The sequence below is a fragment of the Flagellimonas marinaquae genome, from assembly GCF_023716465.1.
Classification (GTDB): Bacteria; Bacteroidota; Bacteroidia; order Flavobacteriales; family Flavobacteriaceae; genus Flagellimonas; species Flagellimonas alginolytica.
In genome coordinates this window covers 3,041,347-3,099,017 of sequence record NZ_CP092415.1, presented here as the reverse complement: position 1 = coordinate 3,099,017, position 57,671 = coordinate 3,041,347, and the positions used below count along the sequence as shown (strand labels likewise).

57 protein-coding genes and 1 pseudogene (2 of these 58 only partly in view) are annotated in these 57,671 nt (G+C 40.2%); 32 read left to right on the top strand and 26 right to left on the bottom strand.

Features of this window, described 5'->3' with window-relative positions; translation table 11 throughout:
• From MJO53_RS13745 to MJO53_RS13725, 5 genes are all read left to right on the top strand, one after another.
• Nucleotides 1-475: the 3' portion of a S41 family peptidase gene (locus MJO53_RS13745; protein WP_252079500.1), read on the top strand. 779 nt of this gene lie to the left of the window's left edge; the window shows 475 of its 1,254 coding nt (coding positions 780-1,254); its start codon lies beyond the left edge, outside the window; the stop codon is at nt 473-475.
• 170 nt (nt 476-645) lie between these two features.
• Nucleotides 646-987 carry a pyruvate kinase gene (locus MJO53_RS13740; protein WP_252079499.1) on the top strand — a complete coding sequence of 114 codons (342 nt, stop codon included), beginning with the start codon at nt 646-648 and terminating at the stop codon, nt 985-987.
• A 19-nt stretch (nt 988-1,006) separates the two neighbouring features.
• The gene (locus tag MJO53_RS13735; protein ID WP_252079498.1) at nt 1,007-1,582 is read left to right on the top strand and encodes a uracil-DNA glycosylase family protein; all 576 of its coding nucleotides are present in this window, start codon (nt 1,007-1,009) and stop codon (nt 1,580-1,582) included.
• A gap of 224 nt (nt 1,583-1,806) precedes the next feature.
• Nucleotides 1,807-2,277, top strand: a complete 471-nt coding sequence (locus tag MJO53_RS13730; protein WP_252079497.1) for a VOC family protein — start codon at nt 1,807-1,809, stop codon at nt 2,275-2,277.
• Nucleotides 2,278-2,374: 97 nt separating this feature from the next.
• Nucleotides 2,375-2,950: a Crp/Fnr family transcriptional regulator gene (locus MJO53_RS13725; protein WP_252079496.1), complete on the top strand. Its 576-nt coding sequence runs from the start codon at nt 2,375-2,377 to the stop codon at nt 2,948-2,950.
• On the opposite strand, the gene MJO53_RS13720 is transcribed toward MJO53_RS13725, so the two are convergent.
• Complete coding sequence (locus MJO53_RS13720; protein WP_252079495.1) at nt 2,937-3,659, bottom strand: DUF4386 domain-containing protein; 723 nt, start codon at nt 3,657-3,659, stop codon at nt 2,937-2,939. The two genes, MJO53_RS13725 and MJO53_RS13720, sit on opposite strands and share 14 nt — an antisense overlap.
• A gap of 173 nt (nt 3,660-3,832) precedes the next feature.
• Here MJO53_RS13720 and MJO53_RS13715 point away from each other — a divergent pair, with 173 nt between their 5' ends.
• The 6 genes from MJO53_RS13715 to MJO53_RS13690 all read left to right on the top strand — a co-directional run bounded on the left by MJO53_RS13715 (nt 3,833) and on the right by MJO53_RS13690 (nt 7,383).
• Nucleotides 3,833-4,408 carry a Crp/Fnr family transcriptional regulator gene (locus MJO53_RS13715; protein WP_252079494.1) on the top strand — a complete coding sequence of 192 codons (576 nt, stop codon included), beginning with the start codon at nt 3,833-3,835 and terminating at the stop codon, nt 4,406-4,408.
• 81 nt (nt 4,409-4,489) lie between these two features.
• On the top strand, nt 4,490-5,113 hold the full coding sequence (locus MJO53_RS13710; RefSeq protein ID WP_252079493.1) for an NADPH-dependent FMN reductase: 624 nt from the start codon (nt 4,490-4,492) through the stop codon (nt 5,111-5,113).
• Nucleotides 5,114-5,124: 11 nt separating this feature from the next.
• On the top strand, nt 5,125-5,853 hold the full coding sequence (locus MJO53_RS13705; RefSeq protein WP_252079492.1) for a GNAT family N-acetyltransferase: 729 nt from the start codon (nt 5,125-5,127) through the stop codon (nt 5,851-5,853).
• A gap of 149 nt (nt 5,854-6,002) precedes the next feature.
• A complete protein-coding gene (locus MJO53_RS13700; protein ID WP_252079491.1) occupies nt 6,003-6,626 on the top strand; it encodes a hypothetical protein in 624 nt (207 codons plus the stop codon).
• An 18-nt stretch (nt 6,627-6,644) separates the two neighbouring features.
• Complete coding sequence (locus tag MJO53_RS13695) at nt 6,645-7,046, top strand: DoxX family protein (RefSeq protein ID WP_252079490.1); 402 nt, start codon at nt 6,645-6,647, stop codon at nt 7,044-7,046.
• 25 nt (nt 7,047-7,071) lie between these two features.
• A complete protein-coding gene (locus MJO53_RS13690) occupies nt 7,072-7,383 on the top strand; it encodes an antibiotic biosynthesis monooxygenase family protein (protein ID WP_252079489.1) in 312 nt (103 codons plus the stop codon).
• A gap of 7 nt (nt 7,384-7,390) precedes the next feature.
• Here MJO53_RS13690 and MJO53_RS17005 read toward each other — a convergent pair.
• From MJO53_RS17005 to MJO53_RS13670, 5 genes and pseudogenes are all read right to left on the bottom strand, one after another.
• A pseudogene (locus MJO53_RS17005) lies at nt 7,391-7,555 on the bottom strand (GNAT family N-acetyltransferase); the annotation flags it as partial.
• 41 nt (nt 7,556-7,596) lie between these two features.
• Nucleotides 7,597-8,052 (bottom strand): GNAT family N-acetyltransferase, encoded by a 456-nt coding sequence (locus tag MJO53_RS13685; protein ID WP_252079488.1) that lies wholly within the window; start codon nt 8,050-8,052, stop codon nt 7,597-7,599.
• A 71-nt stretch (nt 8,053-8,123) separates the two neighbouring features.
• Nucleotides 8,124-8,468, bottom strand: a complete 345-nt coding sequence (locus MJO53_RS13680) for a 5-carboxymethyl-2-hydroxymuconate Delta-isomerase (RefSeq protein ID WP_252079487.1) — start codon at nt 8,466-8,468, stop codon at nt 8,124-8,126.
• A gap of 13 nt (nt 8,469-8,481) precedes the next feature.
• Nucleotides 8,482-9,963 (bottom strand): serine hydrolase domain-containing protein, encoded by a 1,482-nt coding sequence (locus MJO53_RS13675; protein ID WP_252079486.1) that lies wholly within the window; start codon nt 9,961-9,963, stop codon nt 8,482-8,484.
• Nucleotides 9,964-10,161: 198 nt separating this feature from the next.
• Nucleotides 10,162-11,376, bottom strand: coding sequence for an alpha/beta hydrolase family protein (locus tag MJO53_RS13670; protein WP_252079485.1), 1,215 nt, complete (start codon nt 11,374-11,376; stop codon nt 10,162-10,164).
• A 177-nt stretch (nt 11,377-11,553) separates the two neighbouring features.
• Between MJO53_RS13670 and MJO53_RS13665 the strand changes: the two genes are divergently transcribed.
• The 11 genes from MJO53_RS13665 to MJO53_RS13615 all read left to right on the top strand — a co-directional run bounded on the left by MJO53_RS13665 (nt 11,554) and on the right by MJO53_RS13615 (nt 22,764).
• Nucleotides 11,554-12,003: a DMT family transporter gene (locus tag MJO53_RS13665; protein ID WP_252079484.1), complete on the top strand. Its 450-nt coding sequence runs from the start codon at nt 11,554-11,556 to the stop codon at nt 12,001-12,003.
• 25 nt (nt 12,004-12,028) lie between these two features.
• Entirely contained in the window at nt 12,029-12,658 is a 630-nt protein-coding gene (locus MJO53_RS13660) for an NAD(P)H-dependent oxidoreductase (RefSeq protein ID WP_252079483.1), read from the top strand.
• A gap of 96 nt (nt 12,659-12,754) precedes the next feature.
• Nucleotides 12,755-14,233: a serine hydrolase domain-containing protein gene (locus MJO53_RS13655; RefSeq protein WP_252079482.1), complete on the top strand. Its 1,479-nt coding sequence runs from the start codon at nt 12,755-12,757 to the stop codon at nt 14,231-14,233.
• 126 nt (nt 14,234-14,359) lie between these two features.
• Entirely contained in the window at nt 14,360-14,869 is a 510-nt protein-coding gene (locus tag MJO53_RS13650) for a DUF2975 domain-containing protein (protein WP_252079481.1), read from the top strand.
• A 3-nt stretch (nt 14,870-14,872) separates the two neighbouring features.
• Nucleotides 14,873-15,076 (top strand): helix-turn-helix domain-containing protein, encoded by a 204-nt coding sequence (locus MJO53_RS13645; RefSeq protein ID WP_014034008.1) that lies wholly within the window; start codon nt 14,873-14,875, stop codon nt 15,074-15,076.
• 21 nt (nt 15,077-15,097) lie between these two features.
• Complete coding sequence (locus MJO53_RS13640; RefSeq protein ID WP_252079480.1) at nt 15,098-15,973, top strand: ABC transporter ATP-binding protein; 876 nt, start codon at nt 15,098-15,100, stop codon at nt 15,971-15,973.
• Nucleotides 15,970-19,131: an ABC transporter permease/M1 family aminopeptidase gene (locus MJO53_RS13635; protein ID WP_252079479.1), complete on the top strand. Its 3,162-nt coding sequence runs from the start codon at nt 15,970-15,972 to the stop codon at nt 19,129-19,131. Before MJO53_RS13640 ends, MJO53_RS13635 begins: the two co-directional genes overlap by 4 nt.
• A gap of 79 nt (nt 19,132-19,210) precedes the next feature.
• Entirely contained in the window at nt 19,211-19,822 is a 612-nt protein-coding gene (locus tag MJO53_RS13630; RefSeq protein ID WP_252079478.1) for a pyridoxamine 5'-phosphate oxidase family protein, read from the top strand.
• Nucleotides 19,819-20,808, top strand: a complete 990-nt coding sequence (gap, locus tag MJO53_RS13625) for a type I glyceraldehyde-3-phosphate dehydrogenase (protein WP_252079477.1) — start codon at nt 19,819-19,821, stop codon at nt 20,806-20,808. Before MJO53_RS13630 ends, gap begins: the two co-directional genes overlap by 4 nt.
• A gap of 174 nt (nt 20,809-20,982) precedes the next feature.
• Nucleotides 20,983-22,059: an alkene reductase gene (locus MJO53_RS13620; protein WP_224837088.1), complete on the top strand. Its 1,077-nt coding sequence runs from the start codon at nt 20,983-20,985 to the stop codon at nt 22,057-22,059.
• 153 nt (nt 22,060-22,212) lie between these two features.
• A complete protein-coding gene (locus MJO53_RS13615; RefSeq protein WP_252079476.1) occupies nt 22,213-22,764 on the top strand; it encodes a thioredoxin family protein in 552 nt (183 codons plus the stop codon).
• 275 nt (nt 22,765-23,039) lie between these two features.
• Here MJO53_RS13615 and MJO53_RS13610 read toward each other — a convergent pair whose 3' ends face one another.
• The 6 genes from MJO53_RS13610 to MJO53_RS13585 form a co-directional block, all read right to left on the bottom strand.
• A complete protein-coding gene (locus tag MJO53_RS13610; RefSeq protein WP_252079475.1) occupies nt 23,040-23,528 on the bottom strand; it encodes a YHS domain-containing (seleno)protein in 489 nt (162 codons plus the stop codon).
• Between the two features lie 124 nt (nt 23,529-23,652).
• Nucleotides 23,653-24,066 (bottom strand): nuclear transport factor 2 family protein, encoded by a 414-nt coding sequence (locus tag MJO53_RS13605; protein ID WP_224837085.1) that lies wholly within the window; start codon nt 24,064-24,066, stop codon nt 23,653-23,655.
• A gap of 133 nt (nt 24,067-24,199) precedes the next feature.
• Nucleotides 24,200-24,757 (bottom strand): sigma-70 family RNA polymerase sigma factor, encoded by a 558-nt coding sequence (locus tag MJO53_RS13600; RefSeq protein WP_252079474.1) that lies wholly within the window; start codon nt 24,755-24,757, stop codon nt 24,200-24,202.
• Nucleotides 24,758-24,771: 14 nt separating this feature from the next.
• Complete coding sequence (locus MJO53_RS13595; protein ID WP_252079473.1) at nt 24,772-25,137, bottom strand: GNAT family N-acetyltransferase; 366 nt, start codon at nt 25,135-25,137, stop codon at nt 24,772-24,774.
• Between the two features lie 142 nt (nt 25,138-25,279).
• Complete coding sequence (locus tag MJO53_RS13590) at nt 25,280-26,017, bottom strand: cysteine hydrolase (RefSeq protein ID WP_224837082.1); 738 nt, start codon at nt 26,015-26,017, stop codon at nt 25,280-25,282.
• 332 nt (nt 26,018-26,349) lie between these two features.
• Nucleotides 26,350-26,991: a peroxiredoxin gene (locus MJO53_RS13585; protein ID WP_224837081.1), complete on the bottom strand. Its 642-nt coding sequence runs from the start codon at nt 26,989-26,991 to the stop codon at nt 26,350-26,352.
• 86 nt (nt 26,992-27,077) lie between these two features.
• Here MJO53_RS13585 and MJO53_RS13580 point away from each other — a divergent pair, with 86 nt between their 5' ends.
• Complete coding sequence (locus MJO53_RS13580; RefSeq protein WP_224837080.1) at nt 27,078-27,836, top strand: LytR/AlgR family response regulator transcription factor; 759 nt, start codon at nt 27,078-27,080, stop codon at nt 27,834-27,836.
• On the opposite strand, the gene MJO53_RS13575 is transcribed toward MJO53_RS13580, so the two are convergent.
• Complete coding sequence (locus tag MJO53_RS13575; RefSeq protein WP_224837079.1) at nt 27,828-28,874, bottom strand: response regulator; 1,047 nt, start codon at nt 28,872-28,874, stop codon at nt 27,828-27,830. The genes MJO53_RS13580 and MJO53_RS13575 overlap by 9 nt on opposite strands.
• Nucleotides 28,867-34,626 carry an ATP-binding protein gene (locus MJO53_RS13570; protein WP_252079472.1) on the bottom strand — a complete coding sequence of 1,920 codons (5,760 nt, stop codon included), beginning with the start codon at nt 34,624-34,626 and terminating at the stop codon, nt 28,867-28,869. Before MJO53_RS13570 ends, MJO53_RS13575 begins: the two co-directional genes overlap by 8 nt.
• 321 nt (nt 34,627-34,947) lie before the next feature.
• Between MJO53_RS13570 and MJO53_RS13565 the strand changes: the two genes are divergently transcribed.
• From MJO53_RS13565 to MJO53_RS13555, 3 genes are read left to right on the top strand one after another with little or no spacing between them, the layout of a single operon-like run.
• Entirely contained in the window at nt 34,948-35,733 is a 786-nt protein-coding gene (locus MJO53_RS13565; protein WP_252079471.1) for a helix-turn-helix domain-containing protein, read from the top strand.
• Between the two features lie 4 nt (nt 35,734-35,737).
• The gene (locus MJO53_RS13560) at nt 35,738-35,908 is read left to right on the top strand and encodes a hypothetical protein (RefSeq protein WP_252079470.1); all 171 of its coding nucleotides are present in this window, start codon (nt 35,738-35,740) and stop codon (nt 35,906-35,908) included.
• 59 nt (nt 35,909-35,967) lie between these two features.
• A complete protein-coding gene (locus MJO53_RS13555; protein ID WP_224837075.1) occupies nt 35,968-36,699 on the top strand; it encodes an isochorismatase family protein in 732 nt (243 codons plus the stop codon).
• Nucleotides 36,700-36,798: 99 nt separating this feature from the next.
• Here the strand turns inward: MJO53_RS13555 and MJO53_RS13550 are convergent, their stop codons facing one another.
• The 4 genes from MJO53_RS13550 to MJO53_RS13535 all read right to left on the bottom strand — a co-directional run bounded on the left by MJO53_RS13550 (nt 36,799) and on the right by MJO53_RS13535 (nt 42,235).
• Complete coding sequence (locus MJO53_RS13550; RefSeq protein WP_252079469.1) at nt 36,799-37,737, bottom strand: L-histidine N(alpha)-methyltransferase; 939 nt, start codon at nt 37,735-37,737, stop codon at nt 36,799-36,801.
• Between the two features lies 1 nt (nt 37,738).
• Entirely contained in the window at nt 37,739-38,893 is a 1,155-nt protein-coding gene (gene egtB, locus MJO53_RS13545; protein WP_252079468.1) for an ergothioneine biosynthesis protein EgtB, read from the bottom strand.
• Between the two features lie 60 nt (nt 38,894-38,953).
• A complete protein-coding gene (locus MJO53_RS13540) occupies nt 38,954-40,342 on the bottom strand; it encodes a mercuric reductase (RefSeq protein ID WP_252079467.1) in 1,389 nt (462 codons plus the stop codon).
• A 639-nt stretch (nt 40,343-40,981) separates the two neighbouring features.
• A complete protein-coding gene (locus MJO53_RS13535) occupies nt 40,982-42,235 on the bottom strand; it encodes a spondin domain-containing protein (RefSeq protein WP_252079466.1) in 1,254 nt (417 codons plus the stop codon).
• 266 nt (nt 42,236-42,501) lie between these two features.
• Between MJO53_RS13535 and MJO53_RS13530 the strand changes: the two genes are divergently transcribed.
• The 4 genes from MJO53_RS13530 to MJO53_RS13515 all read left to right on the top strand — a co-directional run bounded on the left by MJO53_RS13530 (nt 42,502) and on the right by MJO53_RS13515 (nt 45,230).
• Nucleotides 42,502-43,257: a DUF547 domain-containing protein gene (locus MJO53_RS13530; RefSeq protein ID WP_252079465.1), complete on the top strand. Its 756-nt coding sequence runs from the start codon at nt 42,502-42,504 to the stop codon at nt 43,255-43,257.
• Between the two features lie 11 nt (nt 43,258-43,268).
• On the top strand, nt 43,269-43,982 hold the full coding sequence (locus MJO53_RS13525) for a TIGR04283 family arsenosugar biosynthesis glycosyltransferase (protein WP_252079464.1): 714 nt from the start codon (nt 43,269-43,271) through the stop codon (nt 43,980-43,982).
• A gap of 96 nt (nt 43,983-44,078) precedes the next feature.
• Entirely contained in the window at nt 44,079-44,846 is a 768-nt protein-coding gene (locus MJO53_RS13520) for an alpha/beta hydrolase family protein (RefSeq protein WP_252079463.1), read from the top strand.
• A gap of 9 nt (nt 44,847-44,855) precedes the next feature.
• Nucleotides 44,856-45,230, top strand: coding sequence for a GTPase (locus tag MJO53_RS13515; protein WP_252079462.1), 375 nt, complete (start codon nt 44,856-44,858; stop codon nt 45,228-45,230).
• A 95-nt stretch (nt 45,231-45,325) separates the two neighbouring features.
• Here the strand turns inward: MJO53_RS13515 and MJO53_RS13510 are convergent, their stop codons facing one another.
• The 6 genes from MJO53_RS13510 to MJO53_RS13485 form a co-directional block, all read right to left on the bottom strand.
• Nucleotides 45,326-46,309: a phosphotransferase gene (locus MJO53_RS13510; RefSeq protein WP_224837066.1), complete on the bottom strand. Its 984-nt coding sequence runs from the start codon at nt 46,307-46,309 to the stop codon at nt 45,326-45,328.
• A gap of 20 nt (nt 46,310-46,329) precedes the next feature.
• Nucleotides 46,330-47,391 (bottom strand): nucleoside hydrolase, encoded by a 1,062-nt coding sequence (locus tag MJO53_RS13505; RefSeq protein WP_252079461.1) that lies wholly within the window; start codon nt 47,389-47,391, stop codon nt 46,330-46,332.
• 20 nt (nt 47,392-47,411) lie between these two features.
• Entirely contained in the window at nt 47,412-48,854 is a 1,443-nt protein-coding gene (locus MJO53_RS13500; RefSeq protein ID WP_252079460.1) for a SusD/RagB family nutrient-binding outer membrane lipoprotein, read from the bottom strand.
• A 9-nt stretch (nt 48,855-48,863) separates the two neighbouring features.
• Entirely contained in the window at nt 48,864-52,115 is a 3,252-nt protein-coding gene (locus MJO53_RS13495) for a SusC/RagA family TonB-linked outer membrane protein (RefSeq protein ID WP_252079459.1), read from the bottom strand.
• A 65-nt stretch (nt 52,116-52,180) separates the two neighbouring features.
• A complete protein-coding gene (locus MJO53_RS13490) occupies nt 52,181-52,897 on the bottom strand; it encodes a TIGR04282 family arsenosugar biosynthesis glycosyltransferase (protein ID WP_252079458.1) in 717 nt (238 codons plus the stop codon).
• 278 nt (nt 52,898-53,175) lie between these two features.
• Nucleotides 53,176-54,048 carry a helix-turn-helix domain-containing protein gene (locus tag MJO53_RS13485; protein ID WP_252079457.1) on the bottom strand — a complete coding sequence of 291 codons (873 nt, stop codon included), beginning with the start codon at nt 54,046-54,048 and terminating at the stop codon, nt 53,176-53,178.
• Nucleotides 54,049-54,140: 92 nt separating this feature from the next.
• Here MJO53_RS13485 and MJO53_RS13480 point away from each other — a divergent pair, with 92 nt between their 5' ends.
• Nucleotides 54,141-54,491 (top strand): DUF983 domain-containing protein, encoded by a 351-nt coding sequence (locus MJO53_RS13480; protein ID WP_224837060.1) that lies wholly within the window; start codon nt 54,141-54,143, stop codon nt 54,489-54,491.
• Nucleotides 54,492-54,763: 272 nt separating this feature from the next.
• Here the strand turns inward: MJO53_RS13480 and MJO53_RS13475 are convergent, their stop codons facing one another.
• Both MJO53_RS13475 and MJO53_RS13470 read right to left on the bottom strand, forming a co-directional pair.
• The gene (locus MJO53_RS13475) at nt 54,764-55,288 is read right to left on the bottom strand and encodes a YceI family protein (RefSeq protein ID WP_252079456.1); all 525 of its coding nucleotides are present in this window, start codon (nt 55,286-55,288) and stop codon (nt 54,764-54,766) included.
• A gap of 40 nt (nt 55,289-55,328) precedes the next feature.
• Nucleotides 55,329-56,045, bottom strand: a complete 717-nt coding sequence (locus MJO53_RS13470) for a pirin family protein (RefSeq protein ID WP_252079455.1) — start codon at nt 56,043-56,045, stop codon at nt 55,329-55,331.
• A 321-nt stretch (nt 56,046-56,366) separates the two neighbouring features.
• Here MJO53_RS13470 and MJO53_RS13465 point away from each other — a divergent pair, with 321 nt between their 5' ends.
• Nucleotides 56,367-57,671, top strand: partial view of a sigma 54-interacting transcriptional regulator gene (locus MJO53_RS13465; protein WP_252079454.1) — the 5' portion only. The gene runs 813 nt beyond the window's last position; only the first 1,305 of its 2,118 coding nucleotides appear in the window; it begins with the start codon at nt 56,367-56,369; its stop codon lies beyond the right edge, outside the window.

Below are 57,671 nucleotides of genomic sequence, written 5' to 3'. Positions count from 1 at the left end.
CTTTGCACAGATGCAGGTCTTTGGGGAAGAGCTGGTTGGCTCTATTTCTGCGAATCAGATAAAACAGGTGGTGATAGATATGCGCAACAATGGTGGCGGCGATCTATATGTCGGCGTGGTTTTGGCCTATGCCCTGAACCTTGCCGATTCCATAGACTGGGAAAACGGGGTGTATGTATTGACAAGCAACAGAACTTTTTCCGCAGGTACCAGCAATGCAGCGCTATTTAAACAACTGTTGAACGCAAAAGTTGTAGGTCAGCCCACCGGTTCCAATCCAAATGGATACCAAGATATGGACAGTTTTACATTGCCCAATTCAAAATTAACGATAACCTATTCCAAAAGACTTTTCCGTTTATCCAATCAAGGAAACACGGCCCTGCAACCAGATAATTTGATAACCGAGACACGCAGCGATTTGCTTAAAGGGACCGATACAGTTTTAAAGGAACTAATAAAAGGTTTACAATAAAAATTCTATACCCACCAGTTAGGATATCTTTAAAAAATACTATTCTATGCAAGGGCCCTATTATATAAAGTTCAGAGGAACATATTTCCCCACTCAGCACTGTTGATAACAAATCAAACATTCCTTAGGTATACTATGAATAGGCTTTTATTTTTGGCGGCCAGTAGCCTATGAGACCACTAGAAATCGGAGATAAAGTATACAATGTGACCCAAGATGGGTTCGATGATTTTAAGCGCTATACCTTTTCTGTAGTTGTAGAACTTACCAAAACTTTGGCCATACTAAAAAACGGGACCCGCTTGGTGAACTACCCTAAACCCTCTTATATTATGGAAGATATCGGTTATTCCGTATATCGTCAACGCGGGGTGCATTGGCATTTGGTATCCATAAATGCCATTAGGGAAGCACAAATAGAAAACAAAAAAATTGAAGTACACGACTGGTTCAAGGACAAAAAATTTACTTTAGAAGAAAAGCAGGCGATTTACGAGCTTTTTACCAAGTAAAAAGGTAAATTAAGCCCAAATGGATCAACTCTTACATCAAATCCAAGACTGTAACCTCTGCGAAAAACATTTGGCATTGGGACCAAGACCTATTGTTGCGGCCCATCCAAAATCCAAAATCGCTATTATTGGACAAGCCCCGGGAGCCAAAGTTCACCAAACAGGTGTACCTTGGGACGACCCAAGCGGAAAAAAACTGAGGGAGTGGCTCAATGTAACAGAACAACAATTTTACAACCAACAGTTATTTGCATTGATTCCCATGGGGTTTTGCTATCCAGGCAAGGGAAAATCCGGGGATCTGCCTCCTCGACCCGAATGCGCTCCAAAATGGCACAATCCATTAATGGACCAAATGCCCAACCTCGATCTCATTATTTTAATAGGCCAGTATGCCCAAAACCATTACTTGGGAGGTACTATGAAAAGAAACCTGACCGAGACCGTGAACAACTATAATATTTATTTGCCCAAATATTTTGTACTCCCCCACCCATCTCCACGAAATAGGTTTTGGTTGCAAAAAAACCCTTGGTTCGGTAAACAGGTACTACCGGAATTGCAGAAACGGGTAAATGCATTGATCACACCCTAGGCTTCCCATTTTATAATCGACTAAAAGGATCAATGTACCCTACTTCCTATTGAAGCAACATCCTATCCAAAACAGGGCCGGGCAAACCTAGTAGACCAAAAATCATCCTTATTAATGTAGCTTAAGAAAATTAGGGCAATACTTGGTTTTCTTTGTAAAAGTATGCGATGATGAAGTCGCTTTGCTTTTATAAGATCTTTAAATCACATCCATAATTTTCCATCATGATAAATCGTATATCAACTTTAATCATAACACTTTTATTGACCATTGTTTCTTGTAAAAGGGAAAGCAATGGCTCCTCATCTCAAGAAACGACACTTCGATTGGAACTGTTTACATCCGATATGGAAGCATCCATTAACTTTTACACAGATGTTCTTGGCTTCACCATGGCGGGAGAAAAACCAGACCCATCGTATCAAGTCGTAACTAAAGGTGGTGTAGTGTTGGGGATTGGTCCCATACTAAAACTTTCCCCAGACCATTATTTTGATCCCAAGCTAAAAAGCATCCAAAAAGGTTATGGAACGGAAATTGTTATAGAGGTCGAAGACATTGGCGAGTTGTATCAGAAAGTGAAATCAAACGGATATCCGATACATTCCGACTTAAAAAAGCAAAATTGGGGTCTCACTGATTTCCGTTTGATAGACCCTGATGGTTATTACCTTCGAATTACTTCAAAAGATTAGTGCTTGGACCATTTTTGGGGTAAAACCAAGGTTTAAATACGAACTTGTGCATGGATTTGTTATCTTGAGAGCAGCGTCAAACATCTAAAAGATCGTATTGAAAAGTGAAATTGTCCAATTGTTGGAAAATGCTCTGACCCTGACCGATGAGGAAGCCTTGGTCGTGACCCAATGTATTCCTATCCATAAATTTTCGAAAGGTCATATTTTATTGCGCGAAGGTCAGGTTTCCAACGAGTCCTATTTTAACATACAGGGGCTGGTACGGAAGTATTATATGGTAGATGGTGAAGAAAAAACCACGGAATTCTATGTTGAGCAAGATGCTATTTCTTCCTTGCAGAGTTATCATCTTAAAATTCCCTCCAACCATTATCTGGAATGCATTGAAGACTGTAGATTGGCTATCTTATCAAGAACAAGCGAGAAAAAACTATTCAAACATGTACCTGCCTTCGAATCCATTTGTAGGGTTTCTGTGGAGGAGGAACTTGGAACGTACCAGGATAAATTGGCCCAGTTCATGATTTCCAGTCCAGAAAAACGATACATAGACCTATTGGAAAATAGGCCTGACCTTTTACAGCGTATCCCACAGTACCATTTGGCAAGTTACCTGGGCATAAAACCTGAATCGTTGAGCAGGATACGAAAACGCATCAGTTCTCGGTAGTACGACCCGACCAGTTGTACTTTCTATTAAACCGGTTTGTCCAGAATCCTTGGAACAACAACCAAATCGTAAAAGTCAATTCACCCAATACACCGCAGATAAGTACCACTATTTCAAAAGTTTCCTTGTAATTTTTGTAGCTGTCCAGAAAGAGTTTGGCCAAACCATCCAATAGGTACCCAGAAGCCGCTAAAAGCAGTATTCCTCCAATGCCGTTTGCAATCCTATGGGATTTTAAACAGAGGTACCCCAAAACCAACAAGTGCATTCCAAAGAGCAACAATCCAATATTCCAAGTTGCATTAAAATTGGCCAGTGCGGCAATTACCAACTCCTGCAATTGCTTTTCATCCATTATTAAGGATGGGTGTGTATTTCGGTAAATACTGAACAAACTCATCAATGCGACAGTAAAAACCAATGCATGGGAGAGTCGCAACAGAGATGCGAAAATGGTCACTTTTTTGTTGACGTGATGTGTTACAAAATACAACGAGCCTACCAAGGAGATATCAAAAAGTAGCATCACAACAAAACCTAATATCCCTTGACGGAACAATGAGCGAAATTCAACAAAATTGCTGACAGTAATTTCTGGATCTGAGGGAACTACCAGTTTTTCCAAAACAAAAAAGTTAGCATAAAATCCAGCAACGAACAGCAGAATATAACTGATACCCGAAAATTTTATCGATGGTTTGTAGCACATTGTAAAACATGTTTAAAGCCAGGCAAAGCTAAACTTCGATGTAACAAAATTCATTGACTTTGGTTAAGAACTTCTTGTGTCAAAAAATTGGTTAGCATACATTTTTTGTCAATTTAAGGGATGTATCATTAGCCTTTGTTCAACTTTTAGTAATTTCAGGTTTAAATTGAATTTTGGATTCCAAGGCCCAACTAATATCGCATTTAAAGGAAAGTATCAGGCTTACGCCCGAGGAAGAATCCCTGGTATGCGATAGCTATTCCGAAATAAAGCTAAAAAAGAAGGAGGTTTTGCTTTTTGCCGGGGAGGTATCCTCGCATATGCGTTTTATAGCAAAGGGTTGCCTTAGGGCCTATCACATGGATGAAGAGGCTAAAGAACACATCGTACAATTTGGCATAGAAGGTTGGTGGGTGAACGATCTCTATAGTTATCTGACCCGAACCCCTGCCAAACAATTTGTACAGGCCCTGGAGCCTTCCGTGGTTTTACAAATTCATCGAGATACGTTAAACGATCTATATAACAAAGTTCCTGCCATTGAGCGGTTTTATAGATTGAAGTTCGAAAATGCGTATGTAGCCCTACAAGATCGCACTATTAATTCCATGAGCAAAACAGCAGAAGAACGTTATTTGGAATTCCGCACGAAGTATAGAAGCATAGAGCAGCGCGTACCCCAATATATGGTTGCCTCGTATCTGGGAATTACCCCGGAATTTTTAAGTGCATTGCGAAAAAAACGGTAACAAAAGCATTTCTTAATCCACCTTAAGATTAAAAATTTCCCCTCTATTTAGGTTTGCACTGACCATACACATTAGTGCAGCATGAAAAAAATAATAGCGATCTCGGGCAGTAATGGCCGTAACTCCATTCATAAAAAGTTGATCGGTTATATTCTAAAGGAATTTGCCGAAAATGATATTGAGTATATTGATCTTGAAACGTTTGACCTACCTATTTACAGTCCGGATATCGAAAAAGAGGGCTTTCCCATCCAAGTCAAGGAGCTTTTTCAAATTATCACCTCGGCAGATGGATTTATCATCGCATCGCCAGAGCACAATGGCCTGCCTACAACTTTTTTAAAGAACCATATTGATTGGCTTTCACGCATAGATCAACGGTTTTTTGGCGATAAGCCCATTCTTCTTTTAAGTGCCTCGCCCGGAAAACTAGGCGGTAGTACCCACCTCAATATTTTAGAAAGATTGATGCCCAATTGGGGTGGAAAAATGGTGGGGCGATTTTCCTTAGGTGCATTCCATAAAACATTCGATATAGAATATAATGAACTGGTTAGGCTGGAAGACAAACTGGAACTAAAAGCTGTGGTCCATAATCTTCTGAACTACCACAATCAACCTAATGGTAGGTTCAGAACACAATTAGAAATGGATTCATTTATGGATGAAATCAAGCATAATCTAAAGTCCAAAGGATTTATATAATAAGAGAAATCATGAACAAACAAATCATTGCGCATTTATTTGAACTGTGGGAACAGATTGGAAAACATACCGATTCTTTTAACAAGGAAAGAGGCTTTGCCTTTACAAAACCAGAGCCCGACTCATGGCCCAGTAAAGTTTACAACATTGAGGTCGATCAAATAAATATTAAAGATGTACAGCGAAGGATTCGCACAGGTGAAATTCCCAATTCGATTGGAATACCCGAGTGCGAAAACACGAAACAGTTGTTGGAATCCAATAATTTTTGCTCCACCTCCAAGGTAAAAGCCATGGCCATGAGCACCGAGCAATTATATTACGATGATATTGACGAGTCTGAATTTACACTCGTGGACTCAAGAAAGAAGGCACGTATTTTTGCGAAGACAGCATCGGCATCGTTCAGATATTTGGTAGATACCTCTGTAGTCCAATCCTTGATCAACAAAGAAAACATGCAGCTCTTTTTGGGGAGATGTAAGGATGACTTCCCAAGCTGCGGAATGGTCTATTTGGACCAAAATGGTATTTCAGGAATCCATATGATCGGTACCAGGGCAGAATTTCAGGGATTGGGCATGGGCAAAAAAATGACCCGATTCCTTATAAATCAATCAATAAAGTCAAATAGTAATATGGTATTTCTTGTGGCATCGGAGGCAGGTGAGCGTATTTATCACAAACTTGGTTTTTCCACGTATGGTAATTTGGAAAGCTTTTCGCTAACCGGACCATAAAACAGTGTCTGCTGACTAAGTTTTATAGGCGTCTCTTTTAAATAAAAGGAGCGTCTTCCCATTTTCTATGACCCTATTTTCTTTCTTAATATACCTTAAGTATTCCTTTTTGGTTTGCATGTAGGTTTGTCCCAATAAAATTTAGAACAATGGGCAAGGGCAAACTTCTATTCATCTTTTTAAATGTATTGGTTATTGGCGTTGGGTTTGGACAGGAACTACGTTTTGATCCCGATGTGGTATTGGGTAATCGATCTATCACATATAAACATTTGGTGAAATACACACTCAATCAAAAATTGACCGTCGATAATTTAACCCTGTTCGATACCGAGTACAACACCGATGAAAACAATCTCTTTTTTATAAGAAACACCGTTTCATATTCCATGTTCAAAAATGTGAGTGCAAATGCGGCTATCGGCATAAAAAATCCTGGGGCATTTAGCACTTTGTCAATGTCCTATACTTATCGGTCACCAAACTTTCTCGGTATTTATACCGTGGGCGGAACATATCAAAAAGGCGTGTCATTGGAGCAATCGCTTGTAATGAGCTATATGCCCGTGTTAGGAAAAGGTAACCGAGGATATCTGAATCTGCTGGCAACAGCAAATTTAAATTCGAATGGATACACAAGAGGCCTCCAACAAGTTAAGGTCGGTATCCAAAAAAAGCTACTGACCACTGGGATTGCTGTTAATCTAGACCAGTTCAATAACGCAAAAAGAACACTTACCAATTTCGGAATATTCTTTAAGTATAATTTTTAAATCAAAATAAATTGAATCATGAAACGAAACAAAAATGTTGCTATCCTTCTTTTTAGGGTTTCCATTCCCTTTACCATGCTGATTTATGGTATTGATAAAATTACAAACGGCACCGGGTTCATCGGCAGTTTATTGGATGCCTATAATTTGCCCTCCTTTTTTGTCTATGGGGTTTTTATAGGGGAAATAGTAGCACCACTAATGCTCGTGTTAGGCTACAGAAGTAGATTGGCAGGTTTACTATTAGCCTTTAATTGTTTATTGGCCATACTTATGGCCCAAATCCAACATATTTTCACATTAAACCAGTATGGCGGTTGGACATTAGACCTTTTGTTTATTTATCTTGTTGCAGGAGTCGCTTTTTATTTCAGTGGCGCAGGTGAACATGCTATCTCGACCTCTCATGCTTGGGACTGATGATAGCCAATAAAACAAAGTCAATATGTATGTAGTAATCTATCGGTTTAAAGTTATCCAAGGCAACGAAGTTGCTTTTGAGAACTTATGGCGGGCGATTACCAAAGCATTTATGGCCCATGCGGAAGGGCTTGGCTCCCGTCTCCATAAAACCGAGGCGGGAGTTTATATTGCATATGCCCAATGGCCGAGCAAGAACCACTGGAAGTCTGCAAAGGAAAAACTCCCCGAATCGGATCTTGAAATTATCCAAAATATGAATGATTGTTGCGAAACTGCGACTGTGCTACATCAAATGGAAGTGATGGATGATCTTCTTGTTTTTCCAAGTACCTAATCAAATACTAGAATTCCCACTTCGCGATGTCTTTCGTCTGTACTGTTGCCCTCAAACTTCTATAAAAAGTAATGGCCTTAGTGTTGTTGGTTTCAATTTCCCATCCTATCAAAGTCAAATTTTCACCCAAACCGTGTTCTCGTGCCTGTTCCACGAGCTTGCGCCCTACCCCTTTGTTTCGAAATTACTTTACCGGATACACATCTTCCATTGTTATATATTGGTATTATTTTCTAGTTTCATATGCAAAATCGGGTAAGGCTTTCCCAATGAATCCACTTCGGAGCGTCCAATTACTACAAATCGGCAATGTTTATAAAACCCAACAGCATTTTCATTCTGCTCATTAACATCAACTTTAGTCACATTTAAATGGTTGATACCAAAATCTAACAAGGTCCTTCCTATTCCTTTTCCTATATATGATGGATGGATGAATAGCATTTCCAAATTTTGATCGGCCACTCCAAGAAAGCCCATTATTTTTCCATTTTCATCTCTAATACCTTTTAAATCAACAGCATCTAAATAGGTATTTAAAATTAAAGGCTTGAAATAGGCTATGTCCTCTTCTTTTAAGAAGTGGTGAGTAGCTCTCACAGAGGCTTCCCATACATCTACAACTTCCTTGTATTCTGTTTTATCTATACTGGTAATTTTTTCTTCCATTTCTTAATTTTTATGTTGAAGAACTATGCTCCACCAAACACTAATAGCAATTTCTTTAACATTGAAAATAGTTAAGCCATGGTTTTGTTGCAATAGGTAGCTTTCTCAAAACCCCTGATGTTGATAGAGATGATGGGAACTTCGGGGAACATACCTTTGAGTTCCGAAACAATTTGTTTTGATAAATTGGCCTTTTGTTCGGTAGTTCTCCCTTCCATAATGTTTCCAAAAATGTGGATGAAGTCATCCTTTGCATTCCCTACCAAATAGTGTTCAAAAGGATTGATCCGTACCTTAATATCCTCGGGATCAAACAAACCTGTGGATTCTGCAGTTTTATAAACCAATTGTATTATGGATTCCGGCGATTGCGATTTAATGACTGTATTGGAACAGTCCAGTACAAAATGAGGCATACTAATTAGATTTTTATTTTTTGCGTTGCGTTAATTTCTCGATTTGTTCTAGTGCGTTTTCACAATAGAAACAATCCTCTTTTGGCTTAAGCTCCAGGGCCTTCCTATAACTTTTTATAGCATCCTCATCTCTATTGGATGCCATGTAAACTTCTCCCAATGTATCCCAAATATTTCCGTCATTGGGAAATAAATCACAGTTTAACCGTGCAATTGCCAAGGCCTTTTCCTGTTCTTGTTCTCTCAAGTACAGACCACTTAATCGATTTAGGTGCGAAGGTGAATCCAATTCTGCGCTATATTTCTTCTTTATAGCAGCGGACAGTTCTTTGTGGGTACCGGAAAAATCTTCTACAAAGTGAACTAGTTGCATTACCAAATTTTGAGGATAAGGTTCAGCAACATATGCTTCATCAAAAAGTATCCTTTCCAACTCAATGGGCATTCTTGATGTTTCTCTTGTGGACGAATTGGAGGCGAATAAAATAAGGGTATCTTCTTCTGGAAACCAAAGAAACTCAAAATAGCTCACCCCATTGAATCCGTTATGACCAATTATTTTGGTATTTCTATCCGATTCAAAAATGGCCCATCCATACGCATAATAGGTAGACTGCCCCACTTGTTCCTGAACATGAGGCCGGGTCAATAGATCTATGGAGGCTTTACGCAACACTTTTTGATCTCTCAATGCCAAATACCATCTATACATATCTTGCAAAGTAGAGTTGATTCCCCCATTGGCTTTTAAAGGCCAAGCGATTTTTCCATCCGCTAGATATCGATCAACATGATTTCCTTTATCAATTACATTGTACACATACTCATTGGCTACATGGTTCAAGTTCCAATTGGGCAAAATATAGCCGGTCTGTGTCATTCCGGAAGGAGCAAATAATTTTTCCTGAAGAAAGGTCTCGTAGGATTTTCCAGATACTTTTTCAATAATTTTACCAAGTACGCTGTACCCGGAGTTTGAGTAACTATACTTTTCGCCGGGTTCAAATCTAAGTTCGCTGGAGAACAACCGATCAAAATACTCTGCCTCTGGAATATGATCAAAATCCCCTTCGCCGATGCCATGGGAAAAACCTGCGGTATGTGTCAACAATTGGTGAATTGTGATATTTGCCTTGTCCAAAGGTATGTCTTTAAAATAGATGTGTAAAGGGTTATCCAGTTTAAGCCTTCCTTCTTCCTCCAATTTTAGGATGGCAGCTGCAGTAAATTGTTTGGTAACAGAACAAATATCAAAAACGGTTTCTTTGGTATTATAAATCGAATCCGCCGTGTTTGCCCAGCCATAGCCTTTATCCAGAATAACTTCATTGCCCTTAACAACCAATACAGCACCATTATATCCATTGGTCTCGGATGCCGATAAATAGTTGTCCAATCGCTGAACCAAATCTTGGGTTTTGGTAGGTAATTTTTGACCAAAACTCTCTGAGCAAAAGCTAAAGGCCATCAAAATAAGGAGATAGAATTTTCTCATGATAACTCGTTGTGTTTGTAATGGTTTTTATCGTAACCTGCGGGTAGAACAGTGTACTTTTTAATTCTGTTAAATTATGTCTTCTCGGTCGTGCTACAAACTTTACCCTTTCAAAAATATTTGTATTGGTAACATACCATTTAGATCAGTGTAAAAAAATCAGTGTAGGGGAACCTATAAAATATTATTCAGAAATGCCTATTCATCAACCAGCCAACTGGAAATTTCATCTAAAAATCCATCAACAAATCTCTTTTCAAGTTTTGAATATTCATCGCGATTGCCGGTCTCGGCTTTTTGAAAGAAATGGTTGGCCTTATCAAAGGTTTTAAATTGATAACTTGTCCCTGCACTCAGCAAAGCATTTTCCATTCTATCTTTATTTTGATGAATGGGCACTTGAAAATCCAGTCCGCCAAACAGACTTAAAACAGGAGTATTGAGTCGCTCAAAATCCTTGGAAGGGTCGTAATACAGAAAAGATGTTAAAGAAGGTAGACCATAGATAATATGGTATTCTTTTGCGGTAACCCTGACTTGCTCCGCTATCTTCTTCAAATCCAATTCCTTTTCTGAATTTTGGAACCATAAAATAGCCTGACTTGTATTTTGGAACGCTTCGAGCGCTGTTTCGATGTTGTTCTGGTCTTTTATGGCTCGCATTAATCTATTGTGAGCTGAAACATCCTCCTCTATCAATGAGGGTGAAATACCCAATTGTTTATGTTCCTCTCGAATTTGATAAAGCACGACATCGATCAATGGCACTGCCGGAGCCCCCATTAAAATTACTTTCTTAACTGATGTGTTCGCCACCGCGACCTTAGAGGCTACAATTCCACCTTGACTATGCCCTAATAGAGCAAAACTTTTGAACGTATGGGATTTTGACACTTTAAAATAGTCTATGATGCTTTCCAGATCCTTGGCGTGGTCATCGAGCGTGCTATTTACAAAATTCCCCGTACTCTCTCCAACTCCCCTATCATCGTATCGGAAAGAAGCAATTCCATTAGCTGCCAAATGCTCGGCAATGGTCTTAAATATCTTAAATCCCTCCAAAGTTTCATCCCTATCCTGTGGGCCACTTCCCGAACTCAAAATAACAAGCGATGTAGTTTTTAAATGAGAGGGGATCACCAGGGTTCCTCCAATGGCAACTTTTTCTGTTTTTATAACCATATCAATCGATACTGGTGGTTTTTTCTGGAAACTATTATTTCCAGAACAGGAAAATATTGCGAACAACAAAGCAGTTAAGCAAATTCCAAGTTGGGTACCAGCACTCAGCTTTTTGGACCCACTATCTGAACCTACTATCAGTTTCTCAAAAAACCGTGGCCTGTTTCCATAATTGGATTTTGATTCTAAAAATATCATTGGATTCTCTCTATTTGATGCTTGTTTTCCCATTCCCACAAAAATATTTTGTGGCCAGTACATCCGCATTGACTTTGGTTAAGAAACCATTCTTCAATCCGAATTAAAGTATGGTCCAAAGCTAGATTTGTGCGTTGTTTGGTTTCTTAATCTACCTTAAGAAATTCCGAGCTGTTGAACTATAGCTTTGCTTCATCAAAAAGTAAAGTCATGAATCAGTATATCAACATTTTATTGGCTTTTGTAGGTGGAGTGTTTCTGGCCATGCAAGGTGGATTAAATGCACAATTGGGCGTTCAATTAAAAAATCCGTTGTTGGCTTCGCTCACGGCATTTTTTTTTAGTACACTCTTTGTATTAGTGGTAGTGGTGATTAGTATCAAAAACATTCCTAACGCCTCTCAACTATGGAGTATTCCAAAACATTTATGGTTCACTGGAGCTCTTTTTAGCGTGATAGGGATAGGACTCTACTACTACACAATCCCGAAGCTGGGCATATCTACTATGATCTCCGTTGGTTTGTTCGGTCAACTTATTTTTTCAGCAATCGCCGGGCATTTTGGCTGGTTTGGACTGCCCCAAGAACCGATGGCCATAAAAAAAATGGTTGGATTGATAACAATGGTGATCGGCATTTTATTAATCAATAAAGTTTAAAACATTCAATTAAAAATCCAAGACAATGAATCTAGTAGAAAACCTAAAATGGCGTTATGCCACCAAAAAATTTGATGCTTCAAAAATGGTAAGCAAGGACGAGTTACAAAAACTGAAAGAGGCTGTGCAACTTTCCGCTTCATCCTACGGGCTTCAGCTGTATAAAGTTATGATTGTCTCCAACAAGGAACTTAAAGAAAAATTAAAGCCTGCCGCATGGGGCCAAGATCAGCTTACCGACGCCTCCCACATTTTTGTTTTTTGTAATTATACCGAAAGAAAAAACGAGCATATTGATGATTACATTAGAGCTACCTCTAAAATTCAGGACACGCCGATCGAGAAACTTGAGGGGTACAGTAATCTGATCAAGCAGAGTACATCGAGTAAATCGGATGTGGAATGGCAAAGCTGGTCTCAAAAGCAAACCTATTTGGCTCTTTCCAATCTATTGGCCGCCTGTGCGGAACTAAAAATTGATTCCTGTCCTATTGAGGGATTTGAACCTGAAAAGTTCAATGCCATTCTGGGTCTTGAGGAGCAAGGTTTAAATGCTGCGGTAATTGCAACGGTCGGATATCGTTCTTCCGAAGACCACACCCAGTTCAGAAAAAAGGTAAGAAAACCCATGGAAATTCTTTTTGAGGAAGTTTAAGCAATTTGCAAATTGCACAACCTTCAAAAGATGATCTAAGTAACCTCGACCGGAGTTTACTCGTCCAACCCTTGCATCAAAAAAAACAAAAACATCATGAGATTGTTATTTATTCTAACTTTAATATTAATAGCTAACGGATGCGGGACCAACAAGGTTATCGCTCCCACCAATTCTGAAATTTTTGCTGAAAACCACCCCGTTTTTGCAACGCAATTTCAAAACAAGGTAAAGGACATTTATCTTGAAAAAGAAATGTATGGGGATTTCATCTTCGCCGTGGTCGATGAAAACGGCTTGGCATATTCATTTGCATTGAATCGGGAAATTTTAAATGGCAAAGAGGTCTCTCTGGGTAACGATACTCCTATTTATATTGCATCCAGCACCAAATCGTTTACGGGTACTTTGCTACAAATTTTGGAGGAGAAAAATGTTCTCTCCTTGGAAAAGTCGTTGCACGACCACCTCCCCGATTTAAATTTCAAAGATAGTGTCGATACAAAGAACATTACCCTTACCCATCTTTTAAACCATACCCATGGGACCTTTAGTACGCCGATGACATGGAAAACCGCCTTTTTGGGATACAAGGATGGGAATAAGGAGCTGATACATGATCTAAACACTGATTTTCTATTTGATCCCTCAGGCAAGTATCGGTATTCCAACGTAGGACCAATCCTAGCTGGCATGGTTGCAGAAAAAGTGACCGGAAAAACATGGAAAACCCTTATGGGGAACCACATCTTTTCTACTTTAAAAATGGAAAACACAAGTGCCAATGTCAGTGATTTTGACTTCGAAAACATTCGTCCTTCATTAACCGTTACCAAAGAAAAGGGAATTGTTGAAAAAGGTTTCTATAAATCAGATATCACGATGCATGCCTCTGGAGGGATTGTTTCCACCATCAATGATCTATCCAAATGGTTGGCCGCGAATATCAATCAGGATAGTGTACTATTACATAAAGATTCGTGGGGTGAACTGCATACCTCAACCACTACCCAGGACAAAAAATACTTTACCTACCAACGTTCTGGTTATAGTTTGGGCTGGGATATTGCGGCATATGGGAATGATAGGATTTTGACCCGATTTGGAGGACTGGCCGGGATCAGCTTTCACATCTCTTTTATGCCCGATAAAAAGGTCGGGGTGATTGCTTTTTCGAACGATAACAGAGCTTACCTATTACCTCATTTGATGGCAAATTATGCCTACAACCTAATCAATGAACAGCCTGCTGACAGAATTTTAAAAATGGAAAAAACCTCTTTCGATAATAGTTTTAAGAGGGAAGATAACTTGGAATATCCTGATGACTCGCAAATGCTTTCAGCCAATTCAACCAATGATAGCATCATGGGAACGTATCACAATGAGCAAAACTGGCCCACCATTGAAATTTACAGAGAAGAGGACCACTACATTTTTAAATGGGGAGTATTAAAGGGTAAAATATTCCGAAACGATGAGGGTGGATACAGTAGCAATCTAGGGGTATTATCAAGAACTTTTCAGGTCAGTAAAGACTCCCTATCCACCGGATCTTTAATTTACAAAAGATGAAATAGGCCTGTAAAATCACCTCTTGAAAGTTATCTTTAAGGAACAAGAATATTTTACAAAAGAATATTTTTTTATTGTTTTACAATAATTTTTTATATGTTTGCAGAAATATTTATCATCTAACCAATGAAAAAAACAAGAGTACTATCTACAATATTGTACGCCATTACCAGAAGTCTCGCTTGGATATATTTGGTAATTGCATTGTACGGGGGCTTTGCTTGGCTAACAAAAACGAATATTCGCACAGAGCATACACGGGCCATAATCAATTATCCATTTAGCGATGTTTCTTTTTTAATATTGGACAACAACTGGTCGTATTTTTTATTCGCCTTTTTACTGCCTGTTTCGTCTTACACCTTATTTTTTTGGTTGCTCTCCAATGTGTTTAAAGTATTCTACCGGGAAAAACTTTTTACCCAACCCAATGTTGCACATTTAAAGCGGTTTTATGCAGCTAATTTGATTTTCCCCATAGTGCTCGTTGCCTTTTCGTCGTTCTTTATTGAGATCGATAAAGGAATATTCATCATTGTAGCGTTACATCTTGTTTTAGGGGTCTTTATTTTTATTATTTCAGAAATTTTCAATCAAGGACTGTCATTACAAAACGAACAAGATCTATATATCTAAGTTATGCCGATTATTATAAATATTGATGTGATGCTCGCCAAACGAAAGATAAAGAGCAAGGACCTCGCCGAAGAGATTGGCATAACCCCGGCCAATTTATCCATACTTAAAAATGGAAAAGCAAAAGGTGTACGCTTTGAAACCCTAGAGGCCATTTGCAAGGCTTTGGACTGTAAACCAGGAGATATTATTGACTATGTAGCATAGTTCTTCCAACATATTTTAATCATGAATACATTAAAAATCGATAATGTATCCCTTGTGTACAGCAATGGGTACAGGGCACTTACTGCCTTAAATCTAGAAATACAGAACGGAATATTTGGACTTTTGGGGCCCAATGGTGCTGGAAAATCTTCCCTGATGAAAACCATTGTTGGACTGCAAAAACCAACGGAAGGAAACATCAGCTTCAATGGTGCCGACGTGGTTAAAAACCCGCTGGATATCCAAAAGCATTTGGGTTTTTTACCTCAATATTTTGGTGTGTACCCAAAGGTATCCGCCTATCATTTATTGGAACACTTGGCCAAGCTGAAAGGAGTTAACCATTCGCAACAACGCCATGACCAAATACTATGGTTATTGGATAAAGTTAATTTGATGGATTACAAAGATAAGGAAGTACATACCTTCTCTGGGGGCATGAAACAGCGTTTTGGAGTGGCACAAGCGTTATTGGGAAATCCTAAAATCTTAATTGTGGATGAGCCAACCGCAGGTTTAGACCCTGAAGAACGAAATAGATTCAATTCCCTGCTCAGCGATATTGGCGAAGATATCATCATCATTCTATCTACCCATTTGGTGGAGGATGTTAGAAACCTCTGTTCGCAAATGGCAATAATCAAAAAGGGCGAAATAGTATCCCAAGACGCCCCAAAAAACTATTTGAAACAATTGGAAGGCCAATTGTGGCGTAAACCTACAACTAAGGAAGAGCTGTCGGCAATGGAAGCCAACTACCATGTCATAAACAAGCAGTTGGTGGAAAGAACAATGCACATCACTGTTCTTGAAACGGACTGCCCTCCTGGTTTTACTCCTATCGAACCTAGTCTTGAACTCGCCTATTTTGCCCACCTAAATAAAGTTGCATCGTGAAAACTGTTCTTCTAAACGACTTGCAAACCCTTGCTAGGCAGAAAACCACCTATATAGCCATTGCCTTTTTCTTGGGTATCGGTATCTTAACCGGTTATAAGTTCAATATCTCGGTAGGAGATGAACTTGCGGTCAACGCATCGTATTCTGTTGGATTCATGATCGGTCTTTTGAGTTTGGCAATCATTTTAATTGCCACCGTTTTGGCTTTTCCTCTTTTGTTCAAAGAACAGGATGCCAACTACGAACTAATAGTTTTCTCAACGCCAATAGCGAAAAACAGATTTGCCTTTGCTCGATTTTTATCGTTTAACCTACTCACGTTATTCGGTTTTTTTTGTCTTATATCAGGTTATGTATTAGGCATACATTTGGCCAAAGACGTGCTATTGAATCCTGGTTTCCAATTTTGGCATTTTGCATATCCCTTTTTAATATTTGGAGTCGTCAACACGTTGGTTATCTGCAGTGTGTTATTTTATGTGGCGCAGTCGTACAAGAATAAACTAATGGTGGCCATTGTTGGGGTGCTGCTCTACGTGTTGTACATGATTACACTCTTATTCTCGAATGCGCCGTTTATGGCACAGGCCATGCCACAATCCCTGTTTGTTCAACGCATTTCTGCCATAGTGGATATTTTTGGCTTGTCGGGCTATTTTTTTGAAGCCAAGGATTTGAGCCTTGAGCAAAGAAATTACCAGGTTGTACCCTTGTCAAATCTTTTACTCATTAACAGAATGGCTAGTATTGTCTTAGCCTTTGGTATGTTACTTCTGGGGATTCGGTCGTTTTCATTTCTTCCAAAATTCAAGAAAAAAAGTAGAAAAAAGTTGATAATTACGGGTGTAAAACCTTCCATAAATCCATTTGCCACCGCGGTTACGGAATTCAATAAAAAATCTAAGTGGAAAGCGATATTATCGTTTATAAAGGTGGATACCATTTATATCTTTAAAAGCATACCTTTTATAGCCACTGTCCTACTCTTGGTTTTTTATGTTGGCGTGGAAATGTATGATGATATCAATAAAGGAATTCGAATACCTCAAATGTATGCAAGTTCTGGTCTTTTAGTACAAACCATCAACAGTACGTTTTACCCTTTGGGCACATTGTTTACCGTTTATTTTGTAAATGACCTTTTCTGGCGGAGTAACTCAAGTAGGTTTTCTTTTTTAGAGCAAACAACCTTTTATGCGACGCAAAAATTAGTGGGACATATCGGTAGCATTGCGGTATTACTGACCACCCTAACACTTATCATCATTGTAGAGGCACTAGCCTTTCAAGTTTTTTTTAAACATCTAATTTTTGATGCTCGGGCCTACTTTGGAGCTGTTTTATTCAACACACTCCCTTTAGTACTACTTGGCCTTTTCATGATTTTGATCAATCTGTTGAGCAAAAATAAATCAATAGCTCTTGGTGTTTCCATTTTGTGTTTTTTGGTATTGGCAACACCCATCTCCAAAAGTATATTTACTAGTTCATTGCTTCGGTTTTTCTCCGGTTATAGAGGTTCTTATAGTGAATTTATTGGGTTTGGCGACTATGTAAACCCCTACTCATTGCGCTTGGTCTTTGGTTTTTCTATTTTGATGCTACTATTCATGTGGTATTATTTTAAAAGCAATAACAAGGATAGAAAAGTGCTTATGGTCGGGATGGTTCTATCCTTGATGATTGCACTTATAAGCAGTTCCATTTACTTAAGGAACTATCATCCTAAAAAAGAAAAAGAGGAAGTTATCAATGCCCAGCTGATGTATGAAAAACAGTTTAGGAAGTACCAAAACATGGCACAACCTACGATAAAAAAGGTACAGACCAAAGTACATTTATACCCTGATGAGCAATCTTATACCATCGAAGGACAATATACTTTGGTCAATAAACACGACCAGCCTATTGATTCAGTTTTAATAAGTGTCCCTGAGGAAATGAAAATCAGGTCCATGGTTTTTCAATACGGTCAAGAAAATTTTGAGCTCAACGATACAAATTCAGAACTGGTCCTTCCCCACCCCATACAACCCAACGATTCCGTCCAGTTACAATTTAAATTGGACTATCAATGGTTTGCTGTGAACGGTCACGATTCCTTTAATGCCATCATCGAAAATGGTTCGTTCATGAGGATCAGCAGGTATTATCCCCAATTTGGATATGACTCCGATAGGGAAATAAAAGATTCCATTACGCGTGCCAAGTATGGCCTTTCGCTTGGCACAAGCTTTACAAAATTGGAAGCTCCTAAAAAATACTTGAACGATGCCATAGATTTGAACATGCAAATTTCCACCACTGGCGATCAAGTAGCTGTGGGGACCGGAGAGTTAAAAAAGCAATGGCAGCAAGGGGAAAGAAATTACTTTGCGTATGCCGCTCAATCCATCCCGTTTCGTTTTGCAATTTCCTCGGCAGACTATCAAGTTAAGAGTGTAAAGCACCATAATATCGACATTAGGGTTTACCATCATCCAGAGCATAGCGCGAATGTGGAACATTTAATAGAAAATACGAAGCTAACACTAGATTACTGTGAAAAATATTTTGGGCCATATCCTTTTAAAACGGTTAACTATGCAGAAGTATCTTCTTTTACGCAAGGATTTGCGGGTACTGCTTACCCCGGGTCTATATTCCTAACCGAACATATGACCTTCAATGCGAACCTGACCGCAGGAAAACAACAAGATGTTATCAATGAACTCGCCGGACATGAGGTTTCCCACTTTTGGTGGGGCACCCATCAAATACAGCCCGATTTTAGGGAAGGATATTCCATGCTTACCGAAAGCTTGGCCATGTATACGGAAATGATGATCTACAAACAGATGTACGGTCGGGATAAAATGTGGGAGCGATTAGCGATTCACCAACAGATCTACGATGCCGAAAAAGGTTTTAACCAAAGAAAGTCTATACTAAAAGTTGCCCCGGGCGAAACATATTTGGCCTACTCAAAAGGTGCCCTTGTATTTGTGGAGCTGAGTGAACTGATTGGGGAGTCGGTATTGAATAAAGCTTTGAAAAACTTTTTGAGCAACAATAGATACCCTAATAATAAGCCTATATCCACGGATTTGTTAAGTGTTATTCTGGAGGTAGCAGACCCAATTTATCATTCCAAAATTAAATCGTTGTTTCAATAAAGATTGCCTTTGTCAGGTTTTCGCCTAAAATCATACTAAGGATATAGGATAATAAAAAGTGTCCTTTAATCCAATAAGTATGAAAAAACAGCAAGGGGAATTCACCTCCGACATTGCATTTACTTCAACCGTAAAAAAACTTCAGGAAAAAAACGGTTCAAGAAAAAGTTATGCTCAAATGGAGACCGGCAGGGGTTGGCTAAAGGAACTGACCCCGCCTATAATCGATTTTGTAAAAAGGCGGGATTCCTTTTATATGGGAACCTCTAACCCTGAGGGACAGCCCTACATCCAACATCGAGGTGGGGCGCCAGGTTTTTTAAAAATTTTGGACCCAACAACCATCGCTTTTGCCGATTTTTCAGGAAACCGTCAATACATCAGTGTGGGCAATCTGGCCGATAACCCTAAAGCATTTCTTTTTTTAATGGACTACCCGAACAAAACAAGGGTAAAAATTTGGGGAGAGGCCCATGTGGAAATGGAGGATGCCACCCTAATGGAATCCTTGACCATGGAAGATTACCCGGCCAAGGTAGAACGTGCCATTATATTTAAAATCAAAGCAGTGGATGTTAACTGCCCGCAACACATCGTACAGCGATACACCTCCGATGAAGTGGATAAAATTGTACAGCCACTAAAACAACGAATAAAAGAATTGGAAAATAAATTAAATACATTAAAATGAAAAGAATAGCGATAAACGGAATGGGGCGAATAGGTCGCGCCTCGCTCAAAGTAATTCTCGAATCGAAAGAACTGACCCTAGTGGCCATAAACGATATTTTACCTATTGAAAACTTGGCCTATCTTCTAAAGTATGACAGTACCTACGGGCCCTACAAACACAATGTATCGGTTTCAGGAAATACCTTGGAGGTGGATGGCAATAAGATCACCTACTTTAACCAAAAAAATCCTGAAGACCTTCCGTGGAAAGATCTTAACATTGATGTAGTTATCGAAAGTACGGGTATTTTTACCCAAAGTGAAGATGCATCAAAGCATATTACGGCCGGCGCAAAAACAGTTGTGATTTCTGCCCCCACCAAAAGTCAAGATATACCAACGGTGGTCCATGGGGTAAGCTCCGCTTTGAGAAACACTTCCATTTTTTCTTGTGCCAGTTGTACCACGAACAACATTAGCCCCATTGTTGAAATCCTGAGTCGTAGGGTGGGAATACACAAAGCGATCATGACCACAGTGCATGCCTACACCGCAAGCCAAAGTTTAATGGACAGTGCCTCCCCTAAAAATTATCGTATGGGACGGGCGGCCGCCGATAACTTGGTTCCGACCAGTACTGGTGCTGCCATCGCCACAACCAAAGCTTTACCGGAATTTGCGGATAAGTTTGATGGCGTTGCCATACGTGTCCCGGCAAAAGTAGGCTCCATATCGGATATGACCTTTGTTACCAAACGCCCTGTAACACCAGAGGAGATCAATGAAATTTTGGAAAGCGAAGCGTCCACTGAGCGATACCAAGAAGTACTGTCTACAACGAGAGAGCCCTTGGTTTCTTCGGATATTATTGGCAGCCCATACGCCTCAATCGCAGACTTGAACATGACCAGGGTGGTAGATGGTGATTTACTCAAGGTTATGGCTTGGTACGATAACGAATGGGGGTTTACGCATCAAATGGTTCGTCTGATCAAAGAACTCTAAGTTAAAATCAATTGGAAATCCCTCAAGTTTTTCAACATAGCGAAAACGGAGGCAACCCAATTATTACTCACTGACTTGTTCTTAATCCTGAAAAATGGCATGGAGTGGGTATGCTACCGATTCCAAAAATAGAATAGCAACTACGTAAAAATCATATTAATCAAAATACAAAAAATGAAAGTTTTTGAAACATTTGAATTGTCCGGAACAAAATTGAAAAACCGGATCGTAATGGCCCCAATGACGAGGAGCAGGGCCATCGATAACATTCCAAACGATTTAATGAAGGAATACTATTCCAAAAGGGCTGGTGCCGGACTTATATTATCCGAAGCTACCTCCGTATCCCCAAATGGAACTGGATATCCCAGAATACCTGGAGCTTATACAGAAGAACAAATAAACGGTTGGAAAAATATCGCCCGCGGTATACATGAAAACGAAGGAAGAATGTTTGTCCAGCTTTTCCATACCGGACGCGTTTCTGCATCCTTAAACCTCCCTAACGGTGGTGAGACCATTGCCCCATCGGTTGTACCGCTCACCGAAATGGAAATGTACACCGATCAGGAAGGAATGCAGCCACACGATATACCCCGGGAAATGACTTTTGAGGATATCGTACAGGTACAAAACGAATACGTTACTGCCTCTAAGAAACTTATCGAGGCAGGAATTGACGGCATTGAAATCCATAGTGCCAACGGTTACCTTTTGGAACAGTTCCTTGATCCAAAAACCAACCAAAGAAACGATGAATATGGCGGCAACTACAAAAACAGGGGCCGATTTGTTTTGGAAACCGTTCAAAAAGTTGTGCAAGCCATCGGCCCGGACAAAGTTGGAATTCGTTTTTCACCCTATGGTGTCGTAAATGGTATGTCGGGTGAATATGACGATCTCGTAAGTCTGTACACGTACTTGGCTCAAGAATTATCCAAACTGAACATTGCTTACATACATATTGCCGATCAACGTTCAGCCATGTCAGCTCCAGAATTTGCGACCCAAATATGGAAGACCATAGGCGACAATTTTAATGGTACCATGATCGGTGGCGGCGACGTAGATTCTGCAACTAAAGCGGAAAACCTTCTGGAAGATGGTTACGACCTTATTTATATCGGACGTCCTTTTATTGCCAATCCCAACTTGATAGATAAATTAAAGCACAACGAAGAGTTGACACCTTTAAATCCAGATTTACTGTATTCCCCCGGTCCTGAAGGTTATATTGATTGGGAATGTTAACTGGAAAGAGGGGATTTCTAGAACCCACGAAAGCATCGAGGGATATAAATATCGAACTCCAATAGACCATTAATTATTAATTGATTTAAGGACGACCTGTGGAAACCAAACTTGGTTTCCACAGGTCGTCCATCACTAAAAACACCAAATATCATGGCATTAGCACAATCCAACATGATGGAATTAGGGACCAAGGCTCCCGATTTCACTCTCTTTGACACCGTATCAAAAAAGCAACTATCGCTATCCCAACTAAAGTCAAATACAGCTACAGTAGTTGCTTTTATATGCAACCATTGTCCTTTTGTTCACCATATCAACCATAAATTTGTGGAAGTAGCCAATGAGTATCAGGCCAAGGGTATCCAGTTTATTGCCATTAGTAGCAACGATGTGGAGTACTTTCCTGAAGATGGACCAGAGATGATGACCCATGTTGCGCAGAGCTTGAATTATTCGTTCCCCTATCTGTATGACGAAACCCAAACAGTTGCCAAGGCCTATCAGGCGGAATGCACTCCAGATTTCTTTGTATTTGATGATAACCTGAAACTGGCCTACAGAGGTCGGTTTGATGAATCGAGGCCAAATATGGGAACTGCATCCGGAAGAGATCTAACCAATGCTTTGGATGCTATGTTGAACAACAAAGACATTGCCAAGGTACAATATCCAAGCATAGGCTGCAGTATTAAATGGAAGTAGACGGAATCATTAGAAATAGATATGGTCAGAGTTGACGGGTTAATGTTTTAATGTGTTTACCCCGAATAGACGTTGTATTTCCCTATTTTATTTTCACTTTGTCCATACTACTGAATGTCCTCTTAAACCATTACGGGTTCTAAATAAACTATTGGATTTTTTTGGCCTGTAATGAAATCTGAGTAATAATAAAAACCGCCTGCCGACCTATAAATAAGAAGTATGGGTAGTCGGCAAGACGGTCTTCAAAGTAAACCAAACTAAAATGAAGAGATTTATGGAGCAAACGTTGTAAATTTTTTCATGGTTTGCCAATTCTTATTGGCTTGTGCAATGTGCTTGGCTTTACCTTCTTTTTCCCAGACTTGTACAAAATCGCCTTCCAAGTTTACCGTAAACATGTATAGTTTTCCATTAACCACACGGAAACTTTTGGGATTAGGACGGTACTTGCCCCCCAGTGAAACGGCAAAGGCGCACCAACCACCATATTGAGGCTTGTATTTTTTGGGATTGTTCTGGAACTTCTTCAATTGTTTATGATCGGTAAAATAATAGGTAAGTCCATCGAAACTGGCCTTGTAGGCTTTTTTTCCCATCTCTGCTTTCCCTTTATCCATATAGGATACAGCACTATAACCGTCCAGGGCGATCATACTATCGTCCGTACTGTAACTATGAGATTGGGCATGCGTCAAAACCAGTCCAAAAAGCAAAAAGAAACTAATTCCCAGGATGGTTTTCCGAATTTTGATTGAATTCATTGTTTTCATGTGTACTATTTAAGATTAATTGTTACTTCTAACTAGCAGCCTTAATAGAGCTGAATTATTTTTGATTCAGAACTTTAGAGAAGACTATTTTTTCGGTATTTGATACTGCTGATGATTATAAATACCTTTCGTGCTCATCAATTGGCATATCGTTGATACTGGCAAAACGTTTTTGCATTAAACCATGCTCGTTAAACTCCCAGTTCTCGTTGCCGTATGCCCTATACCATTGTCCCGACTTATTGCGGTATTCGTATTCGAACCGTACGGCAATTCTATTATCGGTATGGGCCCAGTATTCTTTTCTTAGCTTATAATCGAGTTCGTTTTCCCATTTGCTCGATAAAAACTGTTGTATTTCCTCCCGTCCGTTTACAAAACTGGAACGATTACGCCATTCACTATCCACGGTATAGGCCAGTGATATTTGTATAGGGTCCTTACTGTTCCACGCATTCTCGGCAAGTTGTATTTTTTGTTTTGCGGATTCCTCGGTAAAAGGTGGCACCGGCGTTTTTATTTCTGTCATTTTATTATGATTTGTGTCTTTTTTGTTTATTGTACCTAATCCTTTGGTACGCTCCCATACAAGCTATTCCGATACGGCAAAGTGCCAATTGAATATGTAACCAAATGTTTTGCATAATCGGACACGGGTTGTTTTACCAGTTCTCGTTCAAATAGGATTTCATTTTCTTTCGGGCCCGACTGAGCGCCACCCAGGTATTTACCCTTTCAATATCCAGTGTGTTGCAGATTGCTTCTGTGCTGTATCCCTTCATTTTTAATCGAAGTACCTCTTTTTCCCTATTGCCCAAAACACTTAGTCCCGAATTAAAAACACTGATCAGTTCATCTGCATTGAGCAATTCGATTATCTCGGCATCATCGGGTTTGTTTGTCTGATTTTCCAATTCGTACCAATTGGGATGATCGGACAATCGCAAGGCATCGTGCATAACTTTTCCTTGGCGGGAGTAGGCTTTTCGATAATAATCCATGATCTTATGATGTAATATGGAAGTGAGCCAAACACGTTCTGTAGATTGTCCCTTAAATCGAGGAGCAGAGCGCAAAGCTGCCAAAAATGTATCTTGTACAACATCCTCTATGGCAGCTTCCGGCAGCTTTCGCCTGGCCATTGCAAAAAGATAGGTTTTATGTTGTACGGACCATAGTTCAGGGTTTAACTGAACCTTTTTTTCTGTTATTGTTCTCATGGCTTCGGTTATTTTTAAAATAGTGTTTTGTGTTCTCGGATTTTCTTTTGATGGAAATCTATACTGCTATTATTGGCCGATAGGAGTTTTTTATATTCTGGGCGTTTTTGTATAAACTTCACAACCTCTGGATTTGTCGGCACAACAGTATAATCCGCTCTTAAGGAGTATTCCAAAACCCTTTCGATCAAAGCGTTTCCCACCTCAGGTCGATTTAGATATTTACTGATTTCGAGCTTTTTTAAATTGATCTGTTGCTCCCCGATCATATCGTACTCCAAAGAAGCAAGTTGACCACGAATATGAAATTGGAAATAGTTCTTGCCATCGTTACTTTTAAATACCAATGGCAGTCTATTGATATTGGTGTTATTAAACATGACCCATACTTTTTAATCTGCTGTTTTTATTTATCCATCGGTTTATGAAAGGGAGATACGGAGCCGTACCTCCCATCCATTTCAACTAAACAAACACTAACCAGAACTTTTATTAAACTTCTCTGTTTTCTATCTCTTTAAATCAATCTTCGGCAAGGCTCTTTTGTGATTCCAAAATTTCTTCGAGTTGATTGGTCGTGTATATCTCGCTTGCCATCATGGCATAATTGGTTTGTGCCGCTTGGTCCCCGTCCAAGCCAGGGAGTTTGGCCGAAGCTGTGGCATCGCCTACCACAGCAAGTTCAAATCCACATTCCAAAAGTTCTCGCATATGGGATTCCACGCATAGGTTTCCGGACATTCCGGCAAGTATCACTTTATCGATTTTTTGCTTTCTCAGCTGAAGTACCAAGTCGTTGTTCTCCGGACCGAATACTTTATGTGGTCCACAAACGGTAACTTTCTCCTTGTTGTTGATATATGGCTTGTAAATGGGAAGCCAATCTGCCCCGGAACCTTCAAAACCCTCTACATTCAATTGATCTCCCCTATCGAACATATTGATATTGTGCATCAATTTCTCCAATGCACCCTCAAAACGCCATCCATGATCATGTTGGTAATAATAGTGCGGTGACACAAATACATGGATACCGTTTTCCGCACCTAATCTAAACAGGGTTTCAATATTTTCAATGGTGTTATTTTCCATAACACTTTGGCCCACAGCCCCCCACGCAACCCCTTCAGGGCTTAAAAAATCGTTTTGTGGATCAACAATTACGATCGCCGTATGCCGGTCTATTTCAAAACCGGTTACCGGAAGCTGTGCTTCCTTTTTACCTAAAATTGCTCTTTCCGTAGAGTTGGTGGATTCCATAATGTTTTTGTTTACAGGTTTATTTCTTGATTTATAACACTGTAAAACTCACAAAATGGAAAGACCCATTTTATTTGAAATTTGCCATTATGTTCTGATTTTGCGGTTTTGTCCTGATTTAAAGTTAAAAACCGTTCAAAATTGGTTTTTCTGACACTGCACAGTTATCTGAGCAATGGAAATTACCGACATGGCAACGGTGGAAGATTTTTTTTATGATTGGATACCATTCAACATAAGAGCCATACCAAACCAGTGAAGGATACTCCAACAAATTTCAAAAACAAAACAAAAGATGGAAATGGCCTAAAATAATACTACAGGTAAACGCATTATTTCTTCTTGGATGGGTCACTGGAAAATTGAAGATACGATGCTCCCTGCACCTTTCTGTCCGGAAATTTAGCTTCCTTTTCCTCTTCGGGCATGGATGGGTCTATAATAACATCATCAGCTGGCTTCCAATTGGCCGGTGTAAGTACCTGGTGTTCCGCATGTAGTTGCAGTGCGTCTATTGCCCTTAATATTTCATCAAAATTTCTACCGATGAACATGGGATAGGTAAGATGAAGCTGTATCCGTTTATCAGGGTCTATTATAAAAACGGACCGCACTGTTTTTTTATCGGAAGCACCTTGTTGGATCATTCCAAATTTATGGGCAATCTCGGCCTTTGCATCAGCAATAATTGGGAATCTCACGGTAACGTTCATGGAATTTTCAATATCCGATTTCCAACCCAAATGGGAATCCAGGTCATCAACACTCAACGCAATAGCTTTCATGTTCCTTTTCACGAATTCCTCTTCCAATTGTGCTACCATGCCCAGTTCGGTGGTACAAATGGGCGTGTAATCCTCTGGATGAGAAAAAAACAACCCCCAAGACTCACCCAACCAGTCGTAAAATTGGATTTCTCCCTCTGTGGTGACTGCCTTAAAATCGGGCGCCAAACTGCCAATGCCTAAAGTCATTTACAAACGGTTGATTATGAGTACAAATTAGAAATAATTCTTCAAATTACTCTATATTTAGAGCTATAATTATAACCAAACCGCTCATGACCCTTCAAATCCGTTCCATTATTGTGGATGATGAACAACGTCACCATGATATTCTTGGAAAGATGTTGACTACATTTTGCCCTAATATTGAGCTGGTTGGCGATGCTTTTTCTGTGGAAGAAGCTGTGGGCCTGATCAACACGGAACAGCCTGCTTTGGTGTTTTTGGATATTGAAATGCCCGAGGGCAATGGATTTACCTTGTTCGACCATTTTCCGGAACCTAATTTTGAAGTGATTTTTACAACAGCACATGATCTTTATGCCATAAATGCCATTAAGTATGCTGCACTGGATTATCTTTTAAAGCCCATAAACATTCAAGAACTGAAAAACGCTGTATCTCGGGCAGGTAAAATTTTGGCCAAGCAGGCACCCTCCAGGGAAGAAGAATATCAGGTACTTAGGGAAAATACCAAATTGCAGGACCATAATTATACCAAAATAGCCCTACGCTCGTCGGAAGGCATTGATTTTGTGGAAGCCAATCGATTGCTGCGCGTAGAAGCCAACCATGTGTATTCCAACTTTTACCTGGATAACGGAAAAATGATCATGGTTTCCAAACCTTTGGGAGAATTTGAACCTTTACTGGAGTCCTTTAATTTTTTCAGGGTACATAAATCCCATATGGTCAACCTTAACCATGTAGAAAAATATGTTAAGGGCAAAGGGGGATATCTTGTTTTAAAAGATGGATCCCATGTGGATGTATCGGTCAGGAAAAAGGAAGCCCTTCTAAAAAAATTAGTGTAAATCGTTTGGAAAGCAGAGCTCAACTTTTGTACCAGAAGGCTTACCTTTCTTTTCCAGGTCCACGACCTCGACACTGAACAAATCCTGTCCAAATTCCATGTTCAAGAGCTCTAGGCGCGCCTCAATATTGGACATGGCGATAGATCTATGCCGGCTCTCCGAGATAGCCGAAGCCAATGCTCTTCCAATACCATTGTCCTCTATTGTACAATGTATGGTATTCCCTTTTTCCCTAACCTTTAAAAGCAACCTTCCCGGTCCAGTGGATTTACGAAGACCATGAATAATCGCATTCTCCAGATAGGGCTGCAGGAGCATAGGTGGAATCATAATATTTTCTGGAGCCTCAACATCTATATCAATCCTATATTCGAATATATTGTTGAAGCGGGTTCTTTCCAGTTTTAAGTAGGTATCCAAAAACTGTAGCTCCTTGGATAGAGTTATATGGGCAAGCATGGAATTCTCCAGGTTTTGTCGCATTAATCCAGCAAACTCCGATAGATAATCCAATACCCTTTCGGTTTCGTTTGCCAGTACAAATTCTTGGATGGACGACAGAGAATTGAAAATAAAATGTGGGTTCATTTGGGAGGACAACATCTTCATCCGGGCTCGCAAGGCTTCCTGTTTTTGTTGATGGATCGCATTTTGATGGAATCGAGATGCCGAAATAACGGACTGAACCCTAGCTTTTAGAATTTCGTGATGAATCGGTTTTTTGATATAATCGCTTGCTCCAAGATCAAAACATTTTGCCAAAGTTTCATCTTCTTCCTCAGCACTAATAATGATTACCGGAATTGATTTATAAACAGAATCCGATTTGACCTGTTGCAAGAGTTCCAGACCGCTAACACCTGGAAGGTTGATATCCAACAGTACCAAATCAAATTTTTGGCTTGCCAATCGTTGGAACAAAAACTGTCCTTTTGGGATAAAAGAGATGTTATAGCCTACTTCGGCCAAGACATGGTTTACCAGTTCCAATACCTGTCGGTTGTCATCCACAACCAAAATAGAAGTATCCTTATACATTTAATGTATTCGTTAAAAAATTCTGTAACGCTACTTCATCACCTGTATAAATGGCATCCTCCAATTTATTCAATATTCCGGCAGGCAGTATTTCACTTAAGGATTCAGCGACTGCAGCCAATTTTTCCGTTTCAAAAATGGGCAGTTTTCGCAAGGTTTCCAGCGCTTGCTCTTTTTGATGTTGTTGTTGATCATTCAGAACCGTTTTGCCAGTTGATTTTGTACAGGACACTTCTGGAAGGAAACTTTTTAGAAGTCCCACGAGCTTGGGTACATTTACGGGTTTGGTAAGGTAAGCGGTAAAACCTGCTTCTACGGCAGCATCTTGGTGTTCTTTGAATGCATCTGCGGACAAGCCTATTATGGGTATATCCAGGTTAAAGCCTCGAATCAACTTTAAGGTCTCAAAACCATCAATTTCTGGCATGTGAATATCCATAAAAATAATATCGGGGTCATATTGCTTTGCCATGGCGACACCTTCCCTACCGTTTGAAGCCAGTAAAATTTCCGATCCCAACTCGGCAAATAGGGCCCTGATCATTTCTTGGTTCATTAATTGATCTTCCACCACCAAAATTTTACTTTTGGAAGGTATCCTATAGTTGGCCATAATGGTCTCGGGATTATCGAATGGCATTGGCGTGGCCTTTAAATAGGGTATCTTGATCGTAAAGATGGTTCCTTCCCCTTCCGTACTCTCCACACTAAGCTCTCCTTTTAAAATATCCACTAGGCTTTTGGTAATTGCCAACCCAAGCCCTGTTCCGCCGTATTTTCTGTCCTTGCCCGCATCGGATTGTGTAAAGGGTTCAAAAATTCGTTCGAGGTCTTTCTGTGGAATCCCTATGCCTTCGTCAGCTACTCGGAATATCAAAAAGTCGTTATCTACACGCAAATCCAGGTGCACGTTCTTGGATGCCGGGGTAAATTTTACCGCATTGCCCACAATATTCATAAGGATCTGTTTTATTTTACCACGATCGGAACGCACATATCTTGGTGTTCCCGGAGACAGACCATAGATTACCTTTACATCCTTGGACTTTGCCATACTTTTCTGAATCCTATATACCGAAAAGAACAGCTGCCTAAGATCCATATCTTCTTGCAAAAGGGCGGTTTTGCCTGCTTCTATCTTGGATAAATCCAATATGTCCTGGATTATCTCGGAAAGTGATTCTGCACTTTGATGAATATTGTTCAAATACCTACGAAACGAATTGGTTAGATCAAGTGACTTGCTTTGATTGGTAAGTATCTGAGAGAATCCAACAATTGCATTTAGAGGTGTACGGATCTCATGGCTCATATTGGCCAAAAATTGTGATTTGGCACGGTTGGCATTGTCGGCATCGTTCTTGGCAAAAATCAAGTCCCTTTCCGCCTCTTTTCTCATTTCTATTTCGTGGCGTAAATGCTGGGTCCTATTTTTAATTTTCTCTTCCAGTGCCTGGTTAAGTTTGGCCAGTTCCTTTTGGGAGGTCGCCAACTCATTGTTTAAGGTAACGGCTTGTTCATAAAGGGTGGAATTTGTAATGGAAATTGCTGCTTGTGCCGCAACTATTCGTAATACTTCCAGTCCTCCTTCTGTAAACATTCCTGTAATATGGCTATTGGCAATGTACAGTACTCCTACCAGATCTCTTTGTTTTATTAAGGGAAGTAACAGCAGCGACCCCTTAAAATCTGCTGTCAGATCTTCTGAATTGGCACAATATTCGGTTAAATCATCAATGCACAGCTCCTTTTTAGTCGTTGCTACATGTTCTATTAGGCTAATGGGCAATGTTCTGCAATCTTCGAGAGGAATCTCCGAAAATTGTGCTTCTGTTGGAACGGTAAGATCTATAAAGGCCGTAACATGTAAAGAGGTCCCGTTTCTTAAAACCAGTGCTCCTTTGTCCGCTCCGGCATTTTCCATCACAATCTGCAATAAACTCTCCACAAGACGGTCCCGATTCACTTCTGCCGATATGGTTTGCGTGGCCTTGATCAAACTTTGAAAATCGAAATTTTTAATGTGCTGGGAATGGGTGTTTGCCTTCTCTTCAAAATTCCCGTCGAACTCATTACCCTGCAAAGGAATGCCCCACCCTGCTTTGGCTTTTTCGGATTCATTTTTTAAGGCTTGCTTTATAAAAACAAATTCTTTTTTTGGTAGGGCACTTGAAATTATATCGCAAAACATGGCCCTAATATGGAATTGTCCATTTTTCTGTGTCCAAAGCAGTACATGTTCTATCTGCTCGGGCACATTGGTATAATCTCCCGATTTACAAGCCAGTAACAACTCTACCATTTGGTACTCTGCCCAAAAATTGTGCGATGCGGCCTTCGCCCAACCACTTAGTTGTTTCTGCCTTTCCTTAACTCCTCCCAAAACTTTTGATGTTGGGTTGCTATTGACCATTAATTCACATACGGACCGTAAGACCTGATATTTAAAAAATTGTGGTTCGGAAATCAGATGTTCCAATTCTTTTTGATGGTCCTTAAAGTGGGCTAAGGCTTTTTGATAATCTCCCTTAATACAATCTACCCAACCTAAAAATATGTGAAAACTTGCAATGGCGGTCCTGCAATTACTATCTTCCAATAACTGCATGACCTTTGTTGCTGTGTTTAAGGTGCCGGTATCTTTCCCGATCAATCTTTGCAAAATAAATTTGATGCCTTGTATTTGGGCCAAATGGACTGTATTGCCATGTATGCTGAAGGAATCTATCGTCTCGTTACAGACCCTGAGCAATTCCAACAGATTAGTGCCCGAGAGCAATTGGTTTCTAATTTGGGCATATTGCAGGCTACTTGCCCCATAAAAGTCCCCTCGATCCACATTATAAGCGATGGCTTCATCCAGTTGTGTTTCCAGAGTCTGGTAATCTGCCATAAGCGGACCCATTGCCATATGATAAACGGACATGGTTTTGGAGAAATATTTACCCGGCTTTTCCGATTGCAACCTTTTTAAACCAAGAGAGCTAAGTTTCTCGCCCAGTTCAAATTCATGATATCGGTGGCACAAAAGCGATCCTAAATGTACCAGTATGAAGGGAGACGAATCGGTAAAACCATTTTTAAACATAAGTTCGCCCATGGCAAATAAAAGATGGGTGTATAGAGTATGATCTATCTGCTTGGCGGAAGTACACATATTCACCATAATTTCCAAAGCATACCGGTCTTCCTTTGTATATACTACACTACCCAATAAATCGTTATTAAAATCCGTAGGCAGCACCTCCATAAATTTGAGGTATGCACTCTTGGTTTCACTAGGTTTGGAGAAAAGGTTCATTTTGGATCCCAATACCTTCAACGCCTTAATTCCTTCCTGGGTATTCGACTTATATAAAGAGTAAGCTTCTAAAAATGTAAGGTTCAGCAAATGAACTTCGCACTTTTTATAATCATCAGGGGCATTATTAATTGCCTTATCAGCATATACCCTGCCCTCTTCCACCTGTTTTAAAAGGTAGGACGCCTTTGCCATTTCGAACAACACTTCGTAGGCATACCTATCTGTCCTAAATTTAGTCTGAAGATCTAGTGCAAAACTCAAATTTTGTTTTGCCGTTAATGCCGAGTTTGAGTTATTTGCCAATTGTGCCGCTTCCAAAATATATCCAAGAGCAACGGGAACAATATTATCCTGTATATGAGCTCCTGAACTTATTAAATGCTCTACAAATTGATTTAGTGATATGGCATCGACAATTCCATTGTTCTCCATATGAAATAGCGCAATACCATAGTGCAGCTCTTCAAAAGAAACATCGAACCCAGGAATGGCAAGGTGCAATGCAGCCTGTTGAATCTTGTTGTGATTAAATACAAACTGATTTGGTGTAGCGTCCAACTTTGAAATTTGGCCAGCTTCGGTCAACAGTTCCAAAAGCAGAACAACGATTTCTTGGGGAAAACCACTCATAGAAATCAATAATGGAATATTAAAGTTTCCATTGTCAAAAGCGGCAATTTTAAGTATAACTTGGGCCTGGTACGATTGCAGGGACAATTGTTTTTCGTAGATGGCCAAGAGGTTTTCAGCTACATCTTGCTGTTTTACACTACTCAGATTGTACTGCCATCGTTGAGCCACGGTATCGTAGGTCAAAGCTTTATTTTCGTGGAGCGAATACAGGAAATGTTTTATATAATAAGGGTTTCCGTTGGTTTTTTTGTGGACCAGTACTGCAAGGTCATGGATTTTGCTTTGCTCTTCGGAAAGCGCATCGGCCACTACTTGCTCAGTGGCCTTTTGGCTCAATGGCCTTAAACGTATTACGGGCACGTTCTTTTTGCCCGCCACCAAAGAGCGTTGAAATTTGAGCAAAGGATGATCCTCTGTTAGTCCCTCCGGATTGTAGGATAGCACAAACAACACCCTGTGGAGCGGTGCCCACGCCATATATTCTATAAGTTTAAGGGAGGATAGATCGCTCCATTGTACATCATCTATAAAAATCACCCGTTTTAAACCGATTCCATCCAATGTTCGGCAATACCGTGCAAATAGATTTACAAAACGATCTCCTGTTTCCAATGGATTCAAGGATTCTGGTTCCGGTAGTTTCCCGGTAAGTTCCTTTAAATCGGGGATAACCTCAAATAATGCAGATAGATCGGAACCTAGTCCATTTATAAAGATGTCCCGGATCTCGGAATGGCTCTTTCCTGATTTAAGCAGTATTCGCTGTGCAATGTTTTTAAACGCTTTTTGGAATGCACTATATGGGGTGGATTGGGATTTATCAAAACTGCCTACGGTAAAAAGTGTATCCGAATCGGTAATTTCAGCTTCGAAAGCCTTGGCCAAAGATGTTTTACCTATACCGGCCGCTCCTTCCACAAACGCTACGGAAGCAGGTCCATTTCGCACATCCCGATAAACCTTCATTAATTGCTGGAGTGCAGCTTCTTGTTCCAGAATGGTATCAGAAATGCGAATTACCCCAGGATTAAAATTGATGCTCAATTCTGGGGAAACATCAAATTCCCCTTTGCCGAATTGATGTTTTAAGTTTTCCAGATCCCTCAATACCCCTTGTGCCGACTGATACCTATTTTCCGGCTTCTTTTCCAACAAAGCATTGATGATCTGATGGATACCCGTATGTTTCCAAAGGGTGTTTATAGAGGCATCATATGGTTCCGTTAAATGTTTGTGCAATACTTCTTGCTTGTCTACAGCTTTAAAAAAATGTTCTCCGGTTAGCCAATAATGCATCAGCGCTCCAAATCCATACAGATCAGCTTTAAAATCTGGTCTTTGCTTACTACGAGTACTAAATTCGGGGGCCATAAAAAAGAAATCATCATCCTGATACGCGGCCAAGTCACTTTTGGCGTACTCTTTTTGAAACAAACCAAGACCTGTAATGAGCAATTTTCCATCCGAATCCACCATAAATCTACTGTTCTGTAAAACGCCAAAACAGTATTCCGCTTTATGTACTTCCGAAATGGCAGTGGCCAATACAATTGTTCGATTTAGAAAAGACTCAAAATCCTTGTCTGTTTTAGGGGCTATTGGAAATTTTTTTTCAGGAACCGGTATTTGATAGATCAACCTATTGCCAGGCAATATTTGTACTTTATCTATTGCAAATTGCTCGAACAAAGTGGTCTTGGATAATTGTTGTAAAAGGACGGTTGCAAGTTGGGAGATCCCTTTTTCCTCTATTTTCCAGATATCTGGATGCAAACTCCACTCAATATCTACATCTTTTATTCTTATCCGATTCATTGGGTACGTATTGGACTACAATTTACTCATTTATACGTGATTATAGGATACGTTAAGAAGGTAAACCGTAACGTTTAGAAGATCGCACTTTTTAAAAGGAGTCCAGAACAACGGAAAGAATGCTGAAAAATGATAAAATCCAACACATTGGTAAGAAAACTGTCCGCATTAAGAAACTCCAACTAGTCACCTCCCCTATCCATCAGTAATTTTGAAATGTGTTCAAAGGGCGATCCTGCAGGGCCCTTAAAACAAGAAGCATATAAGATAATTGATGGGCAACCCTGTCCGTCGCAGCTAACCCATATAAAAAGAAAAGCCATGAGATATATCAACCACATCAAAAACTCCCATATCAATAAAAAGGAAATAAAACAGACAATCGGAAACTCGACCGTTGTCCTTTTTCTTATCCAGGACACTAAAAACCAAAAAGATAGCGCCGATGGGGAGGATACTTTTGAATTTATCTATTCACTCAACACAGCTCCCGATTTTAACCCTACCGCACCTTTGGTGATCGGTATGTACAATGGAACATTCGGTTTAATGAACCTTGACATGGATACCGATAAATTTGTTCCTGTACCAATATTGGAAACCCCGCTTAGCAACCAGCTTGCACTTTACCTGATCCAGGAACTATTGATGAGTCCCATGGACAGACAATCCCATTTGGAGAATATGATAGTTACCCTGGGCGATTACTTGGTAAAAAGAGAGAACATAGAATCGCAGTTGAACTGTAAACTAAAAATGGGGTTGACTCCTTTTCAAATACATAAGATACATCGATATGTAAAAAAACATATAGATCGTCCTGTTCTAACCTCTGAATTGGCCAAATTGGTTGAGCTGAGCATGCATTATTTTACTCGTGTATTTAAAAGAACCACAGGTGAAACACCACATCAGTTTATAACTCGAATAAAGCTGGAAGAAGCTAAAAAGCTTCTCATTTCCACAGATGAAAGTGTTATTCAGGTCGGTCTCGGGGTGGGTTGTGAAAACCCTAGCCATTTTTCCAAACTATTTAAATCCAACTTTGGCATACCACCCTTAAAGTATCGAAAAACATTTCAGAACAACTTAGCCATGCTGAATTAAACCAGTGATTCATCAACCCTTATTCTTTGTAGAAATGTTATTGGCCAAATTCCTTAGAAGACTGTCTGTTTCAAGGTATAAATACAGTGCGCAGAATGCGGAAAACCAGGAAACACTGAACAAGGTTCAAGAAGAACTGGAATTTAACAATGATGAAACCGGTCTATTTATTTAGGAAAGACCAAATCATAAAAAACAATCAAATTAATGTAAAATCACTTAATCTTTAAAATCATGAAATCAATTTTATTCAATCCTATTGCTTTGTACATTTTCCTCCTTGCTTGTGTCCCCTGCGCCCATGCCCAAATTCCAGACCCCGGATTTACAGTGGACAACACCACGGCCATTGTTATAACCGACCCTCAAAATGATTTTTTGAGCCCCGATGGCGTAACTTGGGGAGTCATTGGAGAGAGTGTGATTAAAAACAATACCGTTGAAAATTTGGAAACACTGTTCCAATTGGCTGAAGCACATGGAATTCAAGTATTTATTTCTCCACATTATTATTACGAGCACGATCACAAATGGAAGTTTGAAGGGGCATTGGAAAAACTAATGCACGACATAGGAATGTTTGACCGAGGCGACCAGCTCAACAAAGAAGGGTTCGAAGGATCCGGTGCTGATTGGCTTCCCCGATACAAAAAATACATCAACAAGGATTTTGTAACGGTAGTAGGTCCCCATAAAGTGTACGGGCCCGAGCAGAACGATCTTAGCTTGCAGTTGAGAAAGCAGAAAATCGATAAGGTTGTTTTGGCGGGAATGTCCGGAAACCTATGTGTAGAATCGCATCTAAGGGAACTGCTGGAAGACGGCTTCGAAGTTGCCGTAGTGGTAGATGCAACAGCTTCTGCCGTTGCTCCCGGGTATGATGGAAACGTAGCCGCAGAAATCAATTATCGTTTTGTGGCCAGCCATGTGTACACCACGGAAGAATTTAAGCAGTCGCTAAAATAAAAGCATCAGAAAACAAGAACAGTCACTAAAAATTGGCAGGGCAATATTGCCCTGCCATTTGTGTTTTGTCACAGTTGAAGCAAATCAATCCATTCCATATTATTGGGGTCGAAACAAAACAAAAGTGTATCCTTTATCCGTATCGAAATACGTTTGTTCAATATTCATTTCGGACTCTTCGGCTACCTCTTCAATATCGCTCAAAAAGAACTTTTTGGAAATTTCGGTATGAATCGCTTCAAAGAGGTCAAAAGAAACTGTGAATCCTTGTGAAAACTCAACAATTTGCTTTTTTAAGCTTACTATTTGACTGGATGCCACGCCCGTAAGTGGGTCATAATATGGAAAATGATCAAATTGCCCAAGGTTGAAGTTTGCACCCAACTCCCTGTTCATCCTTTCCAGTAAGTTAAGGTTGAATTGTTTGGTTATGCCTTTACTATCATCGTAAGCGGCCATAATTTTTCGAGGATGTTTTACCAGGTCGAATGCCACCAAAAAATAATCGGTATCCTTTAGTTTGGATTTAACGAAGGTAAAAAGCTCAGAAATATCACTGCCGGTGTAGTTGCCAATATTGGCCCCTAAAAACATGACAAGTCTTCCATCTTGCGTAGCTGGCATGGTTTTGTAGGTCTCAAAATAATCACCGGCCACACCTTTGTATTTTATTGGCTCTGTTTCACTTTTTATTTCTTTTTCGTTTATGGCCAGGACATTGTCGGAAATATCCATGGCCACATACTCGAGCGAGTTAAAATGCGGCTTAAAATGTTTGAGCAAGTGCTTGGTCTTGGTGCCATCTCCCGCTCCCAGCTCCACAATTTGCAAACGGGAGTGGACCAATGCAATATCGCGGGCCATTTGGACACTTTGGTTTTCAATGATCTGCATTTCGCTACGAGGAAGGTAATACTCCTCCAAATTCATTATTTTTTGATACAGGGCATCTCCCTTTGCATCATAAAAATACCGTGAAGAAAGTGCTTTGGGCGACTTGCGCAGCCCTTCTTTTACATGGTCGAAAAAATCGGACATTCTAATTTTGGTTTTTTACAAGTCGGATCCCAGAAAAGGCCCATCTGCTGGATGCAGGGAAAAAATTACGGTATGTATTTCTTAGGTGGTCATGTGTTGTGGCAACGGATGCTCCCCGTAATATCATTTGGTTTAGCATAAATTTTCCATTGTATTCGCCTATTGCACCCTTGGCCTGGGTAAAGCCCGGGTATGGCAAATGTGCCGAATTGGTCCATTCCCAAAGTTGGCCCCATTCAATCTGTTGTGAAGCAACCTCCCACTCAAATTCGGTTGGTAAGCGCATCCCTTTCCAATTGGCATATGCATATGCCTCGTACATGGATATGTGGGAGACGGGCAATTCAACATTTATTTTGTCCAGTCCGTTGAATTGATATTCGTACCAATCACCGTTTTTATGATGCCAGTGCAGAGGGCTATCGATACCATTATTTTGGATGTAATGCCAACCTTCATCGTGCCAGAGATTGAAGTTTTTGTAACCTCCATCTTCCATAAATTCCAAAAACTCCCCCTTGGTCACCAACTTGTTGCTCATCTGAAAATCTTGGATAAAAACTTTATGGGACGGCCGTTCGTTATCAAAACAAAACGTGTTGCCCTGATGCCCGATTTCATATAATCCTTCCGAAAAGGAAAGCCATTTCTGTTCATGGGACTCTTCTTTAAGACCAAAATAATCTCCTATCGCTGGAAATGTGGGCTGAGTGCCTAAAATATACTTGATATCGTATGCCAATAATTCTTGATGCTGCTGTTCGTGATTGATTCCAATTTCGACTAATTGTAACACCTCAATATCGGGCTTGCTATCCAACAGCTCCTGAATGGCACTAGTTACATATTTTCTATACTCATAGATGACCGAAACACTCGGACGGGTCATAAAGCCCCTATCATGCCTAAGGGTCCTTTCGCCCAAATTATTATAGTAACTATTAAACAAAAAGGCAAAGTCAGGGTGAAATACCTTATAGCTTTGGTCAAAATTTACCAATACAAACTGTTCAAAAAACCATGTGGTATGGGCCAAATGCCATTTTGGAGGTGATACATCCACTATGGGCTGCACTACATAATCTTCTGTTTGTAAGGGACTGCATATGGTTTCAGTTTTTTCTCGAGTCTTTAAAAACTGTTCGGTAAGGTTCATTCTGTGCTATATTTTTTTGATCGATTAAAACTGGACGGTTTTCCTATTTGTTGATTTGCTTTACAATTTAGTCAAAGATTCCAGCATTGTTGGTATCAATTCTGAAACAGTTGGGTGAGGTTGTACAGAATCCCGTATTACCTCATAACTCTTATCGGCATACATAATGTTGATAATTCCGCTGATTATTTCATCACCGCCCACTCCCAATATAGTGGCGCCCAATATTTTTTTTGTGTTGGCGTCCACCACCAAACTCATATAGCCTTCGGTTTCACCTTTTTCCTTGGCGCGTGCTATCTTACTGAACGGTCGATGCCCAATCAGGACATCCAATCCTTTTTCTTCTGCTTCTTTCTTTGTTATCCCGACTCTACCCAAGGGTGGGTCCACAAAAAGGCCATAGGTTAAAATTCTATCGGATACTTTACGGTTTTTACCCTCGAACTTGTTTTCAGCTATAATTTCGTAATCATTGTATGCGGTGTGCGTAAAAGCGCCTTTTCCATTGCAGTCGCCCAAAGCATATATCCCTTGGATGTTGGTTTCCAGGTAATCGTTGACCTCTATGAATCCTTTTTCGTTGGTTTTTACACCGGTTTTTTCGAGTTGTAAGTTTGCGCTATTGGGCCTTCTGCCAACGGCCAGTAAGAGATGGCTACCTTTAATTTCGATAGCTCCTTCTTTAGAACAATTAATTTTGGCAACAATTCCACCGTTCTCATCTTTTTGGGCGGCAATACATTCTGCCCCTAATCTAAAGTCCACGCCTTCTTCCTCCATAATACGTTGGATTGTTTGACTGGTCTCCGGGTCTTCCCTCCCAATTATGGCGCTGCCCCGTTCAATTATTGTGACTTTAGCACCCAATCGGGCGAACATTTGACCAAATTCCAGACCTATATAACTACCTCCAATTACCACTAAATGTTCTGGGATTTCCTCGAGCTCCAAAATACTTTGATTGGTGAGGTAAGGAACATCCCCATAGCCTTCTGGTATAAATGCACTCCCACCAACATTAATGTAAATCTCTTCGGCCGTTAAAAGTTCGTTGTTTACGGCAATCACTTTATGGTCCTCGAAATAAGCTTCGCCTTTAAAAAAACTAATATTTTTATTGTTCTTCACTCCTTGGGCAATCCCATCTACCGATTTTTTTATCAGAGCGTCCTTTCGCGCTTTAATTTTGCCCAGATTGGCTTTTGCTCCAGTCGGGATTTCAATACCGAGTTCGTCGCCATGCTTCGCCTCCCACATGCGCCGAGCACTGGCCACATAAGTTTTGGTGGGCGTACAGCCAACATTTAAACAGGTCCCGCCAAAATGCTCCCGTTCTATAAAAGCAATTTTTTGCCCTGGGGAAGCTAGCTTGAAAACCAACGGGGTTCCCGCCTGTCCGGATCCGATAACAATAGCGTCAAAATTCTTAATTTCTTTAGTGTGCATATTTCGTTTTTAAGTTGTGTTGTTTTCTGACCATTTGGCAATGGATCATTCTTCTATGATTTTAAGTCGTTCTTTTCCCGAATAATTAACCTTTATCTTTTTTTAATGGCTACCTTTCTCCTATTCAATGAAGAATCTTTCTGATTATCAGCTATACAAAAACAACATTGACCCTATCAATTCTTCCTTGGGTATGCTACGATTTATCCAAAACTCACGAATTAAAATCTTTACTTCGAACAAGCCCCTACAACACACTTACTAATCTTTGCGATTGTAAAACAAGATCGAAATAACAATAAAGCCCAACCCGGTTAGTCCTGGAGCTGGTATAGCTGCTTTGTATGAGATAAAAATCATGGCCAGGGATATGAGCAACAATAAAACGAGCAATATATTTTTCATGGTGTATATAGATATTGATGTATTGATTGATTTGACAAGTAAGGGGAAACAATTGACCTTTCCCTATTTGAAAAAGGCAAGTACATTAGAACGGGCCTTCGCTTTCAAAATACAAGATACTGGTTTAAAATTGGAACAAGGTTTGGTATATCTTTCTTTCGGTTGTGTATTAAAAAAAAGGCCATTTCTTTTTACAAAATGGCCCTTCGTAACAACAATCACTATTATGAACTTTTAGTTAGCGGTAATTGTAACCCTGATCATCTGGTCGATTGTGGGGACATGGGCACCGACCGTTTGTTCTATTGCAATGGTTCCATTTTCTTCTTCACCTGTATTCGCAGCAACTTGACGCGTAGGTTGATTGTTTCCAGCACCGGCATATTCATCTACCTCTGTACCGGCATCAACTAGTTCCAATCTATCGGTAATATCTCCGCTAGTGGGAATTCCGTTATTAAACAAGTTAATTTCATTGGCGCCGATCAACCAATCATTGGATTGTACCAACATGGTTGCAAATGATAAAACATCCCCCTCACTTGCTGTAAACTCAAAAGAATAAGATTCTCCTGGAAAAATTGGTCCAGGCCCAGATTTTCCGACAGGTGTATTAAAAATATTGTCAAAACCTGATGGATTCCCATCTTCAGCCATTGCCTCCAAAGCTTCCGAAGCACTACCTCCAATACTATAAACAGCTCCATTTACGCTATAGGCACCTGGTGCAAAAGGTGATACAAATCCACTTTCCGAAGTAAACTGAGTATCCAAAATCGAATTATCACCGTCTTCCGCTATACGCTCCAATCCTTCAGATGATTCAATCCCAGCTGTAAACAATGGGGTTTGTTCTGGGCCACTAACTACCCAAACTCCCGGTGCCAATGGAGTTGCAAAACTTGCAACGTTAGAAACATTTTCTATGGTCATTGTGAACTCTGTTCCCCCATCATGAGTTAAGGTTACCTTTATTACCTCAGCCACTTCCGGATATACAAAACCATCATTCACTTCGGAAATGAGCTTAACTGTACCGTTTTCATCGTCTCCAGTATTTGGCCCTGCTTGCCTTGGAGCCTGATTCACCCCGACTCCTGGCTCCTCATTGACCTCAGTACCAGCGTCCCATAGACTTATATAGGAGGTAACATCTCCAGTCAATGCCTCGCCATTTTCATTATAAAGGGGAACTCCTGCTTCATCAAAGCCATAAAATAGGTCATTGGATTGAACAAACATGGTAGCAAAATTTAAATAATGCCCTTTACCTGCATTAAAAGTGTAGGATTCTGTATTCCCTGGGGCTATAAATCCAATAGTTCCGTTCACAAAATATTGCTTGGTTTCAAATGTGTTTTCAATCGTGACCACAAAATTTCCTGAAGGTATCTCTGGGGAAGCATTACCATTATCATCATTACTGCAACTTGAAAGGCCTATTAATGCGGTCAAGACCAAAATTCTTAAAATAAAACTTGTTTTCATTTATTCTTTAATTTTTATATTATTTGGTCATCGGACCATTATTTTGATATGAAAACTTGTCGCCCATTGTTTTTGTGCCTTACGATAAACTTTTGTTAAAACCCAAAACAGGAAAATACCAACAGTGGGCTTAAGTGACGCTATAAACTGTTTTTATCACCTGTTAAAAATGGAAAACCATTATTTATTAAATTTTAATCCAATGCGGTATGTTAGGACAATCCTTTTAAACCGACTATACTCACCCAATAAAATGTATTCCACACATGAAGTATTTGCTGTTATTCACCATTCTGATTCAAACCATCACCTTGGTTGCGACCCCAACAAAAGACCACGGTAAGCTTATGCCATACGAGACCAACGGGTTCCAAAACCCCACCTACCCGGACCATACGCTTTGGCAATTCTTATTGCAACAGTATGTGGACGATACAGGACAAGTTGACTATAGCGGGCTCTTAAAGGAAAAGCACGTTTTGGAATCCTATGTAAACATCCTGAAAGAGAAACAACCCTCCGGAAATTGGAGCAGAAATGCAAAACTGTCCTATTACATTAACCTGTACAATTCCTATACGGTTTTATTGATCTTGGATAATTATCCAACTAGCAGTATCAAAAAAATCAACCAACCGTGGGACCAAAAATTAATCCCGCTAGGGGGTAATATGATCTCTTTGGGAGACCTTGAGCACGAGATCCTTCGAAAAATGGATGAACCAAGGATTCATTTTGCGATAAATTGTGCGTCGGCTTCGTGCCCAAAACTATTGAACGAGGTCTACCTGTCGGAAACCCTGGACGAACAATTGGAACGCGCCACTTACGAATTCATTGAATCTGATAGAAATCGAATTGAAAAAGACCATTTAGAACTCTCTAAAATATTTAAGTGGTACAAGAACGATTTCTTGGACGGTGACATACGAGCTTACATAAATACCTACACCAATGTAAATATTGCCGAGGATGCCAAAGTAAGCTATTTGGAATACGACTGGAACCTGAACGGTAGGTAACAAAACTTGTTATGATCAGTATTATTATTCCGGTTCTCAACGAATCCAAGGGAATCCGCAAATTGATCGACCATCTTAATGCCAATGCGTTTGGCTATGTAGGGGAGATTATTGTGGTCGATGGTGGAAGCAGTGATGACATTGGAGTGCAACTGACCGGATACTCGAATATCCGATATGTACAATCCAAAAAAGGGAGGGCCAGGCAGATGAATGCCGGTGCAAATATTGCCAAGAGAGACATTCTCTACTTTTTACATGCTGATAGTTTCCCCCCAAAATATTATGACCGGGCAATTTATGAGGTACTCCTTGTAAACAAAAACATCAGGGCCGGTTGTTTTAGGCTTCAATTTGATAGTGGTCACTGGTGGCTAAAACTCATGGGGTGGGCAACTGCGGTCAATCATATATCTTGTAGAGGAGGTGATCAGTCCCTTTTTATGGACCATGACCTATTTTATACCCTGAACGGCTTTAATGAGGATTATGAAGTTTATGAAGATATTGAGCTCATAAAAAGAATCTACAAAAATACCCGGTTCAAAGTGGTCAACGAACCCATTGTTACTTCGGCGAGACACTACAACAACATAGGGGTTTGGAAGCTTCAATGGCTACATTTACGGATTTATGCAAAAAGATGGTTCGGTGCAGATGCCAAAGAGTTAAACTTTTTTTACAACAAGAGCCTTAAATATCTTAAAAGCGGAAGCCGTGAATAAGACCGTAGCCCAACTAGTATACTTCTTTAAAGTGGTTTAATTAGCTGTTCCGACCCATTATGGAAGGAATTTCGAATTCATCCGACCATTACATACATGAAACTGGAAAAGATATCATTTAAAAATAGGCAAGGTCATACATTATCGGCAAAATTGGAGTTACCGTTAACTTCGCCCATATTGGGTTATGCCTTGTTTGCCCATTGCTTTACCTGCAACAAAAACCTTACTGCCGTCAGGAATATAAGTAAGGCTTTGACCAAAAGTGGTATTGCTGTTGTTCGGTTCGATTTTACCGGTCTGGGTGATAGCGAAGGTGAATTTGAAAACACCAATTTCTCTTCTAACGTAGAGGATCTTGAGGATATGGCCGCCCATATACGTGAACATTACGAGTACCCTTCCATGCTTATTGGGCATTCTTTAGGGGGTGCTGCCGCTATTTTTGCGGCCGCCCGTTTACCTCAACTAAAAGCGGTGATCACCATTGGAGCTCCTTCGCAGCCGGAACATGTATCCCATTTGTTAAGGGATAACATAGATCAAATTCTTATGGATGGTGAAGCGTTGGTATCTATTGGAGGTCGAGATTTTAAGGTTAAAAAGCAATTTTTGGAGGACATTAAAAATAAAAATATGGTCCCGATCCTCCAAAGTATAAAAAAGCCTTTATTGGTAATGCACTCACCGCAGGACATGACCGTGTCCATCGAAAATGCCGCTAAAATCTATCAATCCGCAAAGCATCCCAAAAGTTTTGTCTCTTTGGACGGTGCAGACCATTTACTCTCCAACAAGGAAGATTCTCTTTATGCTGGCAAAATTATCGCAGCGTGGTCCCATAGGTATCTATCCCAAAATTAATCGAGCATCATGAAAAACTTTGATCAGGAAATCATTTTTATTTACAATGCCAAATCGGATGTTTTTAGTGTGGTAAGTGATTTTGCCCACAAGATATTTTCTCCATCCACCTATCCATGTTCGTTGTGCCAACTAACCCATGGTCATGTGGGAGTCAATAAAAAGTGGGCCTCGTTTTTGGAAACAATTCCATATAATAAGAGGTTTTTACATAAGGACGAAGCTCTAGAGGTCAATATTGACCTCCTGAACAAACCGTTGCCCATTATTCTGGTAAAAAAGAACACTGGAGAACTATATACACTTTTAAATGCATCGGAATTGGGACAGTTAACTTCGGTAGATGATCTTATCGAAAGGATAAAACATCTTCTAAACAAGTAGTCGAAGTACTCCAAAAATGTTTTGGTACATTAAGAGATAGTCTTCTTTCAATATACAATCCTAAATCATTGGTGGTGGTTAGGCTCCTCAATATATCAAACCAAAAGATCCTTAGCCTCTTGTAAAAGTTCAATGCGCTCCGTGAGACCTATCGACAAGGGCAGTTGCGCCAAACCCAATATACGCCTAAGTATCTCTGTAGCCATAAATTCAAAACAGAGCTCCTTTTGCAGTGGCGCCCTGTCCATGTAACTTTCAAGAGCTTTGTTAAAAATTATTTGTGGCTGTGCGGCCAATTTTAAGTGTGCCAAGGTTACCCCGATCTCAAACTCGGGTTCACCAAAAAAACAGAATTCCGGATCAATGATCCTAACACCTGCATCTGTTTTTAACCAGCTACCGGGAAAATAATCCCCGTGCAGCAATACACTGCCATCCTTTAAATAGCGCTCTCCCAATTGCTCCACCTTCTTTAATAAGGGCACATCCTCTTTATAGCTGTTGCCAATTTCATTTAACCCGGGAAGTATATCATCCAAATTCAATCCATTATTTTTAAGAAATGGGTAAATAAAAATGTGTTCATGGTTAAGTTTGCGCATTTTACGATTGGGAAGTGATCTGCCGGTTTTGCCCAAATGGACACTGGTATGAAGTTCGGCCACAAATCCAATTATTTCTTGTAATTCAACCTCATCCAAACTACTTGCTTCCTCGTACAGAAATGAATAATCCACACCCTCGCCCAAATCCTGTAATTTCAGAACATAATTGTTCACATCGACCCCTCTGAGTTCCGGCATTTGCCGTTTAAGTAAATTATGGTCGGCCACTAAGTTGTAGAACTCGGACTCCCTCATTGCTCTGTCCGCAGGTGCCAAAACCTGTGGGTACTTTTCTACATAATCGCGGCTTTGTTTTAGGATAAAGCTGCCTTGGTCCGTCCTTACTCTAAGTGTAAAGTTCATATTCCCCTCTCCAGGGACTTCCACGGCGGTAATATGTTCATTTGTCCCCAACCATTTTTGTCCATGGAGGTACTCTTCCAGCTCTTTTATATTCTTGGTAATCTTAATCATTTAAAATGCTGCTTTTACACTTAATTTTCATAGGTTTTCAGGAGGCTTTCCATCAATTTTTGATGGTATCCGGGAACAACATCGTAGCAGTAAAGAATCGGATATCCCTCTTCTTTATCACATAAAAGATATTGTTTAAAGTACTGGTTGCCCTTTTGTTCCCTCATATCATTTTTATGGATTTCCAATCGTGCCACAAGGGGTTCCATAATCAAATCTTCCGGTGCAATAAGATAATGGCTGGCCAGCACATCGAACGGATTAAAACCCACATCGCCAGCATCTACCCACTGTTGCAACCATGGTCTGGATTTTTCGGAGAGCCAATTATTTCCTGGGGTCCCGTTTTTCAAATTATCTAAATCCTTGGCCGTTAACCAAACTTTATTTGAAATTTCAAATGGGCATAGAACCACTTTTACCCCACTCTGAAAAAGGATACGGAAAGCATCATTATCTAGGTCGAAATTAAGATCGGGAGCGTGGCGTACCGGATTTCCAATTTCAAAATAAGAAGTAGCGGTCCTACGTCCAGCGACCAGGACAACTTCTTGAATCCTTGGTGCCAGTTCTGGGTACTTTAGCAACAACAAGCCCACATTGGTTGCTGGCCCAATGGCCAATATGGTCAATGGCTCCCTACGCAAGGCTTCTGCCATGGATTCTACCGCGTTGTTCGTTCTTATATCCTGCAAATCCAATTTTTCGCCCGCACCCTTGTACACGGGAATGGGATATGGTGAAAATTCACTTACCATTTCCTTGCTAAGTCTAAATGCATCATCGATCTTGGTATTGCCAAACACAGCACTGATACCCACGACATGAATATGGTCTGCTTTGAATAATTGCAGTACGGCATAACCATCGTCCACATCGCTATACCCATCTCTATGATACCTTTTCATTCCCACTGCTAGATCGGTATCGACCCAAACCCTTTTTTTAGTGATGGACTCCCCACCCCTTGTATAAGGCTCGGCGATATTAACATTGCTCCGGGTAACATTGGCCGCTACTGACAAGGTTGCACTAATTGTGATTATAAATATTAGTATTGGTAATTTAGTAACTCTCTTCATTTTTGATTGTTTTGTTCAGTTTACATTTCCCACCAACTCTTTATATTGATGTTATTCCCTCCCAACCTAGATACGGCCTGTTCATAGTTCTCCCTGTTGGCTGCTTGTTCCGATTCGGGATACAGATAACGTGATGGGTATCTATCGTTGTTAAAGTTGTCTATTCCAGGGCTGAGCTCCGGTATTCCGGTACGACGGATATTGAACCATGCCTCGTGCCCTACCATAAATAGACTCAACCACTTTTGGGTAAGGATTTTTTCCAGATTCTCGTCCATACTCCCATTGAGCGCAATAACCTCCCTAGTGAAATAATCTCCCGGGATTTCCGCATTGTAATATTCAAAATGTGCCCTAATACCGTTTTCGTAGAAGGTTTGGGCATTTCCGGTGATAAATCCCCTTTCCACAGCTTCGGCCAGGGCAAACTGCACTTCTGAATACAACATAAGCTGTGCATCCACTCCATCGGGAACCACCCGAAACCTATCGGACATATTGGACACATCGTTCAGTACAATTCCCATTTCGCTAATTGTCTGGGTACTTAATCCGTTGGGCATCCCCTTGTACTCCGGTGTACCATTGAGAAGACTCTCTTGAGTAGGGTTAAAGAATACATCTATCCTGGGATCGTCCCATTCTTTTAATATCCGTTCCACCGTCTCACTCATTTTTAGACCTTGATAAATACCTGTTGATGCACTGAACAAGGGAAACTGATTTGGAGCGGAGCTCAGATAGGGCAGTATTGCATTATCGGCATTCGATTCCATAAGTTTATTGCCATTGGCCAATTGTTGCAGTCTGTCAAAATCCGAGGTTCTCTTGCTTACTCGGAGATAGTACCGCACTTGGAGTGAATTAGCGAACCGCACCCATTTATTCAGATCATTATTGAACATGATATCCCCACGAATACTTTCGGTGGTATTTTCAAGTTTGACCGCAGCTTTTTCCAGTCGGGCAAGAATTCCGTTCTCCGGGTCTATATAAATACGCTCTTGTGTATCATATTCAGGTGTAAAGTTTGCCTCAGAAAAACGTATGGCATCGGTGTACGGGACATCTCCCCAAATATCGGTGAGTTGTGAAAATAGGTAACTGCGAAGAATTTCGCACACCCCATCATAGGCATCATTATACCCTGGCAAGGTTTTCATTGATTCCAAATCGGCCAAAAGGCCATAGATCAAATTCCAATATCCGCTATTGCTGCCCAGTTCATATCTATCTATGCGTTCAAACTCAATATCTGCATTAAACTGTGCCAAATAGTTATTGAGTCGTAGACCTTGATTGTAGGTATGCTCATTGCTGAAATCGGCAATTACATTGGTCAGCAAAAACTCCGGGCTTACCTCTTGCGGTTCGTTCGGGTTCTCGTTTATGGATTCAAAATCCGTTGTACAACTGATAATGGACAAGCAGGTACAGATTAAAATCAAAGATATATTTTTCATAGTTTTTTCTTAGAAATTGGTCTTTAGGCTTACACCAAAACTTCTGGTGGATGGATAAGAAAAATCCTCAACGCCGTACACAATATTGCGCTCTTGGAGCGCATTGAGCTCTGGGTCGAAATGCGGATTTTCGGTAAACAATAATAAATTGCTGCCAATAAGGCCAAGCTTTAAGTTTTCCACTCCCAAGGATTTTGACATTTTCTGGGGAAAGGTATAGTAGATACTGAGCTGCCTTAATTTAACATAAGAGGCATCGTACAGGGCACTGGCCTCATTCCCTCTATCGTAAAATGCATTGTTGAACCTACTTGCCGCTACTGCTGTAGTATTGGGGACATATTGGGGGCTGTCCACCGTCCCAATATTGACCACACCATTTCCCACTACGCCATTACCATCTACAAACTGTGTGCTTTCCGATCCCCCTTCACGGCCCAACAGGGTTTCCTGCAATACTCCGGAGGTACTTCCCAATGCCTTGGTTCGGGACACGATGGTGCCTCCTTGCCGCCAATCGAACAAAATGGTAAAGTCAAAATTTTTATAAGAAAAGTTGTTATTGAAGCCCAAGGTAAAATCTGGATTATAATTGCCCAGTTTGCGCAAATTGGCATCCTGAACGGGCAATCCATTGCTGTCGTAAAGATCTTGCCCATCTATCTGTACAAACCCCGTACCGTACATATCGCCTACGCGTCCGCCTTCTCTGGCTATGTAGAATACGGTATTGGAACCTCCGCTACCGCTAAAAACACTTGCTGTAGCCGTCACAAATTGATCTACCCCATCTGGCAGTTCCGTAACCACACTCCTAAAAGTGCCAAAGTTTACCGATGTGTTCCAGGTAAAACTGTTTGTTTTTACCGGGGAAGCGCTCAGCATCAACTCGAGCCCGCGCGTGCGTATCTCCCCACCGTTCTCATTAAAACTATTAAAACCTGTCGCATTGGAAATGGGCCTTGAGATGATCTGATCCTTACTGATATTTTGATAGGCAGAACCCTCAAATTGTATTCTTCCATTTAAGAACCATGTTTCGAGGCCTAGTTCATAGGCATCCAAACGTTCCGGTTTTAAATTGGTGTTTTTTAGCACGGTTCTGTTCGTTACCCTAAAATTGGGGCCATAATTCCCATTTAGCCGAAAGGTCTGCGTATTTTGAAATGGATCGGTATCGTTACCTACCGATGCCGCACTAAACCTAAGTTTTAGATACGTAATGTCTTTGGGCAGCTCAAATGCATTGGAGGCAATAAAGCTCAATCCGGCGGAATAGTAACCAAAGGAATTATTACCTGTGGGCAGGGTACTGCTCCAATCGTTCCTAAAAGTGAAATCGGCATATAACTGGTTCCGATAGGCAAAATTGGCCGTACCATAAATACTGTTAATTCTTTTGTCTAGCTTTTCGCTATTTCCCAATAAAGGGGCCCTGGAATTGGCCAAGGTATATATTTCCGGAATTGCCAATTGTGATGCTTCGGCGTAGGAATAGTTGATTTTTTGATCTAGGCGATTGGCTCCTGCTGTTAGAACATAATTCCAATTTTCGTTAAAACTATTGGTATAGGTAAACAAAAAATCGGTGTTCAATTCTGTAAAACGGACATTGTCCTTTCGAAAAGATCCAAATGGGTTGGCATTGGTACTTACCGCACGACGGAACTCCCTGTCATCATTATAGGTATCCAAACCACCCCGTACCTTTAACGATAGGTGCTCTGAAAAATCGTAGGTTGCAGACACATTGCCCAGAACCCGATTCTTAGTAAAACTATTGGTGTTCTCGAAGAGGGTAAGATAGGGGTTGGTCAGCCATAAATAATTAATATCAAAATGTTGCCTACCCGTCTGTCCCGCTTGCCAATAATCCCTAAGAGAATCAATATTGGTCTGTCTACCTGTCCAATTAAACCCATAAAGTACATTCTCATATCCGTACCCTAAATTGGGTCTATTGCCACTTCGTGTATTAATGTAGTTTACAAAAGTGCTCAGTTTAAGCCTATCGCTCAAAAATTGATCAACACTCAATGCAATACCGTCTCTTTTTAGATCCGTATTCGGCAAAATGCCTTCATTGCGCAAATTACTGTAGGATACGCGCGTACTTCCCTTATCGGTGGTGTTGCTAATGGCAATATTATTTTGATAGGTTATTCCGGTTTCAAAAAAGTTGCGGACATTATCCGGTCTGGCCACCCATGGTGTTGGGCTAATGGGTGTAAAGGAACCGTCTGGCAATGTTCGAGAAATCACGTCGCCTGCGCGAACGGGATTCCCGTTGATGTCCACCGAAGGGCTATCGAACTGTGGTATTAGTAGCCCTGCATCCAATCTTGGGCCATAACTGCTGATTCCGCCGTCACCAACTCCGGCACCCGTACCATTTTGAAAAGCGTAGGCCCCATTAGATCCCAATCCATATACATTTTGATAATCCGGTAAGGTCAACAAAGTTTCTATGGTGAAATTACTATTGATGCTTACTCCAAAGCCTTTGGCCCTATTGCCCCGTTTTGTAGTGATCAAGACCACCCCATTTGCAGCTCTTGCCCCATAGAGCGCAGCCGAGCCAGCTCCTTTTAAAACAGAAATGGATTCTATGTCGTCCGGACTAAATTCGGAACTTCCGTTACCAAAATCGACCTCTTGCAAGGCACCATTATTTACAAGGTCGCTTGTGATTTGTTCGTTGCTTATCGGTACACCATCCACCACGAAAAGGGGCTGATTGCTTCCGCTCAACGAGTTTTCCCCTCGTATTATGATCCTAGAGGATGAGCCCACACCACTGGAACCATTGGTAATCTGTACCCCAGCTACCTGCCCTGCCAAACTATTGACCAGATTGGTCTGCGGAACCGTAACCAACTTATCCGAACTTACTGTGGATACGGCAGATACCAAGGCACGTTTATCCTTCTCGATTCCCAAAGCGGTCACTACGACTTCGTCCAGTTGTTCTTGGGAGGGTTCCATAATGAGCGAAAGTGGCAGGGTCCCGTCCTCCACTAGAACTGTCAATGGCCTGTATCCTATTGAAGAAATTTGTAGCGTAAATTTTTTGGATGAGGTTGTCAACTCAAAGTAACCATCTTCGTCGGTGGATGTATAGTTTTGAGTCCCTTCTTCATAAACCGCGGCATAGGGTATGGGCAATTGATTGTGGTCCAGCACTCTGGAGCTGTACGTGCTTTCCTGTGCAAACAAGGCAAACACATAGCATTGCAATACTGCAATCAGTATTGGTCTCATATGTTTATGGTTAAATTAATTGATGATGTTATGCAGTAGCTCTACCTACTGTCCGTTATATTCTGCTAAAAAGAATTGAAAACGGGCGGTGCCCTTAACCCTATATTTGAAAGATGTAGTGCCAATGGAACTGCTTCAAGAGTTCGTTTCCATTTGCGATTGAGCGATGCTATCAGTAATTTGAATAACTTGCTCAGTAAAGAGGTAGGATTAGATTTTGCATAGTCCTCCAAATCTTTCCGGGAATCAATATCGGAAAGCTCCCTTAAAATTTCAACATCTATTTTATGAGTGTCGATATGATCCTTTAGACTGTCCAGCAAAAAGGAAGTTTGCCAACGGAAGTTCAGAAATGTTCCGTGGTGAAATATTTCCTTGCTCAGACCAATCAAATAAACACCTCCATCTTTGGATGGACCCAGTACCATTTTGTTTGATTCCAACTTATGCACGGCATCTTGTAAAAGTTGGGTGGTCAAATCCGGACTATCGTTCCCAATGGAGATTACATTATCGTAACCTGCATCAAACAGTTTTTGAAAAGCATTTGTAAAACGGCTTGAAAAATTATTGCCTATTTGTTCGTGCTCATCTACCCAATAAAAATCGACACCACATTGCGTAGCCAAATTTCTCGTGTTGGCGATCAGTAAATTGAATAAGGCTTCCTGTTCTTCCGGCCTATGACCATCGCCAATGGGCTTCCTCACTACTTCCTTCTTAGCGGATAAGGAAAATACAAGCAGCGCTGTATTGTTCGGGTCCATTTTCTTGTTGATCATTTCTTGGAGTTATATGCCGTCCATTCAGTATTGTTCGTGGAACATGGTATAGGTCGACAACAATTTGCAATACTTACCAAAAATCTTAAAAAAGACCTAAATACAGTATTCGATTAGTGCCCCAAAATCCATAAATCACCTCTGCATCAGCACCTTATATTAGTTACATCAAACCAAAAAAATAGGTGTTAAATACAATTTACGCTAGGGTTTTGTCCTTTGTAGCCCGTTTAAGCAAGGGGGGCGACCATCAAAAGATTGCGGTTAATTCAAATAAATTATTTGTAGGACTCCTGGAAAGCCTTAGGCGTAATTCCTGTTCTGGCTTTAAAATATTTTGAAAAATAGGCATAATCGGAAAATTCCAGCGCATAGGCTACATCTGCCAAATTATGTTTGGAGTGTACAATTAACCGTTTGGCTTCCAGTACTACCCTTTCGGAAATAAGTTCGGTAGTTGTTTTGTTCACGGTTTGCTTTACCACTCTATTGAGGTGCTTTGTGGTAATGTTCAATTGCTCAGCATAAAATTTAGGTAGCTTTTCCTCTTTAAAATTTTTATCGATCAAAATTTCCAAACGATCCAATAATGCCGTGCTTTGTGTATAGTTAATATGATCCAAATCTATTTGGGAGGCATATATCCGAGAAAGTTGGATGTAGATATCATTTATCAAGCCTAGGATTTTAATCTCACGCATCATTCTATTATCACGATATTCGGCAATTGCCTCCTGAAATTTCATTTGCAACACCGGTATTTCACTTGTTGGAACTTTAAGCATTGGGGGATTCTGTTGCGAACCGTAAAATGGAAAAATGGAAAGGGAGTGTCCTAGGAACCTTAGATTATAAAAGGCTTGTGAATGAAAAAAAATGATTCCCTCCGGTTTGGTATCGAATTTCCAATAATGGGTCTGCCCCGGTTTTAAAAAGAATACCCTTCCGGGACCAATCCGGTAGGTCTTAAAATCGACCTCATGGGTACCGGTACCCTCCAAAAAAAGAACGCACAAGTAAAAATCATGGCTATGTGGTTTATCGATAAGGCATCGGTTAAACTCCAAATGACGAGAAAAGGAATTAACATACACCTCGTTCATCCTTTTTGATTCTCGGAAATTTTGAATATTTAAAACCGGTATTTTCATAACTATGTCCGAATAGTACAAATATATGGGAATATGCCACACACAGGAATGTATCCTAAAGTCGCAATTTTGTTGAATCAATTAAAGTTGCGATGAAAAAAGTAGAAAATATATTCCAATGCAAATGTCCCAAATGTAATACTGGAGATATTTTTCAGCATCCTAAATCAAGATTTCCTTTTAGGATTCCAAAAATGCACGAAAGATGCCCTCATTGCAATTATAAATTTGAAAGGGAAACAGGATTCTTCTTTGGGGCCATGTTCGTAAGTTATGCCCTTGCAGCTGCCGAGATGATTGCTTGTCTGGTTATTTTCTGGTATTTGGCCGGTTTTTCCCCTCTCAGCGTATTCTTTATTATCGCTATTATGGCAGCAGTTTTAAGCTCGCTCAACTTTAAACTTTCCAGGTCTATTTGGATTTACTTGTTTTATCGGGACTAGATTGTCTCAGAACAAAGTAGACCTTGCTGCGGTTCGTCTTTTGGCTTCTGTTACGACCAAACATTAAAGAAAAGTCAATTTCTTTTAAGAAGAAGTAATCCAATTTTGCGATTGGGCAGTCACAAGCCCTTGGGTTAAGATATATGCTTGGCCTTTGCAGTATTATTAAAAAACTTACCCCTAGTAAATGTAATATAGGTACATAGTAGTGTTTCTAAATTAAAAATTGGACCAAAAGGAACTTCATCCTATTGGCCCAACGACTCAACCATCTATGCTTTAAAAAACTGCACGTTCAATTGTAGTTTTACGGTATCACTTACCACTATTTTACCAGCTTCGGTAACGGCGCTCCACGTAAGATCAAAGTCTTTTCTATTTATGGCCCCCGAAATATCGAAGCCTGCTTTGGTTTGTCCGTATGGATCTATTGCCACTCCATTAAAATCCACATCCAAACTTACTTCTTTAGTGATGTTTTTTATGGTCAAGTCTCCAACTAAAGTGCTGCCATCAAATGATTTTGATTCAAACTTTAACTCCGGATAGGCTTCTGCATTGAAAAAATCATCTGATTTTAAGTGTGCATCTCTATCGGAATTTTTAGTGTTGATAGAATCCGTTTGTGCTGTAAAAGAAAAGCTTGCGCCTTTAAAATCCTCATTTTCCGTTTCCACCGAGGCACTATAGTCTTCAAAATAGCCTGTTACGGTAGAAATCATCATATGCTTTACCTTAAAAGCAATTTCAGAGTGTGCGTTATCAATGTTCCAATTTGTTTTTACTGCTGTTTCCATAAACTGATTTTTATTATTTAAAATGAATTATACTTTCTATTTACAGTGACATAGGAACTTCCATCAACAACAATTCGGTGTTGGAATCTGCCGTGATGTTGAGTTCATTTACATCCCAAATCCCAAATCCATCCCTGGAATTTAAAGCTTGATTGTTTACGGTTGCATCGCCTTTGAGTACAAAAACGTACACGCCGTTTTCTCCTGGTTTTTTTAAATTGTAGGTCAGAGATTTTCCTTGATCCAAATCGGTCATATTAAACCAGGCATCTTGATGGATCCAAACACCGGCATCGTCAGGATTTGGTGACAATACTTGTTGGAATTGATTTTTTCTATCGGCAGTGTTCAGCGTAATCTGATCATACCTTGGAGCAACATTTTCCTTATTGGGAAATACCCAGATTTGCAAAAACTTCACCTGTTGGTCTTTGTTTTTGTTGTACTCTGAATGCGTAATCCCCGTACCGGCACTCAACACCTGAATGTCGCCCGACTTGATCACCGCGACATTGTCCATACTATCCTTGTGTTCCAAATCACCTTCCAAGGGGATAGAAATAATTTCCATGTTTTGATGTGGATGTGTGCCAAAGCCCATACCTGCTGCTACGGTATCATCATTCAATACGCGAAGTACCCCAAAGTTCATACGCTCCGGATTGTGGTAATTGGCAAAACTAAAAGTGTGTTTGGAGTGCAACCATCCGTGGTTGGCATCTCCCCTACTGTCCGCCTTGTGTACTACTGTGTTCATAGTTTTGTATTCTTTATTTGGTAAATGGTTAAAACCGATGTTCTCTCTTGTCCAGTTTGGTGGTTCCTTCTCTTCTTTTGTGTTGCTTAACGCTCGTAACCCCAAGAAAGAAAGACCTGTACCTGCAATTGACTTTAAAAGAAAACTTTTGCGATTCATTGTTTTTGTTTGACAAGGTATAAGCCAACAGCGTGCCATAATTTTAAAATTCTGAATAACAGTATTTTACAAAAATTTATTTTATTTTATTATGCTCATTTTTGAGAATATTCTTATATATGAGAAATATATTGTACTTTTTTAGTGCTTAAAATGGAGCTTATGGCTAAGAATCAAGAGAGTTTAGAGATAAAAGAGTGGTTGGTAGAGACCTTGCCCTATGAAGTGATGTGGATGGACGAGAACGGTAAAATAGTATATGCCAATACTAAGTTTTGTAACCGGTTAGGGTACAACAAGTCAGTAATAACAGGGCTTTCTATTTTTGACATTAACCCCACATCTTCACCGGAAAGTTGGAAAAAACACTGGGAATTGGTCCAAAAAAAAGGAATTCATCGATTTAAGGAAACCCATAAAAACAAAAGCGGCAAATATTACGAAGTAGAGGTTTTTGCTCAATTTTTCTCAAATAACAGAAAAAAATTAATTTGTGCCATTGTCAACGATATTTCGGAATCAAGTTTCTACCAAAAATTAATGGATAACACCCAAACCATAGCTAATGTTGGTGGTTGGGAGCTCAACCTTCAAGATGGTTCCATTGTAGCCACATCCGAAGCTTTACAAATGTTCGAGGCACAGAATGTAGATGACCTTACGCCTCCAAAAATCATTCATCAATTTAAAGACCCCGAGCATATTAAATCCCTGTTAAGCAATACCATACGAAAAGGCGAAGCATACGATGAAGTGTTGGAAACTGCACATAATCCTCCTCGATTTATGAGGTGCGTGGCCAAACCCGTCTTAAAAGGTGATAAAATTTATAAGCTCATTGGGGTTTACCAAGATGTCACAGAACAGCAACTCAAGGAAAACAACCTACAGCTCTATAAAGAAGTTATTGGTAATGCCGAAGATATTGTTTATGTGGTTAAAAAGAACGGGGACCTATTTCATCACAACAAGGCCGCAAAAGCACAATTGGGATTTAACGAGGGCCAATTAAACAATGCTTCCATTTTTGATCTAGACCCTGGGATTACCAAAGAATGGTGGGAAAATCATTTTAATGATGTGGTAGAAAAGGGGTCCATCCGGTTTGAATGGCTTGCCGTACGAAAAAATGGCACCAAATTTCCTGTGGACATCACAGCCAATCATTTACGCTACAACGATGAAGACTATAATTGCGCCATAATCCGGGATATTTCCGAGCGGAAGGTAAGAGACTTGGAACTGTTCCAGGCTCTGGAAGAAATCAAATCCCTGAAAGATCGATTAGCAAATGAAAATGAGTATTTACAAGAAGAGATTAACAGTAAAATCAATTTCAATAACATTATCTGTACCAGTGAGGCTTATGAGAAAGTCTTGCAATTGGTAGACCAAGTTGCTCCTACCGATACTACTGTTTTAATCACCGGTGAATCTGGAACAGGTAAAGAATTACTCGCCAGTGCT

Excerpts from the sequence above, each read along its gene's own strand:
- MJO53_RS13740 (WP_252079499.1), top strand. The coding sequence starts at position 646 with ATGAGACCACTAGAAATCGGAGATAAAGTATACAATGTGACCCAAGAT.
- MJO53_RS13735 (WP_252079498.1), top strand. The coding sequence starts at position 1,007 with ATGGATCAACTCTTACATCAAATCCAAGACTGTAACCTCTGCGAAAAA.
- MJO53_RS13730 (WP_252079497.1), top strand. The coding sequence starts at position 1,807 with ATGATAAATCGTATATCAACTTTAATCATAACACTTTTATTGACCATT.
- MJO53_RS13720 (WP_252079495.1), bottom strand. The coding sequence starts at position 3,659 with ATGTGCTACAAACCATCGATAAAATTTTCGGGTATCAGTTATATTCTG.
- MJO53_RS13710 (WP_252079493.1), top strand. The coding sequence starts at position 4,490 with ATGAAAAAAATAATAGCGATCTCGGGCAGTAATGGCCGTAACTCCATT.
- MJO53_RS13705 (WP_252079492.1), top strand. The coding sequence starts at position 5,125 with ATGAACAAACAAATCATTGCGCATTTATTTGAACTGTGGGAACAGATT.
- MJO53_RS13700 (WP_252079491.1), top strand. The coding sequence starts at position 6,003 with ATGGGCAAGGGCAAACTTCTATTCATCTTTTTAAATGTATTGGTTATT.
- MJO53_RS13695 (WP_252079490.1), top strand. The coding sequence starts at position 6,645 with ATGAAACGAAACAAAAATGTTGCTATCCTTCTTTTTAGGGTTTCCATT.
- MJO53_RS13690 (WP_252079489.1), top strand. The coding sequence starts at position 7,072 with ATGTATGTAGTAATCTATCGGTTTAAAGTTATCCAAGGCAACGAAGTT.
- MJO53_RS13685 (WP_252079488.1), bottom strand. The coding sequence starts at position 8,052 with ATGGAAGAAAAAATTACCAGTATAGATAAAACAGAATACAAGGAAGTT.
- MJO53_RS13680 (WP_252079487.1), bottom strand. The coding sequence starts at position 8,468 with ATGCCTCATTTTGTACTGGACTGTTCCAATACAGTCATTAAATCGCAA.
- MJO53_RS13675 (WP_252079486.1), bottom strand. The coding sequence starts at position 9,963 with ATGAGAAAATTCTATCTCCTTATTTTGATGGCCTTTAGCTTTTGCTCA.
- MJO53_RS13670 (WP_252079485.1), bottom strand. The coding sequence starts at position 11,376 with ATGGGAAAACAAGCATCAAATAGAGAGAATCCAATGATATTTTTAGAA.
- MJO53_RS13665 (WP_252079484.1), top strand. The coding sequence starts at position 11,554 with ATGAATCAGTATATCAACATTTTATTGGCTTTTGTAGGTGGAGTGTTT.
- MJO53_RS13660 (WP_252079483.1), top strand. The coding sequence starts at position 12,029 with ATGAATCTAGTAGAAAACCTAAAATGGCGTTATGCCACCAAAAAATTT.
- MJO53_RS13655 (WP_252079482.1), top strand. The coding sequence starts at position 12,755 with ATGAGATTGTTATTTATTCTAACTTTAATATTAATAGCTAACGGATGC.
- MJO53_RS13650 (WP_252079481.1), top strand. The coding sequence starts at position 14,360 with ATGAAAAAAACAAGAGTACTATCTACAATATTGTACGCCATTACCAGA.
- MJO53_RS13645 (WP_014034008.1), top strand. The coding sequence starts at position 14,873 with ATGCCGATTATTATAAATATTGATGTGATGCTCGCCAAACGAAAGATA.
- MJO53_RS13640 (WP_252079480.1), top strand. The coding sequence starts at position 15,098 with ATGAATACATTAAAAATCGATAATGTATCCCTTGTGTACAGCAATGGG.
- MJO53_RS13630 (WP_252079478.1), top strand. The coding sequence starts at position 19,211 with ATGAAAAAACAGCAAGGGGAATTCACCTCCGACATTGCATTTACTTCA.
- gap (WP_252079477.1), top strand. The coding sequence starts at position 19,819 with ATGAAAAGAATAGCGATAAACGGAATGGGGCGAATAGGTCGCGCCTCG.
- MJO53_RS13620 (WP_224837088.1), top strand. The coding sequence starts at position 20,983 with ATGAAAGTTTTTGAAACATTTGAATTGTCCGGAACAAAATTGAAAAAC.
- MJO53_RS13615 (WP_252079476.1), top strand. The coding sequence starts at position 22,213 with ATGGCATTAGCACAATCCAACATGATGGAATTAGGGACCAAGGCTCCC.
- MJO53_RS13610 (WP_252079475.1), bottom strand. The coding sequence starts at position 23,528 with ATGAATTCAATCAAAATTCGGAAAACCATCCTGGGAATTAGTTTCTTT.
- MJO53_RS13605 (WP_224837085.1), bottom strand. The coding sequence starts at position 24,066 with ATGACAGAAATAAAAACGCCGGTGCCACCTTTTACCGAGGAATCCGCA.
- MJO53_RS13600 (WP_252079474.1), bottom strand. The coding sequence starts at position 24,757 with ATGAGAACAATAACAGAAAAAAAGGTTCAGTTAAACCCTGAACTATGG.
- MJO53_RS13595 (WP_252079473.1), bottom strand. The coding sequence starts at position 25,137 with ATGTTTAATAACACCAATATCAATAGACTGCCATTGGTATTTAAAAGT.
- MJO53_RS13590 (WP_224837082.1), bottom strand. The coding sequence starts at position 26,017 with ATGGAATCCACCAACTCTACGGAAAGAGCAATTTTAGGTAAAAAGGAA.
- MJO53_RS13585 (WP_224837081.1), bottom strand. The coding sequence starts at position 26,991 with ATGACTTTAGGCATTGGCAGTTTGGCGCCCGATTTTAAGGCAGTCACC.
- MJO53_RS13580 (WP_224837080.1), top strand. The coding sequence starts at position 27,078 with ATGACCCTTCAAATCCGTTCCATTATTGTGGATGATGAACAACGTCAC.
- MJO53_RS13575 (WP_224837079.1), bottom strand. The coding sequence starts at position 28,874 with ATGTATAAGGATACTTCTATTTTGGTTGTGGATGACAACCGACAGGTA.
- MJO53_RS13570 (WP_252079472.1), bottom strand. The coding sequence starts at position 34,626 with ATGAATCGGATAAGAATAAAAGATGTAGATATTGAGTGGAGTTTGCAT.
- MJO53_RS13565 (WP_252079471.1), top strand. The coding sequence starts at position 34,948 with ATGAGATATATCAACCACATCAAAAACTCCCATATCAATAAAAAGGAA.
- MJO53_RS13555 (WP_224837075.1), top strand. The coding sequence starts at position 35,968 with ATGAAATCAATTTTATTCAATCCTATTGCTTTGTACATTTTCCTCCTT.
- MJO53_RS13550 (WP_252079469.1), bottom strand. The coding sequence starts at position 37,737 with ATGTCCGATTTTTTCGACCATGTAAAAGAAGGGCTGCGCAAGTCGCCC.
- egtB (WP_252079468.1), bottom strand. The coding sequence starts at position 38,893 with ATGAACCTTACCGAACAGTTTTTAAAGACTCGAGAAAAAACTGAAACC.
- MJO53_RS13540 (WP_252079467.1), bottom strand. The coding sequence starts at position 40,342 with ATGCACACTAAAGAAATTAAGAATTTTGACGCTATTGTTATCGGATCC.
- MJO53_RS13535 (WP_252079466.1), bottom strand. The coding sequence starts at position 42,235 with ATGAAAACAAGTTTTATTTTAAGAATTTTGGTCTTGACCGCATTAATA.
- MJO53_RS13530 (WP_252079465.1), top strand. The coding sequence starts at position 42,502 with ATGAAGTATTTGCTGTTATTCACCATTCTGATTCAAACCATCACCTTG.
- MJO53_RS13525 (WP_252079464.1), top strand. The coding sequence starts at position 43,269 with ATGATCAGTATTATTATTCCGGTTCTCAACGAATCCAAGGGAATCCGC.
- MJO53_RS13520 (WP_252079463.1), top strand. The coding sequence starts at position 44,079 with ATGAAACTGGAAAAGATATCATTTAAAAATAGGCAAGGTCATACATTA.
- MJO53_RS13515 (WP_252079462.1), top strand. The coding sequence starts at position 44,856 with ATGAAAAACTTTGATCAGGAAATCATTTTTATTTACAATGCCAAATCG.
- MJO53_RS13510 (WP_224837066.1), bottom strand. The coding sequence starts at position 46,309 with ATGATTAAGATTACCAAGAATATAAAAGAGCTGGAAGAGTACCTCCAT.
- MJO53_RS13505 (WP_252079461.1), bottom strand. The coding sequence starts at position 47,391 with ATGAAGAGAGTTACTAAATTACCAATACTAATATTTATAATCACAATT.
- MJO53_RS13500 (WP_252079460.1), bottom strand. The coding sequence starts at position 48,854 with ATGAAAAATATATCTTTGATTTTAATCTGTACCTGCTTGTCCATTATC.
- MJO53_RS13495 (WP_252079459.1), bottom strand. The coding sequence starts at position 52,115 with ATGAGACCAATACTGATTGCAGTATTGCAATGCTATGTGTTTGCCTTG.
- MJO53_RS13490 (WP_252079458.1), bottom strand. The coding sequence starts at position 52,897 with ATGATCAACAAGAAAATGGACCCGAACAATACAGCGCTGCTTGTATTT.
- MJO53_RS13485 (WP_252079457.1), bottom strand. The coding sequence starts at position 54,048 with ATGAAAATACCGGTTTTAAATATTCAAAATTTCCGAGAATCAAAAAGG.
- MJO53_RS13480 (WP_224837060.1), top strand. The coding sequence starts at position 54,141 with ATGAAAAAAGTAGAAAATATATTCCAATGCAAATGTCCCAAATGTAAT.
- MJO53_RS13475 (WP_252079456.1), bottom strand. The coding sequence starts at position 55,288 with ATGGAAACAGCAGTAAAAACAAATTGGAACATTGATAACGCACACTCT.
- MJO53_RS13470 (WP_252079455.1), bottom strand. The coding sequence starts at position 56,045 with ATGAACACAGTAGTACACAAGGCGGACAGTAGGGGAGATGCCAACCAC.